We start from the raw sequence: 46,940 nt of genomic DNA on the forward strand, positions 1-46,940 counted from the left end.
ACCTTCATTATAGTAAAGAATTTCCCACTTGCAAAAGATGTTATAGAGTTCACCTTCTCGGAGTAGATACATAGGGTCTATGCGGTTGGGAAAGATCTCTTCCATTTTATCGGTCAGGGTTTCGATAAACAGCAAACCTCCAGATTTAAGGCGAGAAGAAAACAAGGGAAAAAGTGAACGGTTCAGGTAGTAAAAATTGAGAATAACGTCGAATTCTCGGCAGGGTAGCGGATATTCGGTTAGGTCGGCTAATATCAGATAAAGCGATGGCCAACGGAGGTGTATGTAATAGAGCGCCACCCAGGATATATCAATGGCCACGACCTTTAGGCCGCGTTGAGATAAGAAGATTGCATTAGCCCCTCGACCGGTGGCTATATCCAAACCCCAGCCCGAGGTGGGGAGTAAATGGGAAAAGTGCACCAGCAAATCCCGCGGGACATCGATTGGGATATGACTAGATTCACGATAACGCGCATTCCAGCGTTCAGCGTCTTCACGTGGCATTGGATTGTCTTCCCTTGCCCATTAGAGTTAATAATCTGAGACGACGTTGTGAAAGCATTGTAAAGCGTCCTTTGTGGGACGGGCCAGGGTGAGCATCTAGGATTTTGATCGCGCGATCTACCCAGGCTAAGGCACTTACAAGGTCACGTTGGTTACGTTCATAGTGCCGCGAAAGTTCCAGACAGGCGTCAATAGACTCCCCTTGGGCGGCTTTTTCCCAGCAATAGAGAGCTTGGGAGAACATCCCATAACGCTTGAAAATCCGTCCGGCTGTCAGAAACAGATGGGCAGATTCAGAAGGTTCGCTTCCTTGATCCTTAAGATCTTTGAGCATTACATTTAGGAAAGCAATGAGATTCTCTGTATCGCGGTTCTGACGCTCCATTTCAGTGATCAACCCATAAATCTCACCCGCAGATAAATTGTTCCAACTGCGAGGGTTATGAAGCAGGTTTTCAATATATAAAAATAAACCGGCAAGCGAAAGGATGTCCATTTCGTTGTGATAAAACACCCCCGGTAAATATTGAGTTTCCCCTCGCATGAGATAATGCACATAAATCTCGGGGATCATCCAAGACGGAATTTCTTTCTCGCTTCGCGTGAATCCTAAAACTTCCTGTTCAAGGAACGCCAGCCGTCGTGAGGGATAACGCTTACGCCAAAGCCGTCTAGCCAGTGTTAGGACGTCAAGATGGTGTTTTTTAAGAATCTCCGAGCGGATGCCATTGACCAAGAAGCGTTGGTTTAGGATGGGGAGGTCAAAGGCTAGGCCGTTGAAGGTGACCAAAACCGGATACCGACCAAGCAAATCATCGAGATAGGCCAAAAACGAAAGTTCATCCCCCGGTTCGTTGAGAAATACTTGGTGGGTATGGTAGCCCTCAGAAGTCCAATAGCCCAACCCAACCAGAAAAACGAGAGTACCTGATCCGGGGCTGAGGCTCGAGGTCTCGACATCTAAAAACAGCAATTGTGTGTGAGAGACGATGTGTTCGTTGTTGATAAAACCGGCGTAGATTGGTGTCCTTGGATTTATTTCGAGCGATATTTTCCCGTGAAGGTAACCACTGGAATAAACGTGCTCCAATAGGAATACCGAATGGGGGCGTTCTTCCAGGAACTTTCCTGTTGGAAAAGCGGTTTCTATGCCTTGCATCATGCGGGAGGTGTGGTTTTCGGTGTTACCCTTCAGAGGGAAACCGCGATGAATTCCCAGCGCTTCGAATCGTCTTAAGAGTTCTTCATCCATAGAAGGCTGGTTTAACTTCTAAGATGGCGCGGAGGATGGCTTTGGCTTCTTCTTTTCCCCCGCTTCCGTGTTCAGGGGCTGGACCGACGCAGGATGGACAGCCATTCTGACATGTGCATTGAGTGATGACCTTGAAAGCGCTCTCGATCCAATCCTTATGGTGATCAAAAAATTGCAAGGCATAACCCAGCCCACCCTGAAATGTATCATAAAACACCAAGGTGGGTTGGTTGTGACTTAATTTGGAACGCGGTTCCATAAATGAGCCAATATCATGATGATCACAAAGGACAAATAGAGGGGCTAAATAATGTAAGAGGTGTCGCACGGCCGAAAGTCCGCTCCGGATCCAGACCGCCCTCTCCAAGCGACGATGACAACGCGGGCAAAGCGTGATTAGATTTTCGAGGCGATTTGCCTCCTCGGGAGAGGAAAAACGACGAAAAGGAATGCGATGATGAACATGGAATGCGTTTCCATTCTCATGTGCGCCACACTGCTGACAGGTATAGTGGTCGCGTGCGCGGGCGAGTTGGCGCTGCTGCTCCCAGTTGGGACCATAATTATTGGGTGAGTTGGTCCAAAGTCCTTGCTCTATTAGTTGTTTGACGGTACGAGAATTTAGGCTAAGCCAGTATCCTGTGGTCTCGAGAGTTAGCGGGGGAAAGTCTAGAGATACCTGTTCTAAGACCGTGTGATCGTCCCAAGAGCGCTTTTTAAATCCTTTGAGCCAGGTGGTTAGGTGCAATTCACCACAGGCGTGTGTACCCCAGGAAAAATCTTGCGATTCCCATGCCTTATAAGCCGTGACCTGTGTTTGAAGTAATGGCTCAGTATAGTAGTCCGAATGAGTGGGTTTAAGAGATGCCTCACCAGATTCTAAGTCTAAGGTTTCAACCCTATAAACATCTCCCCGGTGGAGGTAGATGGCACCGGGATGCACCATCCAGTAGGCACTCTCGTAGTCTACCTCACCGAGGAGCGAGGTGGTAGGGGCAGCCTGGACAAGAAGTTTTATAGTGGAATGGGCACTGCCGCGCAAAGATGTTTCACGGTGAGGTTGGGTTTTATCTAACCATATAAATCGGTTAAACGACGAGCGTAGAATGCCTTGATGAGCGAGCACATTGATATAAGGCTCAATCGTCCCCCACGTAAGGGCGCCGAACGATTCGCCTGTTTCGAAAGGCTTCTCATAACTGGCACACTTTAGGTGTTGGTAAAGAATGACGGGATTATCGGGGTTGAGAATGACCTTTTCGGGAAGGCGCTCAAGCACATGTTCGGGATGATGGATGATATATTGATCTAAAGGGTTGTCGGACGCGATCAAGAGGCCTAAGGCAGGTTGACCTTTGCGACCAGCGCGTCCAATGCGCTGGGTATATGCAGCTACCGAACCTGGATAACCGATCAAGATAATAGCTTCAATGCCCCCAATATCAACTCCAAGTTCCAAGGCATTGGTGGTGAAAACCAGGCGGTTGGTTTGTTCACGAAGGCTTTGCTCGATCCAACGACGATCCTTGGGTAGATAACCACTACGATAAGCCTCAATGCCCTCGGTGTTAGGGAGGCTTTCACGTAGTGTGCGTAGGGCAATTTCTACTCCTCGCCGTGAATTGAGAAAAACTAAGGTTTGCATATTGTGATCTAGCAATTCCTGCGCTAGAGCGAGAACGTCATCGGTAGCATCACGGCGGATGCCGGTGACCTCATTTTCAAAGGGGGGATTGTAAAAAAGTAGATGACGTTCCGGTTTTGGTGCAGTATCATTGCTGATAAGGGTTACAGGGGTTTCAATCAGAGTTTGGGCTAATTCCAATGGATTGCCGATAGTGCCAGAGGTCATTAAAAATCTCGGGTTTGCACCGTATAATGCAGCAATGCGTTTTAGTCGGCGAATGAGATTGGCAACATGAGAGCCAAAAGCGCCACGATAAAGATGTGCTTCGTCAAGGATTACATATTTTAAGTTCGCTAGAAATTCCTGCCAATATGGATGGTAGGGAAGAATGCCGTAATGAAGCATATCCGGATTCGTTAAAAGCAAACGAGCAGTTTCGCGACTCCGCTTGCGTTGAGAAGGTGTGGAATCCCCGTCGTAGGTAACAATATGCTTCTTAAGGGATTTTCTTTCGGTGGGCGAAAAGGGGAGGGCATCCAGAAAGGTTTGAAGAAATTGGTATTGGTCATACGCCAATGCCTTGGTGGGGAATAAATATAACGCTGTGGCGTCTGGTGTTTCTAACCAGGAATGAAATACTGGAAGGTGGTAACAAAGAGACTTTCCACTACCAACACCTGCAGCAATCATTATATGTTCACCGCTAAGGGCGCTTTGCCAGGCAGATATTTGGTGGAGATAAAGATTGTAAATCCCTAATTTTTCCAAGGTCTGACGCAGAGCATTCGGTATTGTTGAAGGTAAGGGATAGGATTGGCCGGGTTGAGCTGGCAGGGTGACTTGAAAGCGCATGCCCTCAGAATATCTGGGGTGGCTTAACCAAGGCTCGATAACGGCGTGTAACTTCGAGATCGGCACTTTGAACTCCGATTAAATCGTTCTAGCGGTAAAGTTGCCTAGTATTTGCTTTCAGATTATACTCTTTACATCCCATCTTTTAGAGCACGGAATAAATTTGATACTCAGGAGCCAGGGAATGAGATCTCAGAATCGCTATCGTTGGTTTGTGTTGGCCGTTTTCTTTGTTTTCATGCTTTTACATCAGGCCGATAAACTTCTCATTGGTCCATTGACTACCCCGATTATGGAGTATTTTGGAATTAATGAAGCCCAAATGGGTATGGTGTTTTCGGGGGCTCTGCTGGTAGGGGGTATTTTTTATCCTCTATGGGGGTACTTATACGATCGCTATGCCCGTTCAAAATTGCTGGCGCTGGCTTCGTTTATCTGGGGAGCGACCACGTGGTTAAGCGCCATAGCGCGCACATTTCCGATGTTTGTCATCACACGTGCTTCTACTGGAATTGATGATGCCAGTTATCCGGGCCTTTATAGTTTGGTGTCTGACTATTTTCCTCCCAAGATCCGAGGAAAAGTTTATGGGTTTCTGCAAATCACCGCCCCTTTAGGTTATATCACTGGCACAGTATTGGCACTCACGTTGGTTTCACGATGGCATTGGCAAGGAGTTTTTTATCTTACTGGTTCGTTGGGAATACTTCTAGCTATTGTTATCTTTTTCGGGATTAAAGAAATGCCCCGCGGTGGTGCTGAGCCCGAGTTCGAAGGACTGGAGCAGATCGGCACCTACCGGTTTGATTGGAAAACTGCTCTTGGTCTGTTCAAAAAACGCAGCCTTTTATTTCTTTTCACGCAGGGTTTCTTTGGAGTTTTCCCTTGGCAAGTCATTACTTTCTGGTTTTTCCGTTATTTAGAGACGGAGCGGGGGTTTTCGTCGAATGAGGTGCTTATTACAATGGTGGCAGCGGTACTGTTCCTGGCTGCTGGTTATCCCATTGGAGGGACGATTGGGGATTTTTTGTTCAAACGAACACCGCGTGGGCGTCTGATCGTCAGTGCGTTTGGGGTCATTACCGGGGCTTTGCTACTTTGGATCACGATTAATATCCCTTTGGAGCAAAAGGGACTTTTTATGGGTTTGCTTTGTCTAACTGCAATTTTTATTCCTTTTGCATCTCCCAACGTGCTTTCAACCGTTTATGATGTTACTTTGCCAGAAGTGCGCAGCACAGCCAACTCGGTACAGAACTTAATTGAGCAGGGTGGATCGGCGGCGGCGCCGGCAATTGCGGGTCTAATTGCTGTCAATGGCTCTTTACGGGAAGCTATTCTGATCATCTGTATTGGAGCGTGGGTATTGTGTTTCTTTTTCTTTTTGTTCGCTATTTATTTTCTCCCTCAGGATATTCAAACGTTACGGGCGGAGCTTAGAGCCCGTGCTGACCAAGAATTGGCACGCCAGACCTATCAACCGACTGCTATTCAATCCCCAGAGGCCCGGGCATGAGTGCCTTTTTCTTTGTGATTGAAACGTTCGCGGTTTTGTTGCTGGGATATGTCTTAGGGGCTGTGGTCAACTACTTGGCAGACGTCCTTCCGCGTACACGGCGCTTGAGTCCGGCTTATTGCCGCCACTGCCAGCAATCCTATTCTTGGAAGGAATACCTTTTGTTACGCGATTGTTCCTTCTGTGGAACGAGACGATCCCAACGCGCGTTTATAGTACAGATTGTGTTCTCGCTGCTCATCCTGGCTTTATGGTTATGGCCGCCACCGGATCGGCTTCCGCTTGTCGTGGCATGGGGTGTTCTGTTTTATTTCGGAGTTGTATTTGTTATTGATTGGGAGTACCGAGTGGTCCTTTATCAGGTCAGTGCTGCGGGTGCCGTGCTCGGTGCGGGAATTGGTATATGGCTGAATGGTTGGCAGTCTGCCCTGCTGGGAGGTGGGTTAGGGTTTGGAATCATGCTGGTTTTATATTATCTGGGTGAGGTTTTTTTGCACTGGACGGCGCGGCGTCGAGGGCTTGAGGTTGGCGATGAGGTCGCGCTCGGCTTTGGCGATGTGACTTTAAGCGGCGTATTGGGCTTAATGTTGGGGTGGCCACGGATTGGCATTGGATTGCTCTTCGCCATTCTGCTGGGAGGATTGGTAGGTGGATTATATTTATTGTGGCTGGTTCTGCGGCGGCATTATCAGCCCTTTGCCGCCTTGCCATACACCCCTTATTTATTGATTGTGGCGGCTGTATTAATGTATATGGCTTAAGGGCACTGTATAAGGGTTTTCGCCAAATTATGAAGAAACTCACCGGTGCAGGATGGCAACGGGCGAATCTTTGGTAATCTTTTCAAAGTTGGCGTGGAATTGTTCAGCCAAGAGAAGGGCTTGACGGTCATAGGCGTTTGGATCAGCCCAGGTCTGACGCGGATGAAGTATTTCGCTGGGCACTCCGGGACAGGTTTCGGGCACCCAAAGACCAAAGACCGGATCCTGATAGTATGCGGTGTTTTCCATGGCGTTTGATAATACTGCACGTACCATGGCACGCGTGTAGGGGAGAGGAATTCGCGATCCCACTCCATGAGGCCCCCCGGTCCAGCCAGTGTTGATCAGCCAAACACGCGTGTTGTGGCGCTGGATTTTGTCTCGTAACATTCGAGCGTAGATCATGGGATGAAGGGGTAAAAAAGGTGCCCCAAAGCATGCGGAAAACGTAGCTTGGGGTTCGCGTCCTAAGCCGGTTTCTGTGCCGGCCAGTTTGGCGGTGTAACCGGTGAGAAAATAATAAAGGGCTTGATCTGGAGTTAATCGCGCTAATGGAGGAAGAACTCCAAAGGCATCTGCGCTCAAGAAAAAGATGTGTTGTGGATGACCACCTCGTCCCTCGGTTAGGGCGTGGGGAATAAATTCAAGCGGGTAAGCGGCACGGGTGTTTTCGGTAATCGTATCTGCCTCGAAGTCAACAAGGCGAGAGTCGTAATTCAGGATGACATTTTCTAGTATGGTACCAAAACGATGAACGGCAGACCAGATTAGCGGTTCTAATTGGGCGTTGAGGTGAATGGTTTTGGCATAACAGCCGCCCTCAAAATTAAATATGCCATCCTCACTCCAACCGTGTTCATCATCGCCGATTAGATAACGGTCAGGATCCGATGAAAGGGTGGTTTTTCCGGTCCCACTTAGTCCGAAAAAGAGTGCTACGCCCCCCTCAGAGCCAACGTTGGCCGAGCAGTGCATAGGAAGTACATTCTTTTGGGGCAATAGATAATTCATGACGGTGAACATCGCCTTTTTGATTTCACCTGCATATGCTGTGCCCCCGATTAAGATGAGGCGCTGTTGAAAATCAATGGCTATAACCGTTTCGGTCCGGGTTCCATCTTCAACAGGGTTGGCACGAAAAGAGGGAGCATGAATGAGAGTGAAATCCGGATCTGGGTGAGGGGTGCTTGAGGTATCCTTATGGATAAAAAGGTTGCGCGCAAAAAGGCTATGCCAAGCCGTCTCAGTGATTATGCGCACAGATACGCGGTGAGTGGGGTGATTGCCTAGCCAGAGATCTTGAATGTAAAGAGGGCGAAGTTGAAAGAATGTGGTAATTTTTCTGTGCAGGCGCTCGAAAGCTTGCGGAGGCATTGGCGTGTTTATTGGCCCCCACCAAAACTCATCATGATCAGAGTGTGCGACGATAAATTTGTCTTTGGGCGCTCGTCCAGTATGCTTGCCGGTATGTACAACCACAGCCCCGTGGTGGGATAACCAACCCTCTTTATTCCGTATGATTTCTTCAATCAGCCGCGCAGTTGGATAGTTCCAACGGATTTCACCTGGATTGTAAATCCCTTGACACTCTAAGTTGCGGCGGATTACGGTTAGGGTTGAATTTTTCATGTGGGAATGGCTCCTTTTGCAGCAGGATTGATTCGCGGTATTCAAGATTAATGGGAAGTCGTGTTGGTCCAGCTCTGATACCAGGCCTTAATTACATCGGCGGCTGGCTTACCACGTATCGAAGGTGATGCATCTATTAGGGTAACCGCTGGCTTATATCCTCGAGTTACTAAACCACTGATCCATAGACGAGAGTTGATCGCCATGGCCGCGCCTTGATAAAACCTCGCTTGTCGCTCGAGATCAACGGCCGATGATGGGAGTGACCCGTTCCAAATTAAGCGCTCAAAGGGCAGACACCCTTCGGCTGTGAGAACGCAACCATTTTGAATATCCTGCGCGGAGGGATGATCCAAGCCGAGCCAGATGGGTTTCCCAGTTTGCTGGTACAAGGGGAAAAGGTGGGTGTCAAGGTAATTACTGAACGCTTCGGTGATGGCTTCTTCGTTAAGATTCCTATCCTCGAAGGGGGAGGATACAAGGATATACAGTGCGTCCATCTGGGTTACCCAGTCGGGTAACGAAGCCATCCGGTTTTCAGGGACAGCCCAGACCAATTGACCGGCGAAATTCTGTCGTAGTGTGAGCACCAATTCAGTCCAAAATTTATCCTGACCATCAAGGAAAGGTTCAATCTCAGGCCCGCCCAAAATAAGGGTGTGAATTTGGGATTGGACTGACCTTATCGCCATATCGGTTATAAAATGGCGGTATTGGGATAACCATGCATTAATAAGTTCAGGACTATCTTGTAAGGATTGGGTAATTGCGTAAGGATTAAGGCGTGGGAAAATAGCCACCGAAAGCCCTTGTTGCTTTGCATTGGCAACGAGGGCTTTCAGATCGGACCCCTTCATATCATGGGCAGGATCGTAGTTTAAACGTGGGGGATGACTAGAAACCAACGACCAGGTTGGGCTCAAAATGACCCAATTGGCGCCAAGATTCCGTAGACCTTGGATGGTAGCGAGTAGATGGGGCAGGGTTGTTGGGGAAAATTGTGGCGCGAGTTCAACCGCGGCGACAAAGGATGATCGAGGTGCGGCATCCTGGATGGATACTGAAATCGGTGACCAGGCTACCAAGTTATTCCATTGCTGGACTTCATGGGTTATGGTAGTGCCGTCAGGAGAAGAAACAGAAAGCCCTGTTGCTGTATTGCCTGCGGTGGTCACGTCATCGGCAAGGCCGCATTGCTCATTACGACAGACACGGTACTTGACTTCTCCTAACGCACGTTGTGGACCATAAAACACATAGAGCCATTGTTGATTGCCAAGCGGCCACATAGGGATCGCTGGTGTCCAAGCATATAGGCGAAATTGGATCGAAACGCGTTCGTCGACTGGTGTTTCAGGTGGTGCCTTAACATAGAAAGTAAGCGGTGAAGTTTCGGATGTACTAATTCGCCAGGTTTCAATTTTATCCGTGATAGTAATATCATGATCAGGCACAATCAGTTGGCGCGTTTTAAATCCTCCGTCGGCGGTATGCTCAGCATTCCAGAATCCATCTCCGAGGGTATATTTGTAACGCAGGTCCGTGCCCGCGGGAAGACTGAGGGTGTAGGTGTAATTTCCATCCTCAAGTAGGCTAAGAAGTGGTGCTCGTGATGCCAGAACGCTTAGCCCACCTTCAAGATCAGCAAATGTATTGCCTAGTGCAGGCGTATTTCCAACGATTCGCATTGGCAGGCCGTGTATATGTTCGGATGGGGGCTGAACCACAAAAGTGACATTGACCATGGGAACTGGTTGTAGCCCGATTTGTGCTGGTGTAACGGCACCATTTGCAATAACCGCTTCTTGCTGAAATATTTGGTAGGCACCTTCGGTGGGTAAGACTACTAGGTTGTGTTTTCCAGGCGGGATATTTTCAAGGGTGAAGGTTCCATCAGCGGCGGTGAAGGTTTGAATACCAGCCATTGTAACCAAAGCGTCAGATATAGGGGCACGTGTTGTGGAATCATACACAAGACCCTGAAGGGTTCCTCCTTCAGTGGGTGCTTTCCCGCCTTGCCACGCAACCACATGGTCTTCAATTACGACTGGTGCTCGTGCCACAGCCATGCGATATCGGACGATTTGCCCATATGGATTGCGTTCGACCTGGGGAACTGCCTCTTGATGAAGATAGCGATAACGCACAACACTGCCAATTGGAAACGCTAACTGGAGTGTGTAACGATTGCCTTCCAGTTGCATGGTATAACGTTCTGAATTCAAAGCAACACCGGTAACTTCGTCTACAATCTCAAGGATAACGTCACCCGAAGAGGCCGTAGTAGGCACATTAACTTGAAATGTGAGGGGGACAAGGGGGAGATTGGGGATGGAAGTAGTGGATGTGGGTATAGAGCGAGGGAGAGAAAGGTTCTGGCAGGCTGCAAGGACAAATAGGATCAGGAATAATAATAGAGAATAAGCGCGAGGGGTATAAGGGAATAGAGATGATTTCATTTGAGGATGATTCCTCCTGAGGCGTGGGTCTAAGGACATTATCCCCCTAACTTGTGGCTCAAGTACTGCGTGGCGAAAGGCTTTCTTCTTGGGCCTTTTCGCGGTGAAATTGCTGACGGATTTCTTCTGAGCGGTTTGCCAGACTCCCCAGAACGCCGTTCACGAATCGCGGTGAACTGTCGGAGCCAAAGGTTTTTGCCAGTTCAATCGCCTCATTAATAGCGACCTTTACCGGCGTGCATCCCGCCACTGCGAATTCCCACAACGCAATCCGTAGAATATTACGATCAATCACCGAAACCTGGTCAAGTGGCCATTCCGGTGCGTGTTGAGCAATATAACGATCTAGTTTGTCTAAGATGGGATAAACGCCAAATACGATTTGGCGGCTAAACTCGGCTAATTCCGGTTCAAGATGCTCTTCGGCTAAGCGCTGCTCAAGCGCTTGCCCGGGGGTATGCCGGGTGAGATCGCATTCGTAAAGTACTTGAAGCGCGACACTGCGGGCTTTGGTTCGCTGCTTCATGGGATTAATCGAAATAGTCTAGTATTGGATATCTTCAATGTGCACATTAACCCGTCCCACGTCCATCCCTACCATTTCAGTAATCGCCCGGGCCACCTGAGCCTGGATATTGCGAGCCACTTCGCGCACATTGACGTCGCGGTTAAGGACGACGTAAACATCGACGTAAACTTTACCGTCTTCGACCTCGATCTTGACTCCCTCGCTTACGCCACGATCAAACCAGCGGTTTACCTCACCAGGGTGGGTGGCAAGGCGATTAACCCCGGCAACACCAAGGGTTGTCAGGCGGGCGATGGTTACCAGGACTTCTGGTGCGACTGTTGTTTTGCCTGGAGGACGATCATTTGTCACCATTCAGCCTCCGAACGTAGACGATATCTATAATTTATTATAATCCCAAAGGACTGGCCCCCAAGCAATTTGGCTTCCCAGTATTATAAACCCCAAAAACAGAGCAGGCTGTTAGGAAAAGGCTGTGTATCTCAATTTATGGACAAATCACGAGAGAATGATTGACATTATTGAGACTTGGGTGTTAAATACAGAACATTAATTGACAAAAAACATCAACATAAACCAAATAATGTGTTCGCGAAATGCTATCTTTGAATCCAGGGGACGAAAGGTCAAATCATGAGTGTTGCTCAATCGCTTGTCCCTGTTGCAATTTCTCCGCATCGAATTCCTCTCGGAACAAGGCCGGCCTATGTTCATCTTAAGGTAGCCGATCTTGGCCGTGAGATAACCTTTTATCAACATGTATTTGGTTTTGAGTTAAATTGGCAGACTGGTGATTGTGCGGGTTTAGGGGTCTCATCACGGGATTTGGTGCGCTTAACCCAAATCCCGAATGGAAAACGTTATCGTGGGGTGACGGGACTTTATCATTTTGCCGTTCTTTTTCCCAATCGGCGTGAACTGGCCCGTGCAATTGCCCGTTTATTTGCTTTAGGCTGGCCTAACTACCCCACGGATCATGTGATGACCAAAACCACTTATCTAGATGATCCCGAAGGGAACACGATCGAGTTGTATTGCGAGTCTCCCGAGGATGGGGTTTTTCTATTGCGGGATGGTGAATTGATTGCTCAGTGGGCGGATGGCCGTCCAAGTAATGGGCGTGAACCTTTGGATCTGCAAGGATTGTTTTCTCATCTGAAACCCGGGGATAATCTTACAGGGACTGTGCCCACGGAGACACGGATAGGTCATTTTCATCTCTATGTGGCGGATTTGATGACAACCCGGAATTTTTATCACGAACAATTGGGGTTTGATGATATGGGGATAGCCCAACGGTTTCAAATGGGGATGGTCTCTGTTGGTGGGTACCATCATCATATTGGTTACAATACTTGGCAAGGTGTTGGAGCACCCCCTCCACCTCCGGGTGCATTAGGGTTGTTCTACATTGCATTTGCTCTGGACGCTCCCGATGAGTATCAAGCCTTTGAAAGTCTTCTCGTCAGGCGGTCTATTCCTTTCGAACGTTGGGTCGAAGGTATTTTTCTCCGTGATCCGTCCCAAAATGGCGTCTTGTTCGTTGATCCTACGATCTCTACATCGCTGAATGTCTTCTAATGGGCCTTGTTTCTTCATCATCATGGATGTCGCCGGTAGTGGAAAACTACGGTTGGGCGGGCATTGGCGGCGGCTCTCGGATGGGAATTTTACGATGGTGACGACTATCACCTGCCCGAGAATATCGCCAAAATGGCGGCTGGTATTCCCTTAAGTGACGCGGATCGTTACCCTTGGCTGGAAACTTTACGAGACCTGGTCGCCGAGCGATTAAGAGAAGGAAGGTCATTCGTCCTGGCCTGTTTGGCATTAAAAGCCAAATACCGAGAAATTCTACTGCAAAGTAATCCGGGTGGGCAAATTATTTACCTTAGAGGTGACTATCTCTTGATAAGCGAACGTTTACAAAAACGCTCCGGACATTATATGAGGCCGGAGTTGCTAGATAGCCAATTTGAGGCTCTCGAAGAGCCTGATGATGTATTCGCAGTAGATATTCGCTTACCTGTGGATGAGATTGTCAGATGGATTATCACAGTTTCCTTAAAAAACGGATGGTCGGTTCGGATCGAGAGGGAATCGAATTCTCACCTGAATCTTGACGATATGATCAGGGCATGATAAACTATCGCTCGGTTGGGGGCGTGGTGTAGCGGTTAACATGCGGCCCTGTCAAGGCCGAGATCGCGGGTTCGAATCCCGTCGCTCCCGCTGAATAAGGGACAAAAACCGGGCAATAAGCCCGGTTTTTGGTTTTAACTGCGAATCCCCCAAATGGGTAATTACGCGTATATAGGGACAAATACTCGATATAACAGGAAATTTTTAAGGAAATACCTATTGACTTTGGTTTGACTTTGACTATAATTTTATATAGTGAATTGTTTTTTTATACAATGAAATCTTTAGAGAATTCTTCGATTGTCTCGAAGTAAACCCAAAACTTAATCCCATGGAGATGCAATGAACGCCTTGCAATCGCTGCAGAAAATCCTTTCCGGTGGCGTGATTGCTATTATGCGAGCGCCCAGTGCTACACAGCTACTCGATGCCGCAAAAGCCATTTACGAAGGGGGAGTGGATATTATTGAGGTCACGATGACAACTCCAGGTGCATTAAGTGTCGTTGAACAGGCGGTGTCCCAGATCGGTGATCGAGTACTCTTTGGTGCCGGCTCTGTTCTGGATCCCGAGACAGCCCGCTTAGCCATATTGGCCGGGGCTCAATTTGTGGTTAGCCCCACCTTAAACCTGGAAACAATTGAGATGTGTAAGCGATACGCTGTTCCGGTGATCCCTGGTGCCTTCACGCCCACGGAGATTTTGACGGCGTGGGAGCATGGGGCTGATATTGTGAAGGTGTTTCCGGCCAGCGTGGGCGGACCGGCGTACATAAAGGCGATCAAAGCTCCGCTCCCTCAGATTCGTCTAGCGGCAGTAGGAGGGGTGACGATCGAGAATACCGCTCAATTCTTCAGCGCGGGGATTGATGTGATTGGGGTTGGTGCAGAATTGGTGAACGCTCGATTGCTAGAAAGCGGCACATTTGATGAAATTACCCGCCGCGCGCGTGCTTTCCGACAAGAGGTGGAAAAAGCGCGAGGACAATGAGGAGACGTCATGATCGAACGCCATGTTACATTCAAGGTTATTCCCGGTAAAGAACAAGATTTTGAACGCCTCTTTATTGAAGAATATCGTCCTGCGATGTCTTCCATGCCAGGATATGTTAATGTTCATCTTCTGGTAGATAGTGAAAATCCCCAACTTTATCACATGGTAATCCGCTTCCGTTCACTTGAGGAAGCAGCAGCATGGCGCAATTCTGTGTTACATCAATCATTACAGCCTAAACTAAAGGCCTTGTATCAAGAGAGTCAGGTGCAGGTGTATGAGGTAATCGCATGAGCCCGCGCCGCGCCAGTTCTGAAGAGAAAAATAATCGCTATAATGTTCGTGTTCTCGATCGAGCCATTAATATCCTTTTGACCTTGGCAGATGGAAAACCTCGCACCCTTCAGGAGGTCAGCGATGCCATTTCGCTGAGCCCTAGCACAACTTTTCGTCTGCTGGCGACGTTGTCTTGTTATAAATTTGTGCAAAAGGATGCTTTGGGGCGCTACTCCCTAGGGCTTACCTGTTTGGAGCTTGCGCGAGCCTATTACGAAAGTAATGACCTGCGCAAGGTGGCTTTACCCGAACTCGAAGCTCTACGGGATGAGGTGAAGGAGACAGTTCACCTTGCGATTCTGGAAGGGACAGAGGTCGTTTATCTCGAGAAATTACCAGGATTGCACGCCATTGGTTTGATGGGTTCTCGGGTTGGGGGGCGGGCACCGGCTTATTGCACCGGGTTGGGGAAGGTGCTGCTGGCACATCTCAAGGCGGAAGAAATTGAGGACTTTTTGCGCAAACAACCCCTTGCTCCGTTCACCGAAAAAACAATTACCAATCCTGAAACGTTGAAATATGAATTAGAACAGATTCGAAAGAGGGGTTATGCGCTGGATCGCGGTGAGCATGAGGTAGAGGTGCGTTGTGTGGCTGCGCCAATCTTTGATATGCACGGCGCAGTCGTGGCTGCGATCAGCATTTCGGGACCGGCGGGTAGAATGGAGCCCCTTGATGCCAATCTTGGACTGATTGAAAGGGCCTGTCAGGCTGCACGGGCAATTTCCGAAAAACTGGGCTTTCGGTCCAGAGCATGATTTCCCTTGGAATTCTAAAAAACACGAGTGAGGCGAAATATGCGCAGGATAATCAACTCGAGAAATGTCCAAATTGACCCCGAAGTATTAAAAGGTTTTAAGGATTTATTGAAAATTTATAGTCCTTCGTGCGTGGTGGCTGATGCGCAGGAGCGGTATGGTGTTATGCACTCATACTTGCGTCCGTTGAGTCGCGAAACGCGGTTCGTAGGTCCGGCGCTGACGGTGCGCTTGGAACCGGGCAATCAGGTGGATTGTTTGGATGCGTTAGCGGTAGCCGAGGCGGGAGATGTGATTGTAGTTGATGCCGCTGGTGAGACCGAAACATCTGTTTGGGGTGGGTTGATGGCCGGATTATGCAAAATGAAAGGTGTAGTTGGTGCGGTGGTGGATGGCGCCATCCGTGATACTGATGAAATTCGCGATTTGGGGTTCTATATTTTCTCTAAAGCCATTGTACCTCGTTCGACTCATTCACCATTCTCTGGTCGTCTCGAACCTATTGAAATCAATGTCCCTATCCAATGCGGGGGCGTACTGGTTCGACCGGGTGATTTGATCCTAGGCGATGAAATTGGTGTGGTGGTCATTCCGTTCGAAAGGGCAGCTGAAACACTCGAAAAAGCGCGTGCCCAGGCCGAGAAAGAGGAGCGCACACGGGAACGGATTCGGCAAGGGAAAACTGTTGAAGAATTGCTTGCAGAATTTGGTCGTCTCTAAGATTTTGATGTGAATTAGGAGGAAGAAATGAACATGTCCAAGCGATCGCGGGTTGAAAAATTGCAACGCTTGATGCAAAAGAGGACCTGAGTGCCATTATCTGCCGCCTACCGGAGAATGTGGTCTATATCACAGACTATTGGCCACATCATGGCATTTCGGTTGTACTTCTTCCACGTGAAGGACTACCTGTACTCTTCGTTCCCGAGGTTGAACAGGAGTACACCCAACCGGAATGGGCAGAGGTAGTTCCGTTTGGATGGGGGTTGCTCAAAGATAGAGACCTCTACGAAAATTATCGCGAGTTGATCGCCTCAAAAGTGGCGTCTTGGGGGCTTAAGGGTAAAAAGGTCGGTGCTGAACTCTCTTTTGAGGTCGTTGCCCCTAGTTATCGGATTGCCGAGCCTGTAGTTCCCTCAGGGCCATGGCAAGCACTTCTGCACTTCTTGTTTGAAGACGCAAGTCTTGTAGATGCTGCGCCGTTATTGCTCCAATCGCGTGCGGTTAAGACGGAATACGAAATCGAAAAATTGCGTATAGCCAATAGAATTGCTAAGTTAGGAATCAACGAAGCACTCTCAAACCTCAAGCCAGGCCAAACCGAAACCGATGGGAACCCCGATTCTAATAACTATTTTGAGTGCACTTATGGTTAACTTGAGATTTTTGATGTATAGTGCCTCTTTGGCTCCCCATTTTCAGAAGCTCTCACCTCGTTGGAAAATTTTACTTGCCTATCTATTAAGCGACCAAGCATATGCTGTATCTATTTCCTATCTAGAAAATCCCTCTACCCAAAAAACAGGGCACTGGTATTTTTTAGGAGCAGCCATTGCCATGTGGTTAACTTGGCAAGGAAGCTTATTCTTGGGAATGGTAGTGGGGGTGAACATACCCCCGGCTTGGTCTCTGGATTTCACTGTGCCATTAACATTTTTAGCGCTTGCAGTACCCACTGTTAAGGACAAATCAACCCTGTTTTCTGCACTCGCGGCTAGTTTGGCTGCCTTACTGATGAATGGGCTTCCATTCAAAATTGGAGTTGTTATTGCTGCGATAATCGGGATTGGCATTGGCGCTATGGTGGACGAATGAAGGTCATCATGAGAGTTATGGAGGTCATCATGAGAGTTTGGGTGATCATGTTAGCTCTGGGGATAGGCACGTTTTTTATTCGTTTTTCGTTGATTGGACTTTTGGGGAAGGTTCGGATTCCACAGCGCATGGAGAAGGCTTTTCGTTTTATCCTGGCATCTATGTTATCTGCGTTGGTAATTTCCCAATTGACTTCCTATGCGTCGTCGGCGCCATCGCCTTTGACAAACTCGTACTACTTGGCGGCATTCATTGCCTGTGGTGTGGCGTGGAAAACACGCAATACGTTGTTGACTGTGTTTGTGGGTATGGTAGTACTGTGGTTACTGAGAGCAATTGGAGTGTAATGATTGGGGAAATGCATTGAGGTTATTGAAACAACAAGATATCGTTTCAACTCCTTTGTTTGGAAACGCCATGAGATGAACGCTGCTGCCAAGGCAACTATCTATCGTAGAGGCGCAGTTGAAACGAAAAGCCGTACAAAGGTAGCCACCTTGATCATCGCTTAACCCCGGTCAGGGCAATCCCCTGGATAAAATACCTTTGGGCAAAGAAGAATACCAGAAGCAAGGGGAGAATACTGACAAATGCACCGGCCATCAGAACGGTGAACTTTCCGCCTAATACCATTTGCTGTTGGAAAAATGCTAACCCTACCGTTAATGTCGTGTTGGGCGCCGCGGGCATGTAGATTAGCGGGTGAAGCAAGTCATTCCAAGCACCCTGGAAGGTGAAAATTGCCAGAGCTGCCAGGGCGGGTTTGGCTAATGGGAGATAAACGCGCCAGAATATTTGAAGAAGCGAAGCGCCATCTACACGTGCCGCATCCACCAAGTCGCGGGGGATGGTGAGGAAATACTGCCGAATCAGAAAAGTGCCAAATGCGCCGCCCCAGAAGGCCGGCAACCAAATCGGGACACTAGTGCCAGTCAAACCCAGCCATTTAAAGATAATAAAATTAGGGATTAATGTGACGTGAAATGGGATGAGCAAGGTGGCAAGCAATGCAGCGAAAAGGACTTCTCGTCCCTTGAACTTGACCACTGCAAAACAAAATGCGGCCATTGAGCAGGTAAGTAACTGTCCAACGGTTACAAGCAATGAAATCACTGTGCTATTCATGAACATCAAAGGAAAATTCAGATCAACATTAAATAGACTGCGATAGTTGTCCAATGTGACTGGATTAGGGATCAGGGTCATAGTGAATTGATCAGCTGGGCGCTTAAATGAGGTAGCAATCATCCACAAGAAAGGGGTTACCATTATAACGGCGCCCAACGAAAGCAGAAGGTAGGTCACGCCATCTAGTACTATTTTCTCAATTCTTTTATTGCTCATTATTGCCTCGCAAGTTACTCGCAAGTTATTCGTAAACGACAAATTTTTTCTCTGCCCACAAATAGACCGCCATGAGTACAGCCACGATTAATGTGAGTTCAATGGCTTGAGCGCTGGCCACACCATATTTGTTGAAGTGCCAGGCGTTACGGTAAATCGAAAACACCACCACCGGAATCGAACTGTCTCCCTGTCCTCTCCGCGTTAGCATGTAAATATAGTCAAAGGCTTGAAAGGCGTTTATGGTAGAAATTAGGGTTTGGAAGAAAATGCTCGGCGTGATCAAGGGTAGGGTAATTCTAAAGAACTGCTGAAAGCGATTCGCCCCATCGATTTCTGAGGCCTCATAGTATTCTTTAGGAATCGCCGTGAGTCCTGCCAAAAAAATGATCATCCCTTCGCCAATAGCCCCCCAAATGTTTACAATCACAACTGAAAGCATGGCGTGATCGGTGCACAACCAGCATACTGGCTGCATCCCTAATTGTTTAAGGACGAAATTCAAAACTCCCGTGTCCTTACCATAAATCATGTTCCAGACCAATGCCGTGGCGACGGCAGAGGTTACTACTGGTAAATAGTACATAGTTCGATATAGCGAGACTCCCTTGATTGCCCGATTCATCAACACCGCGATCAACAAAGAGATGATAACGACTCCTGGAACATAAAGCATCGCAAATTGTGCGGTATTTGCCAATGCTCGTAAAAACCGCTTATCTGTAAATAAGGTCATGTAGTTGCTAAGCCCCACCCACTTTGGAGAGGTGAACAGATCCCATTCGGTAAAAGAAAGACCGAGCGTGGCCAGTAATGCGCCAAAGGCACTGAAGACCAAACCAAAGAGGGTAGGGGCTAAGAGGATCCACAACCATATCTTTTCTCGACCAAGGGGCTTGATCCCTGCTTCCATAAAATAATCTCCTGGCTAAGTGAATGGAGGGGTCTCCTCAAGAAGGAAACCCCTCCTTTTTTATTGAAAATTCTTATGGATTGTATTGTTTTAAGACCTCATCGGCTTGGGGAATGATCTCATCCAGAATGGCGTTTAGATCAGCCTCTTCACCCGCCCAAATTGGTGCCATGCCATCACCAATGACCGAAGCCCACTCATCATAACCCTTGAAGACCGGCTTCATGTGGGCAAATTCAAGCGAGTCGAGGAATACTTTATGGTTAATCTTAATCTTCTGCTCCAGGAAAGCCGGGCTCTCTGCGACTGACTTGAGCACCGGGCAGGCAAACCCGAGTTCTGCCAGACGCGTTTGGGCAGATGGACTGATCACAAATTCGAGGAACTTCCACGCTGCATCAGGGTTCTTCGAGGCTTTTGCGATGACAAATCCTGCACTGTTGACGCTAGTTGCTCGACCGGCTGGGCCAACAGGCATGGGCACAACGTCAAAGTTCAGGCCAGCTTCTGCATATCCTGGTACAGCCCAGTGACCGATTGTGGTCATTGCTGCCTTACCGGCCTGGAAGAGATCACCACCGTATTGGGCCGCAGTGGTGGAATCGGGCATGGATTTATCCACAAACATCATGTCGTAGATAAATTGCCAAGCCTTGCGGGCTTCGGGGCTGCCAATGAGCGTTTTAGTATGATCCGGGCTGATGATGTCACCGCCAAACGCCCAGATTGCCTCACTCCAAAACAGTTCCATATCCCACAGATCAGTGGCGTAGCCATATTGATCAATGACCCCATCTTTATCCTTATCGATCGTGAGTGCTTTGGCAGTAGCGCGAAAATCATCATAGGTCCAATCAGGAGAGGGGTAAGGAACGCCTGCGGCATCAAACATATCTTTGTTATAAAAGACAACAATGGTCTGAAAGTCGCGCGGAAGGCCAAAATAGCCCTCAGCAGTTTGATAGGCCTTCAAGGTCTGAGGATAGACATCGTCGAGTACATGAGGATTGGCATCGAGATAGGGCTGCAAATTGAGCAATACCCCGCGGGTTTGATAGTCTAAGTAATAGGGAGCATCAATGGCGAAGATATCCGGGGAGTCCCTGCTGCCAAAAGAGTTTTCAGTTTTGTCCAGTACGATTCCCATTCAGAGACTTCAACGCTCACGTTAATATTGGGGTTGGCGGATTGAAAATCGGCCACAATTTGTTTCCAGATATCTAATTCCTCGGGGGCACCCCACATCATCATCCGCAATTCGACTTTTCCCTCGGAGGGGGGAGACGTTGCTTCAATGGGTGCTGAGGTGGGCGAGGCTTGTGCTGGCATAGCCGTTGGTGCGCTTCCAGCGCAAGCGCTCAAAATCACAGCTAGTGCTAGGAGAAGGGTCAGGAACAGGGCAGTCTTTCTCATGGTTTCCTCCATTCCATTGGTTTAGAAAAGAATCGGGATTTTATATGATAGAAGCGAGCAGCTAATGTCTTTGAATGAACCTCCTCTCTAGAGTGTATCAAGTTCAACAACAGCGCTTAAGTGGGAAGGACGATCTGGGTCCAACCCCTTGGCTAAGGCACGATAGTAAGCCATAAGTTGCAATACGGGTAAATAGAGGACACCATACACTAATTCGGGAAGGTGGCTATGAAACTTAATGCTAACTTTGTCACCATGCTCCGCTAGAGAGAGAATCCTGGCTCCTAGACTTTGCATTTCCTCCAAAACAGCCCATTCGTGTGGGAAATTTAATTCGGATAGCAGACCCACAACAACGGTATGACCCCCAACCATGGACATTGGGCCATGGCGGAATTCCAGGAAATGGAAAGGTTCACTGTGGGTAAGGGTCATTTCTTTCATTTTTAGGCTAACTTCACAGGCAAGCCCGTATTGAATACCACTGCCCAAGAAGTAAAAACGATCAAAATTCAAATTTTCGCCTACTTCCTGAGCCAGAGAAGCGTAGGATCTTAGTAATGTTTGCCCTTTCTCAGCTAATTGGTACATGGCTGAGCGCTCGCTGTGATACTCCCCGGCGAGCAGGCTTGTGGCAACAGCCGCAACATACATTGAAGCGAAGGAGCGAGTCTGGGCGATACTTTTTTCCTGGCCTTTTTCAATGATTAACGAAAGGTCGGCCAACCGGGGTAGCGGGCGATCGGCATAATTAGTGATGACCAATACCTTGCCGCGATGATGGGTTTTGAAGCGTTCAACGGCACGCAGGGTTTCAGTGGTGGTGCCAGATCGGCTAATGGCAATCAATAAGGTGGACTCAACGTGGTTGCTTGGTAGAATTGTTCTTTCGTTGAGCAACAGCTCGCCCGCGGGGGCGGCCCGAGCAATACGGCCAGTACATTCTTGGAAAAGGGCTGCGGCGGCCTGTGAAAGGTAGTACGTAGAACCACATCCAGTAAAAATTACTTGGCTGTAGTGGTGGCTGAAAAGGGTGGTCAGGTCAGTGCGAGAGCGCTCGACAACATCGAGTGCCTCAACCCAGGCTTCAGTTTGCGTCGTTATTTCGTGATACGTAAAATCACCCGGCTTCATAGAACTCCCTTTGTGGTCAAAGATTTTCAGGAATTGCAACCACTAAGAGTGATTGCTCGAACTCAATATGAAGAACAGGGTTTTCCCCATGAATGACCCCAACATTACGACCATTGACGTAATCCACTAACCGATATGACTTGGCTTCTAAGCCTCTGAACTCGACTTCCCCCTTGAAAATGGGTGCAAAGAAAGCGTAATAAAAGCGATGTCCTTTACGGATAACATGGCTTTCCGGATAATCAAAAGCCATATCGTAAAGATTGAGATATTCACCCTCAGCGAGTCGGTGTTCATGGTAAATTTGAAACCATTTCCCCCACACCCCTTCCTTTCCTGAGGTAAGCAACCAAACTTCCCGCAACCGGGCCAGGATTTCAGGCCGTTCAGGCCAGACGAATTTTGTACCGGGTACTCCGCCCACACCAATTTGAGAAGCAAAATCCTCACCGCCGTCCGTGAGTTCAACATGATCAGCAAATACTGCGGCTTGAGGTCCCATGAGCGCCTTATAAAATTTTATCCTTTGGCGTACCTGATAACTGGAGGTTGGATCTGCGGTGACCGTTTGCGTAGCAGCAGGGATGAGGTCGAAAGTGAGAGGTGTCCCACACGGGCAGATTTGGATCACAGCCTGTTGCCGTAACCGCCGACTTTCGGTGAGAATTTGGCGATAAAGTATACCGAAAGCCTGAACTGATTCTTCTGATCTTTGATGACCATGAGTCAGGTTGTAGCATTGGGCCATCGTGTAAATATTATCCAATTTGAAGCCATCAAATCCCCATTCACCGATAAAGCGTTCGACCAGTTTGAGAGTGTAATTTTGAACCTCGGGTAAAGCGGGGCAAAGCATTGCCAAATGGCGATTGTTACGAGCAATAGTGCCGTCAGAATTCAGCACGACCCAATCAGGGTGCTCTAAGAGAACTCGAGAATAGCCGTAGGTTAATGTGTCCCATTGTCCATGCCCATCCTCAGCGCAAAGCGGATACCACCATAATTGGGCCTTTAACCCTGCCTGGTGGATCCTTTCCACCAGTTTTTTCATTTCCTCGTCCCCGCCCGGGAAGGTATCTTGCCGCGGGTTCCAATCTCCGTAATGATCAAACCACCGGTCGTCCAGCGTCACCCAGCGAATTCCCAAACGGGTGAGCATGGGTAATACCCCTTCGATTTCTTCCGGACGAACATCAAATTCGTAGCCCCATGAACACCAAGCCGGTTCATAATCTTCGGTTGAGGGCTGGGCTGGTGCAACACCTCGTAATTTCATCATTTCGCGATAACGCGCTAAGGGCTCAAAAAAATCACCGTGGTGAATCATCAGCACGGTATACAAACCATCCAAACTATTTCCTGGTTCAAGACGGGTGTTGCCTCGCCATTGTAAGGATGCAATGATCTGGTCGGCGCTGGCTTCAACAGGCATATACCAGGGTTGAGATGCGGTTTCAAGATGTCCCAGTGCAATTCCCAAGTCAGGGGTCCAAAAATCCACCAAGGGGATACCACCCCCTTCACCATCCTGAAAGTGTCCAAGAAAGTTGTCTCTATAAAAGGTTGATGGTAGTTCAAACGCGAAATCCTGCCCCCATTGAACTGCAGCGCCCTGAAACGTCCACACACTTTGAGAAGAGGGACGCGGAATTGACATCCGGGGAAGACTTAGGCGATTAATCTCTATTGGAAGATCACCGCGATTTTCGAACCTCCAATGTAAAAAGACGGTATCGTACCATCGGGGAAAATGATCGATATTGATGATGAGGATTAAATCACACTTATATGTTGCCTTAACCGAATAACGAAACCCTTTCCCTAGCGAAGAGAAAAGGTCTACAGGACCTTGGAAGGCAGTTTTTACTGGTGAATCTAAAGGGATTTGATTATAGAGTTCTACCAAAGGGAAGAGTTGGCTGACCAACTTCTCGTTATGAAACAGAGAAATTGCAGCCCGCTCATCGAAAACTAAGTTCAAAGTACCAAATTTTAAGACCATACCCATATTTTTCTTTCCATGGTTTGCTCACTTAATTGCGCCAGCAGTTAAACCTCGGATAATGAAACGCTGGAAGAGCAATGCTAAAAACACGGGGGGTAAACTGGCTAATACTCCTGCTGCTGCAATTTTCAGATACTCAAGCCCAAGTTTGGTACTGAACTCCCCGATTAAGACAGGTAGAGTTTTAGCATTAATGTTCGTATAGATAAAGGCATAGAGATATTCATTCCATGATGCAATAAAGGCAAAGATCATTACGCTTACTAATCCAGGTCCAGAAAGGGGAAGGACGATTCGAAATAGTGCATCAAAATACGTGCATCCATCAATGCGGGCAGCATCCTCTAATTCCGAAGGAATAGAGGCAAAATAACTGCGCATTAACCAGATAACCAAGGGCAAAGCAATGCTTAAATCTACGATAATGAGACCAAGGTGGGTATCCAGCAATTTTGCCTGGCGCATGATTACATAAAGAGGGATGACCAGGATAATGGGGGGGATCAGTTGAATGGACATCATGGTCAGGACCATCCCCTGATTGCCGCGAAAGCGCAACCGGGCAATGGCATAAGCCGCAAAAACTCCCAAGACAGTTGCAATACTCATCGTGCTCAATGAGATAATTACGGAATTGGTTAGGGACTTTATGAAAAGCCGAACGTTAACGCTTTCTTCCCCGTACTCAAAAAAGAGCGAACGATAATTTTCTAATGTAGGTCGAGAGGGGATCCAACGCAGAGGCACGGTTAGCAAATCAATTTTGGAGGAGAAGGATGAAATAATCAGCCACAAATAGGGAGCAATAGTCCACACTACAATTGTTAAAACCAGAATGTAGAGCAAGAGCCTGGGCATAAACCGCTTTAAAAAGACTCGCATACTACATCTCCACAACACGGTGGTATGCCGAGCGAATATAGAAAACCGCCGGAATGAGAATAACCAAACTGGTCAAGTAAGCCATAGCGGCACCGTACCCAAAGCGTAACGACCGAAAGGTTGTTGCGTAGACTCTTAAGGTGGTCAATTCCGTGGTACTGAAAGGCCCACCACCTGTCGTCACGTAAACAAGTTCGAAGGTCTGAAAGCCCCAGATAAACTGCAACATTGCTGCAACCATGAGCACAGGGCTGATAAGAGGAAGAGTGATATGGCAAAACGAACGCCAGGCCGATGCGCCGTCCACACGGGCTGCTTCATAGAGATCCTCTGGAATAGCCTGGAGTGCCGCCAGGACCAGGATGGCTGTAAAGGGTGTTTCTTTCCAAACATTTGCAAGAATGATCAAGATCGTTGCCCAGGTTGGATCGGCCAGCCAAACACGATAACCTTCAATGATATGCAGTTGGGTGAGTAAGGCATTCAACGCCCCATAATCGGCGTTATAGATCCATTTCCACATGGCTGCATTGACAATTGAAGGCATCGCCCATGGCAATATCATCAAACCGCGCACAAAGCCCCGTCCCACGAAGCGTTGATTTAGGACCAGGGCAATGCTTACTCCAAGGATTACCTCCATAATGACTGAAGTTAGGCTAAAGCGGAAGGTAACCCAAAGCGAGTTAAGATAACGCGAATCGCGTAGCAGGGTTAGGTAATTCTTAAAACCGATAAAAGCATCGTATTGTGGGCGCGAAAGATCCTTTTGATGAAGACTAAGCCAGAAGGAACTAACGATTGGGACTAAAACCACCGCTAGTATGGCCACCAATGCTGGCAAAGTGAGTAATAGGCCTAATAGTTGTGGGTTGTCTGCTAGAGGGCGTGAGCGTAATTTCATCGGCATAGTCAGTGTGTTCGCCCTTGGAGCTGGGGGGACATGATGCCTAATCATCTTGTCCCCCCATTTCATTTGATTAGGGTTGACACTCAAACTGGGCCAATCCTTTGGCCATGTTATCTAACGCTTGCTGGGCGGTTTGTTCGCCCGCCAAGGCTTTATGAATCTCGGCGATGGTCACATCCACAAAGTCGCCATACCAAGTTAACTTGGAAAGACCTCGCGCCGTAGACAACTGTGCTTGGAAATCGGCCCAGAAGGGATATTTGGCCAGAAGGTCAGGATCGGTATAGAGGTCGGTCCAGATGGGCAATAGACCGATTTCCTGAGCAAGAATTTTATTCGTCTCGCGGCTGGTCATGAACTGGATGAACTTCCAGGCTGCTTCTTTATGTTTAGAGTTTACCGGAATGGCATAGGCTTCAGGTAGAGTAAGGGTTGCGCTTAAGTCGGGAGTGGCACCAGGCACAAGGCCAACTTTAACTTGACCCGCAACTTTTGAAATGTTGGGATCCTGGGTATAAGCCATTAAGCCCGCGATACCCTGAGGCAGGAATAGTGTATCACCCTTGAGAAAAGCATCTTGAGCAGTGGCTTGGTCGTAAGTTAAGCCTGCAGGGTTAGCCACACCTTCTTTAAGCGCGTCAATCATAAATTGAAGGGCTGCCAGCGTGTTAGGATCTTTGTTAAACTCGAAACACCCTTGTTCGTCAACAATTTTGCCGCCGAAGGTATAGGTCCAGAAATGGAATTCGTTAGCCAGTGCCCATTCTTGATTCCAAGATGGCGCCATGCCATATTGGACCACGCCCTTATCCTTGGCAGCCAGACTCATCTCTTTAAATTCTTGCCAGGTGCGAGGGGGTTGGGTATAACCGGCAGTTTCTAACTTGGCGGCGTTGTAATAGAAGAAACGCGTGTCATTGTTCCAAACCACGCCGTAAAGTTTTCCGTCCGGGCAGGAGAAGAGATCTACTAGGCCAGGGATCATGCCTTGGGTAAATCCCTCAGGCATGAAATCATTGAGGGGGGTAACCCATCCTGCCCCACACCACTCAGCCACCCAGCCATTATCGAATTCCACCACATCATAAGCGCTACCCCTTGTTGCCATTTCAGGGATCACGCGGTCGGCAACCGAATCCCAGTCGCTCTGAATCAATTCGACTTTAATCCCGGTTGTTTTTTCAAATTCGCGAACACGGGCCTCAAAGGCGCCGACGATATCGGCCTCGTGACGGGGAAAGATTACCGTGATTTTTTCCTGAGCGGGTTGAGGAGACGCCGTAGGCGGTGTGGTGGGCTCGGCAATTGCTGAGGTCGGAGCTGGAGCGGTAGGGGTGGGGGTAGCAGCTGGAGCACATGCTGAGAGGGCTACCATAAACACCAAAACAAGAATCATAAGCAAATACAAGGGATTGCGTTTCATCTTCATCTCTCCTTCCTGAAAAGACAAGATCGGGTAAGTGTTGTCTGGGTTGTGAGTCAGGGTAAAGTTTGGATTCCAAGCACCTCCTGGGCATTTTGGTAATAAACCTTAGCCAGCACCTCATCAGGGAGGTAAAGGCCATAGATAAACCAGCGCCCTTGGAGAGGGACATCTCCGGGGTTGTAGTTAAAGTATTCATCATCAGTTTCTAAGAAGCGGTAATAAATGCGATAGGCCTCTAAATCGGGGCCTAGATCACTACCGAAAAGGATGCGATCTTGATATTGGATAAAGAAACGTCGGGCCGAATACGGTTGTCGTCCAAGTTCGCCAATTCGCGCAGCAATATCAATGTAATAATTGGGACAATCGTCGAGCATCTTACTTACCCAGGCAAGGTTTTCGGCATAACAGCCAACATGAGCACCAATGAATAGCGTGCGTGGGTGCGCTTTGACTAAACGATAAAAGGCTTCTAAAATCTCGGTAAATGGCGGGTAAGGGGGGCTGGTAAAGACCCAATCTGGATGCTGATGGAGTTCTTCCCAGCGTTCATTCGTTTCGTCAACGGGATCAAAAAAGGCTACCGGATCGGCAACGTGGATAATCACCGGAAGCTTTAAATCCGCTGCTGTTTCCCAGAGGATATCTAGCCGTGGATCGTCTACTTTGACCAAATTTCCTTCGTGATCGCGTACTTGAAGGCCGAAAAGTTTCCATATTTTAAGACCGTCAGCCCCCCATTCTTTTTGGACTCGCAGCCGTTCGGCTGCCCAATCTGGAAAACGGTTGCCCAATTCTGACCACTTACTCCAATCCACACCCCCGAAGACGCGAAATCGTTCTGGAGCACGGGCTTTGAGAAGGTCGAGGTGGAGGGTAAGTACATTTTCACCCCAACCGCCATCCAAATCAACATAAATGCGCACGCCTGCTTCATCCAAAATATCTAACAATTGAGAGAGGGGTTTCTTGTCCCAACCGCCACCAAACGGCTCGGTCAGGTGGTTGTGAGCATCAATGACCGGATAACCAGGGTAAAGGACCGATGTAACTTTGGTCACCAATTTGGGGCGAGGACGGTAGTTTTCCAGAAGCATTTCCATCTACTCCACATCAATCTTGGTAAATTGAGGCAAGTATGCGCGATTTTGGACAAACATTTCCTTGACCATGGTTTTGATTTCCTCCATGGAAAGAACTGCAGCAGTCAGGGGGTCGTGGAGGCAGGCCTGCATTACCAAACGAGCATTTCCAGTTAGTGCGGCTTCAATAGCCATCTCTTCCACCATGACATTGGTGTGAATTAGCGCGACCAGTTGGGGAGGCAGAGCACCCACATGGATGGGATGAAAACCCCCTTTGTCCACATAAACGGGAACTTCCACGCAAGCCCCAAAGGGTAGATTGGTAATCAGGTGAGTATTAGGCACGTTTCCGTTAAAGCCGAAGGGTTCACCTCCCATCAGCGCATTGATGATGTACGCGGCATACTCGTCACCACGTTTTAGATCTTCTGGCGTTAACTCGCGCGCTAGCTCTTCACGAACGCGGTCTTTCCAAGTAAGTTCGGTTTTTTGATATTCTTTGAGTATGTAAGCATACTCACCGGGGTTCCAACCCGTACCATGGGTGCAGTACTTTTCGATCAGGTCGGGGCGTTTGCGAAACCAGGGATTATATTCTGAGTTGTGTCCACTTGATTCGGTAGGGTAATAATCGAGATGAAGAAACATCTCGTTACGCACTTGCTCTTGGTTGTAAATCTCAGGACGTTCGATGACAGCTTTGCGAATGAGGGGATAGGCATCTTCACCATTCCATTCATATTTTAGGAAAAAGGCTTGGTGGTTTATTCCCGCACAAGTGTAAGTGATTTCATCAAAAGGGGCTCCGATCCACTCGGCCAACATTTTAGCCGTCCCTTGCACGCTGTGGCAAAGACCCGTTACCGGAATAAAGGTCTGACGTTGTAGGGCTCCACATAGCATAGCCATGGGGTTGGTGTAATTAAGCAAAACGGCTTTAGGACAAAGGCGTTCCATATCGCGAACGATTTCAAGCATGGGGGGCAGTGTGCGCAGGAAGCGAAAGATGCCGCTTGGGCCGCGGGTATCGCCAACGTTGATATCAACCCCATACTTCTTGGGTATTTCTATATCGTGGCGCCAGACATTTGTGGAACCAACGAGGATTGTGGTGAGCACTACATCAGCGTCTCTAAGGGCTTCGGTGCGATCGAGGGTTGCCTGTACGCTAGCAGGGTAGTTTCCAGCCGCAACGATTTTCCGCACCGCCCGCTCGGCAAATTCTAAGCGCTCAGCATTGATATCCATTAGCGCAAGGGTAGCGTTTTGTAAGAGAGGGAAGGTAAGGACATCCCGCACAAGGCTTGTAGTGAACTCAAGACTACCAGCGCCGATAAACGCGATCTTAGTCATTGCAACCTTCCTGTTCTGGTCAAAATAGGGGAGATTAGGAACTACTAGCGGTATGACTTAGAAATGACTGGAGAAAACGCATTGCTGGTTGAAGCATTTTTGAAAGTAAGGTACAGGACTATCGGGAATGGACTCCAATTTTGAGGGGGCGACAGGGAAGCAAGAGATGAATATGGCTCTAAACCTCACAGAGAGAGTTAATGCAAGTGATCGCTATCGAATGTGATTATACACGATTGATTATGATACATATGAAGGGAAAAATCAAGAGTTTTTGTCTTAATTTAACTCAAAAACGCGCTTTTATGGCAGCAACGCCAGGTTAATTGTGACCTGTAAAATCGGTAGATGTGGTTGTTTTTGGGTAGCGAGGCAAAATTGTGTTTAGAATTGCGCGAATTATTTCGCGCGTTTCATGCGTGGTCAATGGGCGAGAGAGGCTTAATTCGAGGACGTTACCCTCGGGTGAGAGTGTGGCTTCTGGTTGCTCTTCCGCGGAGATAATTACTACGGGTAGGTCAGCATATGCAGGGGTTTGACGTAGTTTTGCTAGCCAATCCCAACCGTGAATATCCGGCAACTCAAGATCAAGCAACACGGCATCAATGGGATATTCGGCTAAGATTTTGAAGGCTTCACCACCGCTAAGGGCACTGAATAAACGATATTCTGTATGGTCTAATTGAACAGATCGGATCGCTTTGGTTATAAATTGAACCATTGCGGGATCGTCATCAATTACGAGGATCGAATGGACGTGAGCCCCTAAGGATTTTATTGTGTCCAACAACGCGTGCCGAGAGATGGGTTTTAAGAGGTAGGAATGGATAGAACCTATTTGTGAGGCAACGTGGGGGAGGTGTATTCTGATCACCGGTAATTCATAAGGGAGACACTGAGGGGATATAGAACCGGCTTGGGATGAGATTAAAACTGCCCGCGGGTAAAGTTGCTCTATCTGGGTAGAAAACGTATTCATCCAAAGTCTGGCGTATGGTTTGAACCTGTTCATTATTGGGGGTGACAAACAACACAAACTTATTATCTTGTGCGGATACAGTACGATAACCACTTGGGCCTATGGGGACCGATTCCTCGTGAGGTACAGCTAGGGGAAGGGTAAAGTAAAAGCGGCTTCCTTCTCCTAGGCGACTTTCAACCCCCATTTTGCCCCCGTGTAATTCAACAAATCTCCGGCTGATATAGAGCCCCAATCCGGTACCGGATCGTCTGCGCCAGTTCTCTTCGCCGACTTGACGAAATTCGGTAAAAACTTTTGGTAAGTCTTCGGGAGCAATCCCTACACCCGTATCAATGACGTTAATGCATATCGAGTCTTCTAATTTCTCAACCCGCAACGTAACACCCCCTTGATCGGTGAAACGCAATGCATTATTGAACAAATTGAGCAATACTTGGCGAATGCGGGTGGCATCCACGAAAACGGGAGGTAAATCGGACGGGATCTCAAGTTTGATCCACAGTCCTTTTTCCTCAAACGCGCTGGATACCATTTGATGCACTTCAGTAATAATCTGATCCAGGTGGGCCTTCTCTCGAAAGAGGCTCATCTGTCGGGCGTCAATTTTACCCATGTCGAGAATGTCATTGATCAAACGCATGTTGTAGATTTCCCGGATGTCATCATATAGACCGGCGGGCCAGGTTTCTAATGGCGCATAAGTTGTTGGAGCGTTGACCATTAAATCACTAAAACCAATGATGAAATTCAACGGACTACGCAGCTCGTGACTGACCGCCAGGACAAAGTGATTGCGCGCTTCTCTTGCTTCTTCGGCTTGAGCCCGAGCGAAGGCGAGCATCTCATTGAGGCGTTCTAACTGATAATTGGCGTGGTTCATTTCTTTGAGAACACGGCTTAATTCGGCGCGATGCTCGCGTGTCTCTTCCAATAACCGGCGGGCTTCGGTGTAATGGTAGTAGGCCGAGTCAAGGGCTTCAATAAGGTTGCTTGAAAGAGCCCACCCGAAAAGGCTGATAAATGCACCCCCAATGATGAGCACCAATGTATAACCGTCTGGAACAGTAAAAAAGCGAGGAAGGGCTAAGACAATGCACACAATTCCCAAATCGGTGATAAACAGGCCAACGACCCCTAAAGTTACTATAGCAATAAGCGGTAAGAGCATGAAAAGAAAGAGGGTTGCAGGCTGATGGTATAAGTAAAAGGCAATCAGGATTCCAACACTTAACCCCAACAACCATATTACCTGGGAAAGAAGGTAGTTGCGTTCAAGTAAGTATAAACTGAGCCAAACAAGACCAACCATAAAAACGGATATAATCCAAATGCTTGGGTTGAAGGTTTGGGGAAAACCCAGGGTTGCAACGATATGCCAACATAAGTACAAGCCACCCAGCGTAAAGATTAAGTTTCGCGCCGTGGACTTGACCAGATCCGCAAAATCCGAATCTTCACCAGAGATGCTTTTGATCCAAGGCATAGCATGCTCCTAATCGAGCATATTTAGTTGGTAGAGGACGTCGAGGAGTTGTCTCTGGAGGATGGGTTTCTTGAGAAATGCTGCTGCTCCTAGTGAATAGGCTAACTCCGGTTCATCCCAAGCCGAGCAGACAAGGATTGGGATTTTGCTGGTTTTAGGGTTTAACTGTAATGCTTGGAGTACTTCCCAGCCATCCAAACGTGGCATCATGACGTCTAATATGATCAAATCCGGTTGCATCTTTCCGGCCACCTCTAAAGTTTGTTCCGGATTTGTGATCCCAACAACCTCAACCCCGGTATGGCTCAAATAACGTTCAAACATCTTCAACGCGGTAGCCTGATCGTCAATGATTAGGATTGTGCGGTGTGGGATCGGGGCAAACATTAGATTAAGGGAAACATTCCCCCTTTGCCCGGGTGGTGGATAATGTTCGTCTATCTGAATCCTCATTCGTTGTGCCCAAGCGCGAATATAATTCAGTAAATCTTTCCCTTCCTCCCGGTTAATCTCCCATTGTTCATCTGTCTCAAAATTGATGTGAATGACAGTATTGTCGGGCTGGCTCTCCAACCACAGCCCAAGACTATTCCCAGAACAAAGTTGCAACCCATAATTGACCAAACTTAATAGGATTTGCCGAAGCAGCACTCTATCGGCTAAGATGGTTATAGGGCGCGCGGGCATTTTGAGATCAAGATGAAGCTGCTCGGTTTGGAAGCGCTGGGCTAGAATTTTCTCCAAACTTCTCAATACTTCAGGAAGGTCAAGCCTTTCAAGATGAAGGACAAAATCATCTTCAGGAGAGGAGGAGGTTCCGACGGTTTCGTTTACTGTATCACCGAGGAAATAGCGCTCCCAAATGCGGGAGCTCAATGCTTGGAGCGCCCGGCTGTGATCCCGTCGGAATTGACGGTCGCCAATAAGAAGAAGGAGGAAAGAAATGAAACGGTTTAGCTTGACCCTATTGGGACTATTTGTAATCCTCTCGGTCGTCCTTACGGCTTGTGGCACAACGCCGACTGCTACGCCAGCCCAACAACCAGTGGCTACTGAGGAAGCTGCTCAACCGACTAGCCCTGCTGCGCAACCCAGCAGTGGTAAACAGCAGGTTGAGGTCTTCTCTTGGTGGACGGGAGGAGGAGAGGCCGCTGGTCTCGAGGCCATGATCAAGGTCTTTAAGACCCAGTATCCTGACATTGAGTTCATCAACGCCGCCGTAGCCGGTGGGGCCGGCACGAACGCGCGCGCGGTGTTGGCTTCCCGTCTACAAGCAGGGGATCCACCGGATTCTTGGCAGGGACATGCTGGGCAGGAACTCATTGGCACCTATGTTGCCGGTAATCAAATCCTGCCACTGAACGATCTCTACGAGTCGGAGGGTTGGATCAAGGTAATGCCGGAAACCCTTATCCCGCTCATTTCCCAGGATGGGAAGATTTACTCTGTACCGGTCAACATCCATCGGGCCAATGTGCTGTGGTATAACCCTAAGATTTTGAAGGATCATAACATCAACGTTCCCACCACTATAGATGAGTGGTTTACCGCCATGGATACGCTCAAAGCCGCCGGTGTCACCCCCCTGGCGCTGGGTGAGCAATGGACAAAGATGCATCTACTCGAAACGGTCCTGCTCGGCACCCTTGGCCCTGAGGCTTACAACGGGTTATGGAGCGGGAAGACAGACTGGGGGAGCCCAGAAGTCAAGGTGGCACTGGAAAATTTTGCGAAACTCTTGACTTATGCCAATTCGGATTCGGCTTCGCTCTCATGGCAAGATGCTTCCCAGTTGATCGTGAATGGCGATGCCGCTTTCAACGTAATGGGTGACTGGGCTGAGGGATACTTCCGCGAGTTGGGCAAAACCCCACAGGTTGATTATGGCTGGGCTCCGGTCCCGGGTACGTCGGGGACTTTCCAGTTCCTGTCGGATTCCTTTGTCCTTGCTGCTGGCGCTCCGCACCCCGAGGGTGCCATTGCGTGGCTGAAGGTTGCTGGTTCTAAAGCCGGCCAGGAGGCCTTCAACCCGGTTAAGGGCTCAATTTGTGCGCGAACCGATTGCGATAAAAGTCTGTTTGGCGAGTATCTCCAATCAGCCATGAATGATTGGGCAACCAATACGGTGGTGGGATCTCTCACGCACGGCGTTGTCGCCAATGATTCCTGGAAATCTGAAATTGATACTGCTCTTGGGCTCTTTGTCCAAGACGGAAATATTGATAACTTCCAAGCGGCTTTAGTTGCTGCGTGCAAGAGCTCCGGCCCTTGCAAGTAAGGTGAAACGATGGAGGGGTGAGGGGTATTCATCCCAACGAGCCCTCACCCCTCAAAATCAAGGTAATAGGGTCCCGCTCATGCGAAAGTTCATCAAAGACAAAGATCGAATTCTCTCCGTTGTGCTTGTCACGCCATCTATCCTGGCAGTGTTAATATTCATCTATGCATTTATAGGGTGGACAATTCGTGTATCCTTGAGCAAATGGAAAGGACTTAACCCAGATTATGCCTGGAATGGATTGGCAAACTACATCAACCTGTTCTCTGACCCTCGTTTCGCGGTTGATATTCGCAATACTATTATTTTTACTAGTGTCTTCGTCGTCGGTAGCATCTTATTAGGCTTTTTTCTGGCTGTATTGCTTGATCAGGGACTTAAGGGCGAGGGCTTCTTTCGCAGTCTATTTCTTTTTCCAATGGCGATCTCCTACATAGTAACCGGGGTGGTTTGGCGCTGGTTGATGAACCCGGCAACCGGGAGCCGTACCAGCGGTTTTAATTTGCTTTTTTCATATCTCCATCTAGACTTCCTTCAAAACGCTTGGCATACCACGCCCACCTGGGGGATTGCAGCGGTGGCATTGGCGGCTATTTGGCAAATGTCCGGCTATACAATGGCCCTTTATCTAGCGGGATTGCGAGCCATTCCCCATGAGTTGCGTGAGGCGGCGCAAATAGATGGAGCCAATGAAGTGCAGATTTATCGCTATGTAGTTTTACCGCTCCTAACACCAATTACCTTGAGTGCCCTTATTATTCTCGGGCACATGTCTCTGAAAGTCTTTGACCTTATCATTGCAATTGCTGGTAAACAGCTCCCGCTCGATGTGCCTGCCATTTACATGTGGCAAGCCACATTTGACGGGCTCTTTTATGGGCGAGGAGCAGCAATCAGTATATTGCTCTTAATCAGCGTGGCTGTTCTTATTATCCCTTACATTATCTATACTCTGAGAAACGAGTCGTTCAAATGAAAAAATGGCGTTTGAGTAAGAATTTTCTATATATTCCTCTCATCCTCATGGCGATTTTTTACCTCATTCCGCTTTACGTGATGTTGGTAACCAGTTTTAAGAGTTTTGCCGAGGTGGATTTGAGAACCATGTGGAATCTGCCTTGCGGTATTCACTTTGACAATTTCGTTGAGGCTTATTCGAAACTTGCGCCATCGCTGTGGAATAGTTTTACAATGGTAATTCCTGCAGCAGTGTTATCATCAGCACTGGGTTCTCTTAATGGATATATCTTCGCTAAGTGGAAATTCAAGGGGGCAGATCTAATTTTCCCCTTTATCCTGTTTGGGATGTTTATCCCTTACCAGAGTATCCTTATTCCTCTGGTGCAATTTATGAATGCTATTGGACTCAAAGGACTGTTAGGGTTAACCCTGACCCATATTATCTACGGCATACCCATCACAACACTGACGTTTCGCAACTATTACGCCGGTTTACCCCAAGAGTTGCTGGAAGCGGCGAAGATTGATGGTGCAGATATGTTGAAGATTTATCGACATATCTTGCTCCCAATCTCTATTCCAAGCTTTGTCGTAGTACTTATCTGGCAATTTACCTCTGCTTGGAATGATTTCTTGTTTGCAGTAGTCCTGACGGGAAATAAGGATTGGCCTATTACAGTGGCATTGAACAACATGGCTGGTAGTCAGATTATTGCTTGGAATGTCCAAATGGCTGGGTCGCTCTTGACGGCACTTCCGCCGTTATTGGTTTATATTCTTGCGGGACGTTATTTCTTGCGCGGATTGCTGGCTGGATCCCTTAAGGGATAATCCGGCGGCGCTTCTAAAAGGTGCATTTAACATTACACGACATTTCATAAACTGGTACTATTGCCACGTAAGCACACGGGTCGGTTGGGCTTTAGCAACTATATCTCTTGTCCATCATTCACTGGCTTATTTATGAGTCACAGAGTACCGAAACGGTAATGTAAGAACGCCAATATAAATTCTGATTATTTATACAAATCAGAATTTATATATTTTCGATTGTTGTCAAGCACATATAATTGTGATGTTGAATTAATTCTAGCTATCTCTAGGCTTACTGTGTTGTTCTATGCACACAAACCATCAGGCCGAATTTGTAATTTGCGTTGCTTTTTTGATACCGTGTGTTCTTGTTGGCTTTTCATGGGGTCGTCTTCCCAAAATTCAAATTAATCTACACGAATAACATTGGCGATTCTATTTACGCGTTCTATAAAGCACCACGAAACAAGAGCAAACTCTAAGTTTGTTAATGGTTAGAGTAATTGAAACATGCAATTACTAAACACACACTCTCCCCAATATTGGGACAATTAGGATGACTTAACCTCTCGACACTCCTCCGGTTGTTCCGAGCACGCCTGAGCAGCGCGTTCGAGCAGGAACCGAATATCCTCATCTCGCCCATACAACACCTCGAAGGGTGTCTTGTTGGCTGAGGCAAGTTCCCACTCCTCGCTGGAAAACCCCAGACATTTAAAACGACAACTCTCAATACATTGGGCACAATAAATACAGCGATCGGCGTGATAACGCATCACAAACCGTTTACTAACCTTATCCACAACAATGAGTTCCAGCGCATTAGCCGGACAATCCTTAACACAGAGTTGGCAACCTGAGCAATTCTCCGGATTCCACACGATTTTTGCGCGCAGACGCTCTGGAATCCGAGGGCGTTGGAATGGGTAACGCTCCGTAACGGGTTTCTTAAACAACGAGCGAAAGACGTCGCCGAACATACTGCCAATGGTCATAGTTACACCTCTAGAACAATAGAGTCCCTAAATAGCGTCCGGCAATGATGGCGATCAACTGTATGATTGCCAAAATCGTCCCAATTCGCCACCACAATCCAACCACCTGGTCAATGCGCAAACGGGCAAAAAGAGTTTGCATCAAAGCGACAACGAGAAGCAATCCCAAGGTCTTGAGGATAAAATCGAGAGGTGAATGTAATCCTCCTAAATAAAACGCTGATACTAGCGTTAATCCAATAACCAGTTGGATATCTTTTCCCAAGCGGAATAAGGCCAAACCACGTCCGCTGTACTCGGTCAGAGCACCCGCAACAATTTCCGTTTCAGCCTCAGGTGCATCAAAGGGAGGAAGTTCCAACTTACCCATCAAGCCTACTATAGCAACCAAGAATCCGATGGGCTGGGCAACCAACAACCAGAGATTCTGTCCGGTAAACTCATTGATGGTACCAATTTGCCAAGACTGTGCCGTAATGGCTGGTCCTAATAGCGCCAGCATAAAGGGCGCCTCATATGAGAATAACTGTGTCAATGTTCGGGTGGCACCCACCAGCGCGAAACGATCTACCGTGCTCGCACCGGCAAGCCCCATACTTAAAGTTAGCACACTGAGTAAATAAATTGTGACGATAAGATCCCCCTGAAAGGTATAAGCAGGTTCAAAGCCAACCATAGGTACATAGAGCGCAGCGGTTAGTGCGGAGGCAAGAGCAAAAAGAGGTAAAAGATAAAATAGCCCACGCTGAACACCCTGAGGAACAATTTCTTCCTTTGAAAGAAGTTTGACCAGATCTGCAAGCGGCTGGAACCAGCGCGGACCGATGCGGTTTTGGAATCGTGCCACCAGTTTTCGATCCACATACTCATAGACCAAACCGGCCAGGATCAGGAACAACCCGCCTGGAAAAACCAGTAGTATCACCAATGGATGCAGACTCAGGGTCATAGGATGGCTACTCCGTGAACAACAGGTTTGGCATCATCGATCATTGCACGAGAAACAAGGATCGATTCCGGCTACCAACATGGGAATGTCAGCCAGTTTATGACCTGGGGCAGTCGCCAATACCGTGCCCCAGTTTGCCAGGCTGGGTGTGCGTACCTTAACTCGCTCGGGTTTATCTCCACCACTGCTAACAATGAAATAAAACAGTTCTCCCCTTGGTGCTTCAACGCGGCTGACCACCTCCCCAGCGGGGATACGCCGAGGCATTCTAGCGACCAGTTCACTTTCCGGCATATTATTCAGAATCTCACGAATAACACGGATACTCTCAAAGCACTCATCCAGGCGGACGACAAAGCGGGCTTGCAAATCTCCCTGCTGACTGACGACCATCTTCACCGGAAACTCAGAATAGGCGGCGTATGGAGCATCCACCCGTACATCCCGTGTCACACCGGAAGCCCGTGCTGTTGGACCAACGGCGCCTAAGCGTTCAGCTTCGTCTCGGGAAAGCAGACCAACCCCACGGGTTCGTGCCAGAAAGGTTTCATCGGTATTGACCACACTTAGATAATAGTGCACCCGTTCCTCGATAAAGTTTAGCCCATCTAAGATGCGAACTTTTTGCTCAGCTGTGATGTCAAACTTCACACCGCCGAGCAAGTTGGCTGAGTAGTTGACCCGATTGCCGCTTACCAATTCCAGTAAGTCCATAACGACTTCGCGGTCCCGCCAGCTGTACATGAACAACGCATCAAACCCCGCTTCATGAGCGGCAACCCCTAGCCAGAGCAAATGACTGTGAAGGCGTTCCAATTCGGCAATAACTTGCCGGATAGCACGAGCCCGGGGTGGGGCTTGTACCCCAGCCAGGGCCTCAACACCCTGTGAGAACGCTAGTGCGTGAACATGGGAACAAATGCCACAAATGCGTTCCATTAAATAGAGATTTTGGGTCCAGGTGCGTTGCTCAGCCCCCTTTTCAATTCCACGGTGCACATAACCCAACCGCAGAGTGGCACCGATCACTTGTTCACCGTCTACAAAAATCTGGAAATGACTCGGTTCTTTTAATGCTGGGTGTTGAGGGCCGATAGGAATAACAAATCTCTCACCGCTCATTTTTGCGCCTCCGTAACCTCTGAAAAGCCGGTAAACGATTTTCGCAAGGGATAAACCCCATGGGGCCAGTTTTCCGGCAGAAGTAGCCGGCTGGGATCCGGTGTTCCTATAATGTTGACACCAAACATCTCGCTCAATTCGCGCTCAAATAAGGTCGCCGAGGGTAGAATATTGCAAATTGATGGGAGAGAAGCATCACAGTAGGGAACACTAACGCGCAGAGTCAGGACGTTATTTTTTTCACAAAAGTGATACAATACTTCAATTGTGCCTTCCTGGTTCTCTGCGGACTCAGGTGTTGACGTAGCCGGACGATCCATTCCGGTAATAGCGCTTAGATAACCCCAGTGGGCATTCTTTAGTGCCTCAACCACTGCCAACAGATCCTCACGTCCGATCACTACATCCAGACGGTTGGATTGAGGAGTGCGTTCCTCTTTAACCCATGGACGGATCACATTTAGCGCCTGTTTTAGAAGCTCATCCTGGGTTGCTTCCTGGTTCATTCTGCTCCTCCCGCAGTTTCGAATACCGGTTGCGGCAAAGAAACGATTGAATCGGGTCTGCGCCCTGTTTTCAAGGCTTCAAGCAGTTGCACGATACCAAAAATAATTGCTTCGGGTTTTGGGGGGCAACCCGGAATATACATATCTACCGGAATAACTTTTTCAATCCCTCCCAGGACGTTATAACATCCTTGGAAGACTCCCCCCGAAATTCCACATGAACCCACAACCACCACAAATTTGGGTTCCGGCATCTGTTCATAAATGCGAAGCAAGCGATCGCGTGATTGCAAGGTTACCGGCCCAGTGCAGATTAACACATCCGCATGACGAGGGCTACCCTGCAATTTAATTCCAAACCGTTCCACATCATAGCGTGGAGTCAGAGTGGCCAGGATTTCGATATCACAACCATTACAAGAACCGCTGTTGTAGTGCAAAGCCCAAGGGGAATTTACTCTAGCCCAAGTACGTACCTTGTCCAGAAAACACGAATCTTTTTTCTCGTTCATCTCTATGCTCCTTTACGGTTATTCCTATCCTAAAATAACTGCCAGCAAAGTCAATAACACACCGATAAGGTAAGGCAATATCCGGGGTGAAAATTCTCCAGTACCGATGATCAAAACACCCAAATGAAGCACGGCAAAGAAGAACGCGATTAGAAAGAAAGGTGAATATCCTGGTGCGGCAAAACCCAATTCCGCTTCCTCGCCGCTGGCATAAGGACTCTCTTTGAGCGGTGAGGATTTTTCAGGTGGGGCAAGAAGTTTACCCAATGCTAAAATTCCTAATGAAACCACCAGATAAATCAGAAAAGCAAGAGGGGGAGTCAGTAGAATCTCCATAAGCCTTCTCCCAGTTTAGCGTATTCCCAAACCCATTAGACTTGATGCAGCCCATTCATTAATGGGATTCATTAGCGAAGGAACAAATCCCAGGAGCAGAATGCCTAAACCGAAGAGCATCAATGGCAATACCATGAGTCCTGGAATACGCCCACCTTTCTCCACGGCTTCAGACGGGGATAGCTGATAAAGCCGGTTCACGATCGGAGCGTAATATCCCAACGACAAGACACTATTTAATCCTGCAAAAACCATTAGGGCTACCCCAGCACTAGATTGGCTCATGAAACCACCCACCAGGATTTGCCACTTTGACATAAAGCCAGCCATAGGTGGTAATCCCCCCAGTCCTAACAGTGCAATTGCCAGAGTTAAACAGACCAGCGGGTAGCGGCGGGCTGCTCCTCTAACATCATCGAGCGTCAGTGGTGTATGCCGGTTTTGACTAATAACCAAAGCATACAGAAGCGCACCCACGGCTAGAAAGGCTAATCCTTTCATGAGGGCGTGGGTGAAAAGGTGGAACATTCCACCGACAATTGCCGTGGGTTGGTGATAGGCCAACCCGACCCCGATTCCCGCTAGCATATAACCTACTTGTGCCACACTGGAAAAAGCCAACAATCGCTTGATTTGCTGCTGTCGCAGTGCGAGCAAATTCCCTAGGAACATGTTGATCGCGCCAAATCCCATCAAAAGCGTACCCCACCAGGTGGTTTCTGCGCCAAGCGCAAAGAGCGCGCGGAGCATCGCCGCCAATCCGGCTTCGATGACAATCCCCGAGAGCATGGCGCTAATTCCACTAGGGGCTTGGGCATGAGCATCTGGCAACCAGGTATGCATGGGGACCAGGGCAGCCTTGACCCCAAAACCAACAATAAACAGTATTCCAGCCCCAATCAGAGCAGGACTGAGTTCAACAAATCGGGCGCGGATGCCATCCAATTGGAGTGTCCCAGCATAGGCATAAGTAATTGCAATGGCCAGGAGAACAAACACCGATCCAACAGCGCTCTGCACCAAGTACTTGACCCCAGCCTCAAGCGAGCCTTTCTCCTGGGGATAAAAAGCCACCAGAAGATAGGTGCTAACAGCCATCAGTTCGAACCATACCCACAGGTTGAACAAATCATTTGCGGCCCCAAGACCAATAATGGCACCAACCATTAACAAAAGTAATGCAAAGTATTTATCCTGGGCTTTCTCGGCACTAATGTAAGGACCGGAAAACAATGTAACCAATGTTGCCAATAAGACAACCGTAAAGGCCAATAGAAATGATAGCCCATCCCAATGGAGCGAAATAGAACCGATCAAGATCCATAATGAATTATGAGAGGCATTTTGCGTCCAGAAAACAAACAAACCAATCATACAAAGTACCAGCAAGAACAAGGTCATCCATTGACTAAAGCGCGAATTAGATCCCCGGCGCAAGAGAATCCGATCCACCAAATAAACCAATGGGGCTCCAATAAATGGCAAAACAAATAGTCCTATGACGGCCATGTTCGCATCCATCTAACTGATCCTCCCCAGCACGGTTAGGATAAGGATCACTAGCCAACCCAACAGCATGGCAATGACATTCCACGCCAGATGTCCGGTTTGAGTGACTCGTAATGCCTCGCCGGTTTGCTGAATGCCACGGACCACGATTTCGTTTATAGCCTCAAATCCAAAGCCGTTTTGTGCTGCCCTTTCCACCCCTTTGAATGTCATCAGAAGAGAGCTTATTCGGTCGCGTCGCAACCAGGCAACCGCACCCACTATAATCACCAGCAAAACCAGATAGGTTGAGGTTTGACTTAATATTTCTAATCCCACTTCTAGAGTCATCCAGCCTGCAGGGCGGATTGTTTCGATTAACTGAACCCACACTTCGTTTAATTCCAGGTTATGGAATGGCAAACTGGTCTTAAGGCTTTGGTAGAAGGGTCCAAGCAAGAGCCACGTACTCAGGGAGCCAATTGCCAGTGGCAGCAGAGCGGTTTTCATGGCTGCTCCCGCATCATGAATGTGATGTTCTGAACGCGCTTTACCATAAAAGACTAGAATAACCATACGCAGGGTATAGGCTGCAGTCAATCCTACGGTTAAGACCATTAGAGCAGCGATCCAAGCAGGATTGCTATGCTCAAAACCCACCTCCAGGATCAACTCCTTGCTCCAAAAGCCGTTAAAGATAGGGATACCAGCCAAGGCAAGTGCACCTAAAATAAACACCGTCCGGGTAAAGGGCATCCTTTTGCCTAGCCCTCCCATCTCGCGCATATCCCGGGTACCTAAAGCGTGAATGACTGCACCTGCACCTAAAAAGAGCAGTGCCTTGAAGACAGAGTGACTCATGAGATGGAATTGGCTAGCGAAAATCCCGCCAGCACCAACCGCATAAAACATAAATCCCAACTGACTTACGGTTGAATAGGCTAGCACGCGCTTCAAATCAAGGGCCACCAGTGCCATTAGGGCAGCAAGAAGGGCTGAGAGCATTCCGACGATCATGATGGCCAGTTTCCAACCCGGCACCGCTTCGAACGCTGGATAAAATCGCGCTAAAAGATAAACCCCGGCATTGACCATCGTAGCAGCGTGAATAAGCGCACTCACTGGCGTGGGTGCTTCCATAGCATCCGGTAACCAGGTCTGAAACGGGAACTGGGCCGATTTTGCTGCAGCGGCGATCAAAAAACCAAATGCCATCCAGCTTAACACTGAGGCGGGAAGGGCAGCAGGGTTGCTCAAAAATAAATTAATGTCGTAACTCCCAGTATAGGCATACAGCACAAGGGCACCGAAGAGCAGTCCTAATCCGCCGAACTGGGTCATGATTAATGCTTTGATCCCACCGCGAACGGCCTTGGGATCATCATTGTGAAACGCAATCAGGGCATAAGAGCACAGTGCCGTGAGTTCCCAGAACACAAACATCCAAAGCAAACTGGTAGTCAGCACCAACCCAACCATTGAACCGATAAAGAAAAGGACAAAGGCATAATAACGTCCCAATGAATGCTCACCATGCATGTAGTCCACAGAGAAGATCACGGCCAGCATGCCAATCACCGTAGCGACCACAGCCAGAAAAACGCCTAATCCATCGGTGGCTAAACGAAAGTCGTCAAAAATGCCGCCGAGAGGGAGTATCAGGGTGAGTTGCTGTGTGCTATACGAAATCAACACTAAGCCAGCGCCAGCGGACAGCACTGAAAAGAAAACCGCTAGGCCATGCTGGAGTTTGGGACGGTGATCTCCCGCTATCCAAACGCTAATGCATCCCAACCAAGGAATGCTTATAGGAAGGAGGAGTAACCAGTTTGGCACCGTATCACCTCCGCAATGTGGTTAAGTCTTGTGGATCCAGGCTTCCAAAACGCCTGCGCACTTGAACCGTAAGTGCTAAGGCGATAACCGCAACAATGGTATCCACAACAATAACAGTAAGTGCTAAGCTTTGCCCAAGTCCAATATTGCCGCTGGCTCGCCCGGCAAGCACAAAGGCCAGCAGGACGCCTTTGACCATAATCTGCAGTCCGACCACGACTTTAATCAGATTACGCGAAACGATGATAGCGTAAATTCCAATCCCAACTAACCCCAATATGGTCAGGGCAATGACAATCCCATTGAGGTAATCCATTATAAATTACTCCTCCTTTTTGGCCGATTCGTGGGATGTTGAGCGGAAAAGTCCCAAGACTGTAAGCGCCCCGGCGAAAATAAGAATTGCCTGTAGCCAGGTCTCCAGACGTCGTAGATCCCAAAAAATCGTGAGAAGAGACAGGGTTTCAGGGTTAGATGGGGACATTAATGAACGTGGGATGACTAAATAAGCGGTAATACCACTGCAGGTCAGAATTAAAATGAGAGCAAGCCATTTGAGCCCAGAATTCGGGACAGGAAGTGCTTCGTCTTCGGTTAGATTGATGGCAAAGACAAAAAGGACGGTAACCAACCCCGCCCCTACGCTCAATTCAATGACGGCAATGAAGGGCGCTCCTAGCAAATACATATCTAAAGCGACTAGCGCGCTTGCCAGGGCTAACCAAATGGCAGAGATCAACATCCGTTTCGATGCAACCGCTGCAATGGCACAGCCTAACGCCCCTACCCCTACCAGTGCATAAAGCATACGCTACCTCCTCGCCTCAACGTTGACTAATCATGTATATAACAAGTTTGTGCTTTTTGTCACGTGTAAGTCATCACAATAATTTGGGCTAATCTTCATGAGTTATTGCATCAGAGGAATTGGAATATATGGACCATGGCAAACGGGCTTGAGGTCATTGTATAATTCCACAGTAATTAAAAACCTCCACCATTATGATGGAAATGATGTATTGCTAAATCAAGTTAAATGCCCCAAACTACCCCTGACTCACCTAACATTCACGACTATATAACTCGCCTATTCGCCTCAGAGGATGAGATTCTACGTCAAGTACGTGAAGCGTCCCTTGACCTGGGTCTTCCGGATATTGCCATTACTCCAGAGGAAGGCGCATTTCTGGGATTGCTGGTACGTTTATCCCGGGCGCGCCACGTATTGGAAATCGGTACGCTGGTTGGTTACAGCACGCTATGGCTTGCACGCGCACTTCCCCCAGATGGCATTGTGGTCACCATTGAGAAATCGGCTCGACATGCGGCGCTAGCCCGACAGAATTTTGAGCGGGCAGGCCTGGCAGAGCGAATTCTCCTTCTCGAAGGTGAAGCCAAGCACTTGCTTTCCAAGGCAGCGCGGTTGGGGCCGTTTGATTTTGTTTTCATAGATGCGGATAAAGAGGGTTATCCTTTTTATTATGACTGGGCCTTAACCGTGGTCCCCTCCGGCGGGGTGATTGCGTTTCACAATGCACTGTGGGGAGGGAGTGTGGCCCTACCTTTCCACGGCCCTGCCATTGACGCGATACGGAACTTTAACCACATGATTGCTAACGATTCGCGAGTTGTGGCACACATTTACCCTGCTGGTGATGGCACCTTGGTTGCGGTCAAGCGCTAAAAGTAAAGCCCCTTGCCATGATGGAAGCAAGGGGCTTGGGAAAGTTCTCTATTATCTTATCCGTATCGTTGTTGGAAGTCTTTCATGAAATCTACCAATGCGCGAGCGGACTCTAACGGAAGCGCATTATAGAGTGAAGCCCGCAGGCCGCCAACGGAACGGTGCCCCTTCAGCCCGATCAAATCAGCCATTTTGGCCTCTTTTACGAAGATTTCCTCCAACTCCTCGCTAGGCAAGCGGAAGGGGATGTTCATGATGGAACGTGCCTCAGGACGTGCATGACCACGGTAGAAGCCGCCGCTTTCATCAATTACCTTGTATACCATATCGGCTTTCTGGCGGTTAATCTCGTACATTTTTGACACACCACCCAAGCCTTTCAGCCATTTTAGGACTAAACCGGTGATATATATGGCGTAACAGGGTGGTGTATTGTGGAGAGAGCCGCTTTCAGCCAGCACCTTATAATCCAGCATCACGGGGAGTTTCTCCGGTACCCGGGCGAGCAGATCCTCCCGCACAATCACAATCGTGACGCCAGCAGGACCGGCATTTTTCTGGGCGCCGGCGTAAATGACACCGTATTTGCTGACATCAATTGGCTGACTTAAGAAATCTGAGGACATGTCGCATACTAATGGTACCCCCTCAGGCACAGCCGGTTCTCGTTTGAACTCAACACCATGGATGGTTTCGTTATGGCAGAAGTGAACGTAGGCGGCATTGGGATCAAATGAAAGTTCACCATCCTCGGGTAATCGGGTGAAGTTTTCGCTTTCCCCGTTAAAAACCACACGCGTGTTGCCCAGTTTCTGCGCCTCTTTGAGCGCGGTACGGCTCCAGGCACCGGTTACAATGTAATCAGCAAAAGCACCAGCCGGCCGTAAGTTCATTGCCACCATAGCGAACTGCAACGATGCCCCACCTTGCAAGAACATGACCTTGTAGTTTTGGGGAATACCCATGAGTTCGCGCAGGTCAGCTTCGGCAGTTTGGATGATGGCTTCGAACTCTTTAGAGCGGTGTGACATTTCCATTACCGACATTCCGGTGCCTTGATAGTCAAGCATCTCTCGCTGTGCTTGCTCCAGAACCGGCACCGGAAGGACTGAAGGACCGGGATTGAAATTGTGGACTCGTTTATAGGTGTTCATTTGGGGACCTCACAGTCGGAGAAATCTTGGAATTGGAATGGCCCTAAACGACCTCAAACCTGTTGGGCTTATATATTATCATACCCCAATTTTGAAGAAGTGGTATAAAAACTTGTCTAACAATTTACCAAATTTCAGTACTCACGCCTAGGGCTTTTTAAAGTTTTAATATTTAGATACCCAATAGGGCAAAAGCCAATG

General features: G+C 48.3%; 47 protein-coding genes and 1 tRNA gene. 16 read left to right on the plus strand and 32 right to left on the minus strand.

Features of this window, described 5'->3' with window-relative positions:
* The 3 genes from AC01YT_RS08740 to AC01YT_RS08750 all read right to left on the minus strand — a co-directional run.
* On the minus strand, positions 1-507 hold a 507-nt coding region (locus tag AC01YT_RS08740; RefSeq protein ID WP_476674614.1), incomplete at its 3' end, for a class I SAM-dependent methyltransferase.
* The gene (locus AC01YT_RS08745) at positions 497-1,759 is read right to left on the minus strand and encodes a ribonuclease H-like domain-containing protein (protein WP_476674616.1); all 1,263 of its coding nucleotides are present in this window, start codon (positions 1,757-1,759) and stop codon (positions 497-499) included. The genes AC01YT_RS08745 and AC01YT_RS08740, both read right to left, overlap by 11 nt.
* The gene (locus AC01YT_RS08750) at positions 1,752-4,304 is read right to left on the minus strand and encodes a DEAD/DEAH box helicase (RefSeq protein WP_476674618.1); all 2,553 of its coding nucleotides are present in this window, start codon (positions 4,302-4,304) and stop codon (positions 1,752-1,754) included. Before AC01YT_RS08750 ends, AC01YT_RS08745 begins: the two co-directional genes overlap by 8 nt.
* A gap of 118 nt (positions 4,305-4,422) precedes the next feature.
* Between AC01YT_RS08750 and AC01YT_RS08755 the strand changes: the two genes are divergently transcribed.
* Both AC01YT_RS08755 and AC01YT_RS08760 read left to right on the plus strand, forming a co-directional pair.
* Positions 4,423-5,754: an MFS transporter gene (locus AC01YT_RS08755; RefSeq protein ID WP_476674620.1), complete on the plus strand. Its 1,332-nt coding sequence runs from the start codon at positions 4,423-4,425 to the stop codon at positions 5,752-5,754.
* Positions 5,751-6,515 carry a prepilin peptidase gene (locus AC01YT_RS08760; RefSeq protein ID WP_476674622.1) on the plus strand — a complete coding sequence of 255 codons (765 nt, stop codon included), beginning with the start codon at positions 5,751-5,753 and terminating at the stop codon, positions 6,513-6,515. Before AC01YT_RS08755 ends, AC01YT_RS08760 begins: the two co-directional genes overlap by 4 nt.
* A 39-nt stretch (positions 6,516-6,554) precedes the next feature.
* Here the strand turns inward: AC01YT_RS08760 and pckA are convergent, their stop codons facing one another.
* The 4 genes from pckA to AC01YT_RS08780 are packed head-to-tail and all read right to left on the minus strand — an operon-like array spanning position 6,555 to position 11,486.
* The gene (pckA, locus tag AC01YT_RS08765; RefSeq protein ID WP_476674624.1) at positions 6,555-8,144 is read right to left on the minus strand and encodes a phosphoenolpyruvate carboxykinase (ATP); all 1,590 of its coding nucleotides are present in this window, start codon (positions 8,142-8,144) and stop codon (positions 6,555-6,557) included.
* Positions 8,145-8,191: 47 nt separating this feature from the next.
* On the minus strand, positions 8,192-10,603 hold the full coding sequence (locus AC01YT_RS08770; protein ID WP_476674626.1) for a glycoside hydrolase family 113: 2,412 nt from the start codon (positions 10,601-10,603) through the stop codon (positions 8,192-8,194).
* A 58-nt stretch (positions 10,604-10,661) separates the two neighbouring features.
* Positions 10,662-11,129 (minus strand): transcription antitermination factor NusB, encoded by a 468-nt coding sequence (nusB, locus tag AC01YT_RS08775; RefSeq protein ID WP_476674628.1) that lies wholly within the window; start codon positions 11,127-11,129, stop codon positions 10,662-10,664.
* Positions 11,130-11,147: 18 nt separating this feature from the next.
* Complete coding sequence (locus AC01YT_RS08780) at positions 11,148-11,486, minus strand: Asp23/Gls24 family envelope stress response protein (protein ID WP_476674630.1); 339 nt, start codon at positions 11,484-11,486, stop codon at positions 11,148-11,150.
* A gap of 279 nt (positions 11,487-11,765) precedes the next feature.
* Here AC01YT_RS08780 and AC01YT_RS08785 point away from each other — a divergent pair, with 279 nt between their 5' ends.
* From AC01YT_RS08785 to AC01YT_RS08830, 10 genes are all read left to right on the plus strand, one after another.
* A complete protein-coding gene (locus tag AC01YT_RS08785; protein ID WP_476674632.1) occupies positions 11,766-12,713 on the plus strand; it encodes a VOC family protein in 948 nt (315 codons plus the stop codon).
* A gap of 63 nt (positions 12,714-12,776) precedes the next feature.
* A complete protein-coding gene (locus tag AC01YT_RS08790; RefSeq protein WP_476674634.1) occupies positions 12,777-13,274 on the plus strand; it encodes a gluconokinase in 498 nt (165 codons plus the stop codon).
* 17 nt (positions 13,275-13,291) lie between these two features.
* Positions 13,292-13,364: transfer RNA gene (locus AC01YT_RS08795), tRNA-Asp, on the plus strand.
* A gap of 252 nt (positions 13,365-13,616) precedes the next feature.
* Positions 13,617-14,264 (plus strand): bifunctional 4-hydroxy-2-oxoglutarate aldolase/2-dehydro-3-deoxy-phosphogluconate aldolase, encoded by a 648-nt coding sequence (locus tag AC01YT_RS08800; protein WP_476674636.1) that lies wholly within the window; start codon positions 13,617-13,619, stop codon positions 14,262-14,264.
* A 9-nt stretch (positions 14,265-14,273) separates the two neighbouring features.
* On the plus strand, positions 14,274-14,561 hold the full coding sequence (locus AC01YT_RS08805) for an antibiotic biosynthesis monooxygenase family protein (RefSeq protein ID WP_476674638.1): 288 nt from the start codon (positions 14,274-14,276) through the stop codon (positions 14,559-14,561).
* Positions 14,558-15,361 carry an IclR family transcriptional regulator gene (locus AC01YT_RS08810; RefSeq protein ID WP_476674640.1) on the plus strand — a complete coding sequence of 268 codons (804 nt, stop codon included), beginning with the start codon at positions 14,558-14,560 and terminating at the stop codon, positions 15,359-15,361. Before AC01YT_RS08805 ends, AC01YT_RS08810 begins: the two co-directional genes overlap by 4 nt.
* A 39-nt stretch (positions 15,362-15,400) precedes the next feature.
* Positions 15,401-16,081, plus strand: coding sequence for an RraA family protein (locus AC01YT_RS08815; RefSeq protein WP_476674642.1), 681 nt, complete (start codon positions 15,401-15,403; stop codon positions 16,079-16,081).
* Between the two features lie 86 nt (positions 16,082-16,167).
* Positions 16,168-16,737, plus strand: coding sequence for an aminopeptidase P family N-terminal domain-containing protein (locus tag AC01YT_RS08820; protein WP_476674705.1), 570 nt, complete (start codon positions 16,168-16,170; stop codon positions 16,735-16,737).
* Positions 16,730-17,176 (plus strand): AzlC family ABC transporter permease, encoded by a 447-nt coding sequence (locus AC01YT_RS08825; protein ID WP_476674644.1) that lies wholly within the window; start codon positions 16,730-16,732, stop codon positions 17,174-17,176. Before AC01YT_RS08820 ends, AC01YT_RS08825 begins: the two co-directional genes overlap by 8 nt.
* 29 nt (positions 17,177-17,205) lie before the next feature.
* The gene (locus AC01YT_RS08830) at positions 17,206-17,523 is read left to right on the plus strand and encodes an AzlD domain-containing protein (protein ID WP_476674646.1); all 318 of its coding nucleotides are present in this window, start codon (positions 17,206-17,208) and stop codon (positions 17,521-17,523) included.
* 154 nt (positions 17,524-17,677) lie between these two features.
* Here the strand turns inward: AC01YT_RS08830 and AC01YT_RS08835 are convergent, their stop codons facing one another.
* The 14 genes from AC01YT_RS08835 to AC01YT_RS08900 all read right to left on the minus strand — a co-directional run bounded on the left by AC01YT_RS08835 (position 17,678) and on the right by AC01YT_RS08900 (position 32,982).
* A complete protein-coding gene (locus AC01YT_RS08835; RefSeq protein WP_476674648.1) occupies positions 17,678-18,520 on the minus strand; it encodes a carbohydrate ABC transporter permease in 843 nt (280 codons plus the stop codon).
* Positions 18,521-18,545: 25 nt separating this feature from the next.
* Positions 18,546-19,433 (minus strand): carbohydrate ABC transporter permease, encoded by an 888-nt coding sequence (locus tag AC01YT_RS08840; protein ID WP_476674650.1) that lies wholly within the window; start codon positions 19,431-19,433, stop codon positions 18,546-18,548.
* A gap of 73 nt (positions 19,434-19,506) precedes the next feature.
* On the minus strand, positions 19,507-20,580 hold the full coding sequence (locus tag AC01YT_RS08845) for an ABC transporter substrate-binding protein (RefSeq protein WP_476674652.1): 1,074 nt from the start codon (positions 20,578-20,580) through the stop codon (positions 19,507-19,509).
* On the minus strand, positions 20,493-20,846 hold the full coding sequence (locus AC01YT_RS08850) for a hypothetical protein (RefSeq protein ID WP_476674654.1): 354 nt from the start codon (positions 20,844-20,846) through the stop codon (positions 20,493-20,495). The genes AC01YT_RS08845 and AC01YT_RS08850 overlap by 88 nt, the downstream gene beginning before the upstream one ends.
* An 87-nt stretch (positions 20,847-20,933) precedes the next feature.
* Positions 20,934-21,980, minus strand: coding sequence for an SIS domain-containing protein (locus AC01YT_RS08855; RefSeq protein WP_476674656.1), 1,047 nt, complete (start codon positions 21,978-21,980; stop codon positions 20,934-20,936).
* A 16-nt stretch (positions 21,981-21,996) separates the two neighbouring features.
* On the minus strand, positions 21,997-23,481 hold the full coding sequence (locus tag AC01YT_RS08860) for a glycoside hydrolase family 36 protein (protein WP_476674707.1): 1,485 nt from the start codon (positions 23,479-23,481) through the stop codon (positions 21,997-21,999).
* 528 nt (positions 23,482-24,009) lie between these two features.
* Positions 24,010-24,867: a carbohydrate ABC transporter permease gene (locus AC01YT_RS08865; RefSeq protein ID WP_476674658.1), complete on the minus strand. Its 858-nt coding sequence runs from the start codon at positions 24,865-24,867 to the stop codon at positions 24,010-24,012.
* A 1-nt stretch (position 24,868) separates the two neighbouring features.
* Positions 24,869-25,771 (minus strand): carbohydrate ABC transporter permease, encoded by a 903-nt coding sequence (locus tag AC01YT_RS08870; protein ID WP_476674660.1) that lies wholly within the window; start codon positions 25,769-25,771, stop codon positions 24,869-24,871.
* A gap of 76 nt (positions 25,772-25,847) precedes the next feature.
* Complete coding sequence (locus tag AC01YT_RS08875) at positions 25,848-27,200, minus strand: extracellular solute-binding protein (protein WP_476674662.1); 1,353 nt, start codon at positions 27,198-27,200, stop codon at positions 25,848-25,850.
* Positions 27,201-27,256: 56 nt separating this feature from the next.
* Positions 27,257-28,306 carry an amidohydrolase family protein gene (locus AC01YT_RS08880; RefSeq protein WP_476674664.1) on the minus strand — a complete coding sequence of 350 codons (1,050 nt, stop codon included), beginning with the start codon at positions 28,304-28,306 and terminating at the stop codon, positions 27,257-27,259.
* Positions 28,307-29,641: an alpha-galactosidase gene (melA, locus tag AC01YT_RS08885; protein ID WP_476674666.1), complete on the minus strand. Its 1,335-nt coding sequence runs from the start codon at positions 29,639-29,641 to the stop codon at positions 28,307-28,309.
* Positions 29,642-29,963: 322 nt separating this feature from the next.
* Entirely contained in the window at positions 29,964-30,620 is a 657-nt protein-coding gene (locus AC01YT_RS08890) for a response regulator (protein WP_476674668.1), read from the minus strand.
* Entirely contained in the window at positions 30,523-32,106 is a 1,584-nt protein-coding gene (locus AC01YT_RS08895) for a sensor histidine kinase (protein ID WP_476674670.1), read from the minus strand. The genes AC01YT_RS08890 and AC01YT_RS08895 overlap by 98 nt, the downstream gene beginning before the upstream one ends.
* 9 nt (positions 32,107-32,115) lie before the next feature.
* A complete protein-coding gene (locus AC01YT_RS08900) occupies positions 32,116-32,982 on the minus strand; it encodes a response regulator (protein WP_476674673.1) in 867 nt (288 codons plus the stop codon).
* A gap of 67 nt (positions 32,983-33,049) precedes the next feature.
* Between AC01YT_RS08900 and AC01YT_RS08905 the strand changes: the two genes are divergently transcribed.
* The 3 genes from AC01YT_RS08905 (at position 33,050) to AC01YT_RS08915 (ending at position 36,175) form a co-directional block, all read left to right on the plus strand.
* Positions 33,050-34,384, plus strand: coding sequence for an ABC transporter substrate-binding protein (locus AC01YT_RS08905; protein WP_476674675.1), 1,335 nt, complete (start codon positions 33,050-33,052; stop codon positions 34,382-34,384).
* Between the two features lie 79 nt (positions 34,385-34,463).
* Positions 34,464-35,360 (plus strand): carbohydrate ABC transporter permease, encoded by an 897-nt coding sequence (locus AC01YT_RS08910; RefSeq protein ID WP_476674677.1) that lies wholly within the window; start codon positions 34,464-34,466, stop codon positions 35,358-35,360.
* A complete protein-coding gene (locus AC01YT_RS08915) occupies positions 35,357-36,175 on the plus strand; it encodes a carbohydrate ABC transporter permease (protein WP_476674679.1) in 819 nt (272 codons plus the stop codon). Before AC01YT_RS08910 ends, AC01YT_RS08915 begins: the two co-directional genes overlap by 4 nt.
* A gap of 533 nt (positions 36,176-36,708) precedes the next feature.
* Here AC01YT_RS08915 and AC01YT_RS08920 read toward each other — a convergent pair.
* Genes AC01YT_RS08920 through AC01YT_RS08965 form a run of 10 tightly spaced genes read right to left on the minus strand, consistent with a single transcriptional unit; the run spans position 36,709 to position 44,709 of the window.
* Complete coding sequence (locus tag AC01YT_RS08920; RefSeq protein WP_476674681.1) at positions 36,709-37,152, minus strand: 4Fe-4S binding protein; 444 nt, start codon at positions 37,150-37,152, stop codon at positions 36,709-36,711.
* A 10-nt stretch (positions 37,153-37,162) separates the two neighbouring features.
* On the minus strand, positions 37,163-38,101 hold the full coding sequence (locus tag AC01YT_RS08925; protein ID WP_476674683.1) for a complex I subunit 1 family protein: 939 nt from the start codon (positions 38,099-38,101) through the stop codon (positions 37,163-37,165).
* 33 nt (positions 38,102-38,134) lie between these two features.
* On the minus strand, positions 38,135-39,223 hold the full coding sequence (locus tag AC01YT_RS08930) for a hydrogenase large subunit (RefSeq protein ID WP_476674685.1): 1,089 nt from the start codon (positions 39,221-39,223) through the stop codon (positions 38,135-38,137).
* Positions 39,220-39,729 (minus strand): NADH-quinone oxidoreductase subunit C, encoded by a 510-nt coding sequence (locus AC01YT_RS08935; RefSeq protein ID WP_476674687.1) that lies wholly within the window; start codon positions 39,727-39,729, stop codon positions 39,220-39,222. The genes AC01YT_RS08930 and AC01YT_RS08935 overlap by 4 nt, the downstream gene beginning before the upstream one ends.
* Positions 39,726-40,241: an NADH-quinone oxidoreductase subunit B family protein gene (locus AC01YT_RS08940; protein ID WP_476674689.1), complete on the minus strand. Its 516-nt coding sequence runs from the start codon at positions 40,239-40,241 to the stop codon at positions 39,726-39,728. Before AC01YT_RS08940 ends, AC01YT_RS08935 begins: the two co-directional genes overlap by 4 nt.
* A 24-nt stretch (positions 40,242-40,265) precedes the next feature.
* Positions 40,266-40,577, minus strand: coding sequence for a hypothetical protein (locus tag AC01YT_RS08945; protein WP_476674691.1), 312 nt, complete (start codon positions 40,575-40,577; stop codon positions 40,266-40,268).
* A gap of 15 nt (positions 40,578-40,592) precedes the next feature.
* Positions 40,593-42,098 carry a complex I subunit 5 family protein gene (locus tag AC01YT_RS08950; protein ID WP_476674693.1) on the minus strand — a complete coding sequence of 502 codons (1,506 nt, stop codon included), beginning with the start codon at positions 42,096-42,098 and terminating at the stop codon, positions 40,593-40,595.
* A complete protein-coding gene (locus AC01YT_RS08955) occupies positions 42,099-43,901 on the minus strand; it encodes an NADH-quinone oxidoreductase subunit 5 family protein (RefSeq protein WP_476674695.1) in 1,803 nt (600 codons plus the stop codon).
* A gap of 4 nt (positions 43,902-43,905) precedes the next feature.
* Positions 43,906-44,217, minus strand: coding sequence for an NADH-quinone oxidoreductase subunit NuoK (locus AC01YT_RS08960; protein WP_476674697.1), 312 nt, complete (start codon positions 44,215-44,217; stop codon positions 43,906-43,908).
* A gap of 6 nt (positions 44,218-44,223) precedes the next feature.
* Positions 44,224-44,709 carry an NADH-quinone oxidoreductase subunit J gene (locus tag AC01YT_RS08965; protein ID WP_476674699.1) on the minus strand — a complete coding sequence of 162 codons (486 nt, stop codon included), beginning with the start codon at positions 44,707-44,709 and terminating at the stop codon, positions 44,224-44,226.
* Positions 44,710-44,937: 228 nt separating this feature from the next.
* Here AC01YT_RS08965 and AC01YT_RS08970 point away from each other — a divergent pair, with 228 nt between their 5' ends.
* Complete coding sequence (locus AC01YT_RS08970) at positions 44,938-45,585, plus strand: O-methyltransferase (RefSeq protein ID WP_476674701.1); 648 nt, start codon at positions 44,938-44,940, stop codon at positions 45,583-45,585.
* A 56-nt stretch (positions 45,586-45,641) separates the two neighbouring features.
* Here AC01YT_RS08970 and serC read toward each other — a convergent pair whose 3' ends face one another.
* Positions 45,642-46,739, minus strand: a complete 1,098-nt coding sequence (gene serC, locus AC01YT_RS08975) for a 3-phosphoserine/phosphohydroxythreonine transaminase (RefSeq protein ID WP_476674703.1) — start codon at positions 46,737-46,739, stop codon at positions 45,642-45,644.
* Positions 46,740-46,940: the final 201 nt, after the last annotated feature.

Source organism: Thermanaerothrix sp. (genome assembly GCF_056331585.1).

Coding starts and splice junctions, on each gene's coding strand:
- AC01YT_RS08920 (WP_476674681.1), bottom strand. CDS start 37,152: ATGACCATTGGCAGTATGTTCGGCGACGTCTTTCGCTCGTTGTTTAAG.
- AC01YT_RS08835 (WP_476674648.1), bottom strand. CDS start 18,520: ATGAGCAATAAAAGAATTGAGAAAATAGTACTAGATGGCGTGACCTAC.
- AC01YT_RS08940 (WP_476674689.1), bottom strand. CDS start 40,241: ATGAACGAGAAAAAAGATTCGTGTTTTCTGGACAAGGTACGTACTTGG.
- AC01YT_RS08845 (WP_476674652.1), bottom strand. CDS start 20,580: ATGGGAATCGTACTGGACAAAACTGAAAACTCTTTTGGCAGCAGGGAC.
- AC01YT_RS08890 (WP_476674668.1), bottom strand. CDS start 30,620: ATGAATACGTTTTCTACCCAGATAGAGCAACTTTACCCGCGGGCAGTT.
- AC01YT_RS08780 (WP_476674630.1), bottom strand. CDS start 11,486: ATGGTGACAAATGATCGTCCTCCAGGCAAAACAACAGTCGCACCAGAA.
- AC01YT_RS08810 (WP_476674640.1), top strand. CDS start 14,558: ATGAGCCCGCGCCGCGCCAGTTCTGAAGAGAAAAATAATCGCTATAAT.
- pckA (WP_476674624.1), bottom strand. CDS start 8,144: ATGAAAAATTCAACCCTAACCGTAATCCGCCGCAACTTAGAGTGTCAA.
- AC01YT_RS08755 (WP_476674620.1), top strand. CDS start 4,423: ATGAGATCTCAGAATCGCTATCGTTGGTTTGTGTTGGCCGTTTTCTTT.
- melA (WP_476674666.1), bottom strand. CDS start 29,641: ATGACTAAGATCGCGTTTATCGGCGCTGGTAGTCTTGAGTTCACTACA.
- AC01YT_RS08805 (WP_476674638.1), top strand. CDS start 14,274: ATGATCGAACGCCATGTTACATTCAAGGTTATTCCCGGTAAAGAACAA.
- AC01YT_RS08785 (WP_476674632.1), top strand. CDS start 11,766: ATGAGTGTTGCTCAATCGCTTGTCCCTGTTGCAATTTCTCCGCATCGA.
- AC01YT_RS08865 (WP_476674658.1), bottom strand. CDS start 24,867: ATGCGAGTCTTTTTAAAGCGGTTTATGCCCAGGCTCTTGCTCTACATT.
- AC01YT_RS08910 (WP_476674677.1), top strand. CDS start 34,464: ATGCGAAAGTTCATCAAAGACAAAGATCGAATTCTCTCCGTTGTGCTT.
- AC01YT_RS08830 (WP_476674646.1), top strand. CDS start 17,206: ATGAGAGTTTGGGTGATCATGTTAGCTCTGGGGATAGGCACGTTTTTT.
- AC01YT_RS08745 (WP_476674616.1), bottom strand. CDS start 1,759: ATGGATGAAGAACTCTTAAGACGATTCGAAGCGCTGGGAATTCATCGC.
- AC01YT_RS08905 (WP_476674675.1), top strand. CDS start 33,050: ATGAAACGGTTTAGCTTGACCCTATTGGGACTATTTGTAATCCTCTCG.
- AC01YT_RS08800 (WP_476674636.1), top strand. CDS start 13,617: ATGAACGCCTTGCAATCGCTGCAGAAAATCCTTTCCGGTGGCGTGATT.
- AC01YT_RS08840 (WP_476674650.1), bottom strand. CDS start 19,433: ATGGAAGCAGGGATCAAGCCCCTTGGTCGAGAAAAGATATGGTTGTGG.
- AC01YT_RS08935 (WP_476674687.1), bottom strand. CDS start 39,729: ATGAACCAGGAAGCAACCCAGGATGAGCTTCTAAAACAGGCGCTAAAT.
- AC01YT_RS08945 (WP_476674691.1), bottom strand. CDS start 40,577: ATGGAGATTCTACTGACTCCCCCTCTTGCTTTTCTGATTTATCTGGTG.
- AC01YT_RS08895 (WP_476674670.1), bottom strand. CDS start 32,106: ATGCCTTGGATCAAAAGCATCTCTGGTGAAGATTCGGATTTTGCGGAT.
- AC01YT_RS08950 (WP_476674693.1), bottom strand. CDS start 42,098: ATGGATGCGAACATGGCCGTCATAGGACTATTTGTTTTGCCATTTATT.
- AC01YT_RS08850 (WP_476674654.1), bottom strand. CDS start 20,846: ATGAGAAAGACTGCCCTGTTCCTGACCCTTCTCCTAGCACTAGCTGTG.
- AC01YT_RS08880 (WP_476674664.1), bottom strand. CDS start 28,306: ATGGAAATGCTTCTGGAAAACTACCGTCCTCGCCCCAAATTGGTGACC.
- AC01YT_RS08965 (WP_476674699.1), bottom strand. CDS start 44,709: ATGCTTTATGCACTGGTAGGGGTAGGGGCGTTAGGCTGTGCCATTGCA.
- AC01YT_RS08925 (WP_476674683.1), bottom strand. CDS start 38,101: ATGACCCTGAGTCTGCATCCATTGGTGATACTACTGGTTTTTCCAGGC.
- AC01YT_RS08770 (WP_476674626.1), bottom strand. CDS start 10,603: ATGAAATCATCTCTATTCCCTTATACCCCTCGCGCTTATTCTCTATTA.
- nusB (WP_476674628.1), bottom strand. CDS start 11,129: ATGAAGCAGCGAACCAAAGCCCGCAGTGTCGCGCTTCAAGTACTTTAC.
- AC01YT_RS08930 (WP_476674685.1), bottom strand. CDS start 39,223: ATGAGCGGTGAGAGATTTGTTATTCCTATCGGCCCTCAACACCCAGCA.
- AC01YT_RS08960 (WP_476674697.1), bottom strand. CDS start 44,217: ATGGATTACCTCAATGGGATTGTCATTGCCCTGACCATATTGGGGTTA.
- AC01YT_RS08870 (WP_476674660.1), bottom strand. CDS start 25,771: ATGAAATTACGCTCACGCCCTCTAGCAGACAACCCACAACTATTAGGC.
- serC (WP_476674703.1), bottom strand. CDS start 46,739: ATGAACACCTATAAACGAGTCCACAATTTCAATCCCGGTCCTTCAGTC.
- AC01YT_RS08815 (WP_476674642.1), top strand. CDS start 15,401: ATGCGCAGGATAATCAACTCGAGAAATGTCCAAATTGACCCCGAAGTA.
- AC01YT_RS08825 (WP_476674644.1), top strand. CDS start 16,730: ATGGTTAACTTGAGATTTTTGATGTATAGTGCCTCTTTGGCTCCCCAT.
- AC01YT_RS08970 (WP_476674701.1), top strand. CDS start 44,938: ATGCCCCAAACTACCCCTGACTCACCTAACATTCACGACTATATAACT.
- AC01YT_RS08875 (WP_476674662.1), bottom strand. CDS start 27,200: ATGAAACGCAATCCCTTGTATTTGCTTATGATTCTTGTTTTGGTGTTT.
- AC01YT_RS08855 (WP_476674656.1), bottom strand. CDS start 21,980: ATGAAGCCGGGTGATTTTACGTATCACGAAATAACGACGCAAACTGAA.
- AC01YT_RS08915 (WP_476674679.1), top strand. CDS start 35,357: ATGAAAAAATGGCGTTTGAGTAAGAATTTTCTATATATTCCTCTCATC.
- AC01YT_RS08760 (WP_476674622.1), top strand. CDS start 5,751: ATGAGTGCCTTTTTCTTTGTGATTGAAACGTTCGCGGTTTTGTTGCTG.